Raw genomic sequence first — 57,671 nt, forward strand, 5'->3', positions numbered from 1 at the left:
ATTTAGAAGCTGAATATTATTTTAAAAAAGCTTTTGCCGACAATAAAAATCGTCCTGACCCTGAAGTACTAATTTACCAAAATAATGCCCTTGCCCGTCAAAAAGAGAATTATTTAACTTTGGCAGCTGTAGTACCAGCCACAAATAGACCTGACGTTGCTCAAGAAATGTTACGTGGTATCGCACAGGCGCAAAATCAGTTTAACCAACAAGGTGGATTAAACGGTCGATTATTAGAGATTGTAATTGCTGATGATGAGAACCAAGAAGATACAGCGAAAAGAGTAGCTGAGGAACTAGTAAAAGACAAATCGATATATAGGAATTATAGGATATGATTCTAGCCATGCTACTGATGCAGCCTTGCCAACATATACAACAGCTAATTTAGCAGTCATTTCACCTGCTAGCAGGAGTACAATATTTCAAAGCCCTATCTTGTTTAGAACCGTCAATTCAAATAAAGTGACAGGTAAAAATTTAGCGGAATATGCCTGGAAACAAAATTTAAAAAGAGTAGTAATTTTCTGTAATCCCAATGACTCATATAGTAACAGTATGAGAGAAGAGTTTCGAGTTTCATTTATGGTAAATTTAGGTGCTGAAATAGTGGATGGAGGCCAAAATTGCACTCATAATTTAGCTGATCCAAACTTCAATGTAGACAAAGAGGTGCAAGACATTGTTCTGGATCAAAATCCGGCTAAGGCAATTGTATTATTTCCAGATACAAACCATGTCGAAATTGCTGGTAAAATTGCTAAAGCTCACAAAGACTTGATAGACAAGCTGCAACAAACAGGAAATAACAATATTCCAAAAATCAAGTTATTAGGAGGTGATTCTCTGTATGGCAACGAATTTTTGAATAAATATAGTGATTCTTTAGAAGGTTTAATTTTATCTGTCCCTTGGTTTCGAGACGCACCAAAATCAAGAAACTTTGCAGAAAAAGCTAAAGATCAATGGAAAGGTGAGGTTAGTTGGATTACAGCCACTAGCTTTGATGCTACTCAGGCTTTTATTGAGTCTTTCAAACTATCCCCAAATCTATCTACGGCAACAGTTCTGGCAAATTTACCAAAAGTTAATCTTTCATCAAATAACACCTCTGGAGATGAGTTTATATTTGACAAAAATACTAGAGAAATGAAAAGAAGCCAAATACTAATTATGGTTAAAAATGGCAGGTTCGTTCTTATACTAGAACTAAATTAATGATGGCATAAAGGATGACCAACCAAACTTTTACCAACGGTTATGCCTTACTCATTGGCGTAAATGCTGATTTACCAGTCATATCATGTCCGGGTGCTTACCCATAATACTTATTATGCAGAGACTTGACATATAAAGCATCTACAGATATTTTATTACGGTCGTGGTAAAGGACATGATATCACAGTCAAAGATGCAACAGCTATACGAGATATACTAATTGATAGCGATCGCCCCACCATCCACCAATACAGTTCAGCCCATGAAGCTTTGAAGTTTTGCTTCATCAAATGCAAGACCCCGACGTGCAAAATATTTATCAATGTTTATTTGCACAAATAAATCTTTGAGTTCTTCAGCAATCTCAGTCGGCGGATTTCCTGATAAAGCGATCGCAATTAAACGCTCTGCTGTGTGAATTTCACCACATTCAACTGCAAGAGTTGCCGCGCTACGATGCAACACAGAACGGGTTGGTTCTGCCTCAAAATCACCTGCGATTAATTCTGCCGCTAATCGTTCTTTTTCAAACGCTTCCTTGGATAATTGCGAAGCTGAATTCAAGTCACCTCTAAGTTTAGCAACCTGTGCCATCTCTGCCAAATCCATTGCCTGTTGATGTAACTCTTGAATTTGACTCATTTTTTCACTATGGACGCTAGCGATCGCCAATTATTGAAACTACCATATTAGTGAGCTAAAGTGCGTCACCAAACACTCCGTCGTAGACATTGCACCTCTTTGCACGTTATTAAAGTATAAAAGGCGATCGCTCTTATCAATCACAATCAAGAAAAAGCCTGACGTAGCCCATTCATAGCCATCGCAGCCCTCACAAGTTCATCTCAGATCGCTCTCAATAATCACAATTACGGCAGTTTTCATATACTTAGACCACACTCATCTTGCTCTCTGCGACTCTGCGTGATAAAAAAAGCCGTGGTTCGTTTACGTGAAAATAGCTGTAAGAAAAAGCCTAACGTAGCCCATTCATAGACATCGCACTCCTCACAAGTTCATCTCAGGCGATCGCTCCTGCTACGGTAAAATTGAGGAATAAACCAGAAAATCTCTTAAATATGACTACAGATAGGTTAGATAGAATTGAGGAAATTCTAGCCCAAACCACAACTTTAGCACGGGAAAATGCTGTGGCGATTTCTGAACTTCGTTCAACAGTCAATTCACTAGTGCAGATAGTTGAAGTCCATCAGCACAACTTTGAAGTATCTCAACGGAACTTTGAAGTAATTATGTCTGAAATTAGAGGGTTGAGAACAGAAAGTCAACGCATCTTAGAACACTTATTTGGCAGAGAAGAAAACCGCGAATGATGGCATAAAGGATGACAAACCAACGTTTTACCAAGGGTTATGCATTACTCATTGGCATAGGTGCAGATTTACCAGTCACAGTTAAAGATGCAACAGCTATAAGAGATATACTGATTGATCCAAACCGCGCCGCCTATCCACCAGAACAAGTCACACTGCTAACCGAAACCTCTGCAACTCGGCAAAACATCCTCGCAGCTTTTGAACAAATCATCGCGCAGGTAAATCAAAATCCTGATGCGACTGTCATCATTTACTACTCAGGTCACGGTGGACGCATTCAGCGCACCAATGAATACTTCCTTGTACCATTCGGTTATGACCCCAGTCAACGCGCAGACACAGCTATCTCAGGTTTAGAATTTACCCAAAAGATTGAGGCGATTACAGCACGTAAACTCGTAGTTTTATTAGATTGCTGTCATGCTGCTGGCGTTCCCGCTTTGAAAGAACCAGGGGAAACTTTTGTGAAATCACCTTTACCTGCTGAACTGTTAAATGTGCTAGAAACAGGAAAAGGTCGAGTTGTGGTTGCTTCGTCACGAGAAGATGAATATTCCTACACAGGTCACCCCTACAGTGCTTTTACAGATTGCTTGTTGGAAGCGTTACAAGGTAAAGCAGCGGTAAATAAAGATGGTTATGCGCGTATTCTTGATATTTTAATTTACTTATTTGACCAAGTACCAAAAAGAGCTTCAGGATCGCAACACCCATTTGTAAATAAAGTGCTGGATTTAGGCGATAATTTTGCCCTTTGTTATTACGCAGGTGGAAGTAAATTTTTATCTGGTGAAACAGCAACTATTGAAAGTAGTTCATATACTAGCTTAACTGCTGGAAAGCGAAGGCGGCTACAGCAGAGACTAGATACACTTCAGCCGGAATGGGACAGGCGCAGCGAGAAAGTAAAGCGGATGCGTGCAGATTTAGCAATTGAGGCTGGTACAGCAGTTAAGTTTCAATTAGAACAGCAACTTCTTGATGAAGAGTCAAAATTAGCAGACCTGGCAAATGAATTGGATACAATTGAATCTGCATTGCAATTATGAAAGTTAGCAAATAACTGTATATTTGCCTTATTTAAATCAAGATTTCCTAATTCAGAAAACTAGGAAAACAGAGATATTCAGCTAATTGGTGTTTGTTTATACTATTTCAAATTTTTGTAGTCGTTATACTCATAACTTAGGTTCTACCTGGGAATTAGGAAGTGGCTTTGCCACTTCTTTTTATTTATATGGTAGCCCAGTAAAAAATAAATTAAAAGTTAAAAGTTTAACAAAGTCACTTTTAACTTTTATTTAAGTCTTACAAAGATTTGCAACTAAATGAAGTATAATTGTACCTCAATTAAGAAAGCCAGATATAAAGCTTTTGTTGCTTCTGAATTCTGACTCCTGTTAGCGCAGCGGGGCGTAGCCCATTCTAACTCCTGATATTCAGTCATTACTCATTGTATCTCGCCATTTTTCACGCTTTAACTTACTTTCTTCAGCATCACGCGATCGCGTTTCTTCCCAAGTACCCCACATTAGAGATTGCTGTTTTTCAACATGATTAATAAACTGCATAATTGACTGATCTGCCTTGATTGGGGTTTTAAAATCAAACTGAATAGTTTGGACAACTTTGATGTCTCCCATGAGAAAATACTTACCTGCAATCTTAGTTAACCACAGCACAACTCGATTGCATAACCCACCAAAAAGCCCCTTACGTTTTTTAACCATCAATAAAATCTGACCTTCAGCTTTTCCTCCTGCATCGAGGCGCGCAGCAAACATTGTATGGATGTGAAAAAAATCGGGGCCAAGTGTCACAATGCCAATGCTGCCATACCAATAGCAGACACTATAAGTTATGGGATTTTTGTAGAAAAGACGGATGAGCTTAATAAAAAAAGAACTTTCTTTGATGGGTGTAGTGTTGGTGAAGATAATTGCATTTTCGTTCAGTTGCTGGCTTTCAAAGATAATTTCTAGTGGTAATTTATGAACTGTATTGAGATGCTGAGCATCGATCGCATTAATCATCACCACATTAGGATGACAGTTCATCAAGAAATGGGAACTGATGGCAATATCACACTCTTTTTGTTCTAACTCTGGAATAAAAGGTAGAGGTTGTTGTGGTATTTCTCCAGTCCAAACCCAAATCATCCCGTACTTTTCAGCAGTTGGCCAAGATTGTAGCTTCAAAGAAGGCGGCGTATCTAAACATGGGATATCAGTACACATCCCTTCACCATCAAATTTCCAGTGGTGGAAAAAACAACGTAGTCCATTACCCTCAACTTTGCCTTCAGCAAGGTGAGCGCCCATATGTGGACAGTAGGCATCAAAGGTAACTACTCTTTTGTCTTTACCACGAAAAATCACTAGTTCTCTGCCCAAAATCGTGACAGGTTTTACTTCACCCACCCGCAGATTTTGAGAGGGTATTACCCAATACCATCCTTCAATAAAACGCTCTGGATTATTAAAATTTTTAGGTTTACGGGTTGAGCTAAAAGTCTGCGATTTGAGATTCATTGTTAGGGTTTCACTTGAAGTGAAGCAGTTAATCTACAAGTAGCATGGGAACTAAAAATAAATAGTGACTTTCAGTACTTGGAGAACTAATTAACCAACAAAATTGATATAAAACTTTGAATAATTACTGTTAAAAATGTCATAATTATGCCCATAGAATAGAAACTGATATAAGCTGCTATTCAGTCATAAGAGATATTTAAATAATAAAAACTCAGTATAATTTCTAATTAGATAAAAATTCGAGAAATTGGGGCTAAATTTTCCTAAATTCTCCGAAAAGTTAATATTTAGAAAATATGTAATAATGATTACATAATTTTGGTTAATCTACCGTGTTAACTCAGGATAAAAAACTGCTTTTAATTGGTCAGGTAACCAATTTAAGCAAAATTCCCATCCGAACAATTCGTTATTACGAAAGTTTAGGGTTAATCAAATCATCAAGACGAACAGAAGGAGGCTTTCGCCAGTTTTCGTTAGACGTGCTGACTCGTCTAGCGTTCATTAAAAGGGCACAAAACTTTGGCCTTAGCCTAGAAGAGATTGGAGATATTCTTCAGGTCTACGATCAAGGACAAGCTCCCTGTGGTGAAATTAAAGAAAAGCTTGAAGAGAAGCTCTTGCAGATCGATCGCCAAATCGATCAATTATTAACCTTACGCTCTGAAATCAAAGGATTACTTTCAGGCTGGAAGAATATGGAAGACCAAGACGAAGATACAATTTGTCGCAACATACAAAACACGAGATGAGGGAGCAAGGGTGCGGAGGGGCAAAGGAGCAGAGGGGAGAATAATAACTCTCAGTTAACAGTCAACAGTCAAGACTCTTAAATTCCCAAAAAACGTAAAATCCCACAACCAATAGGCGTGGGACTGGCTCAAATAAATTTTTTGCCAATTTTACATTTGATCCAATTGCTTGCGTAGGGACTCCAACTCGCTATCAACCACATCATTAGACTTCGGAGCAGTGGTTTGTTGCTGGGGTGGCTGTTGGGGGGATAGTTGAGGTTGACTTACTGGAGTGGCAGGTGGTAGCATTTGCGCCTTCAAAGCTGCCAATTCATCATCAACATCACTACCAGATTCCAATCGGGCAAATTGGGTTTCTAAATCTGCTCCTGCTAACTCTCCTGCTGACTGGGCACGCGCTTCTTGCATCAAGACTTTTTCTTCCATCCGCTCGAAGGCAGCCATTGCACTGCTAGTATTCATCCCACTCACCATACCTTGGAGTTGCTCTTGGGCTTTGGCAGTGGTAATCCGAGCTTTGAGCATTTCTTTCTTGGTTTTGGCCTCAGAAATTTTGCTTTCTAGCTGAATTAAGTTGCGCTTGAGGGTTTCAACTTGAGTACTTTGGGTATCTAAACTAGCTTTGAGGGCAGTACTGGTCTCAGTATAAGTCTTTTTGCGCTCTAAGGCTTGTCGAGCTAGGTTTTCGTCACCTTTTTGCAGTGCAAGTTGGGCATTGCGTTGCCACTTATTGATTTCATTTTGGGCATCATTGTATTGTTTCTCGCTGCGTTTTTGGGCAGCGATTGTCTGGGCTACTCCCTGACGCAACTGCACCAAGTCTTCCTGCATTTCCAGGATGGCTTGCTCTAGCATTTTTTCGGGGTCTTCGGCTTTGTTAACGAGGTCGTTGAGGTTAGCACTAACTACTCGCTTAATGCGATCGAATAATCCCATAACTTTGTTTTTCCTTCTTTTGGTTTACGCTGTTTGTTGAACAGTTAGCTTTTTTACTTTTTTAATAGCTACCTATTTCAATGTAATCTTTCCGGTTTGAATCCGTACCTCCCAACAACTCTTAATTGTTAAGATATCTCGAAGCTGCGGTAATTCACCAAGCTTCAAGAGTCTTGTGTTTTGGGTAGCTGCTGTTGGGTAGGCTGGCCTGTTAGCTGATTGTCTTCTATGAGGCGAGTGTTGGGCTGTATCTGTTCTGCCTCATTTAAAACCTGCACCTTCATCGCTGCTAATTCGGCATCTACATCATTAGTAGATTCTAAGGAAGTAAATTGTGTTTCCAGATCGTTGCTACTAAGTTGAGCAATTGCTTCTGATTTAGCTTCAATCTGCAAAACTTTTTCTTCCATACGCTCAAACGCACTCAGGCTGCTGGTAGCAGAAACTCCGCCCAGTATTTCTTGCAGACGATAAGACGCCTCGGCAGAACGGGCGCGAGCAATATACATATCTTTTTTAGTTTTCGCCTCGGCAATTTTTAACTCTAGCGATCGCATATCCTTTTTTAGCCTAGCTACTATATCATTTTGCTGTTCTATCTGGTTGCAGAGGGCTGTAGCGGTTTCTTTATAAGCTTGACGCTTAGTCAAAGCAACACGAGCTAGGGGTTCATTATCTTGTTGCAGTGCCAGTTGGGCGCGGCGATACCATTCTTCCGTTTGGGACTGGGCAGCAGCAGCTTGTCGTTCAGTGCGTTTTTGAGTAGCGATCGCTTGTGCAACACCCTGCCGTAACCGCACCAGATTTTCCTGCATTTCCATCACAGTTTGCTCCAGAATCTTTTCTGGATCTTCTCCACTGCTTATCAGACTATTGAGGTTAGCGCGAATCACCCGCACGATACGTTTGATTAACTCCATCTCGGCTCTCCATTCACGAAACTGAGTGCTGATTCTTGAGTGCTGTTAGCGGATAGCTAAGGTTTAGCCCGTGCTGAGTTATGAGTGGTGAGTAGTAGAGATAAAATCTTGGTTGTTTACGACTTACTACAAAAATTCTTATACAGAAGAGCCTAAGTGCGTACTTAGCACTCGATAACTACCCTACTACGAAAATTCTTAATACTCAGCACTCCTCACTCCTCACTCAGCACTCATTACTGACTGCTATCTCATCGTATCGTAGATTTTTGCGACTCATGGCTATTGAACTCGTGCTTTTATTCCTTTGGCCTGTAATAATTTCATCTGTTGTTGTACTTGTTCTTTAGTTTTAAAAGCACCGAGAAAAATCAATTGTTTGTCAGATGATAAATAAGCATCGGGAACTACTTGCCGTGCTGAGGCTAAAACTTGTCCTTGATTGTCTATCACTATGTGATAGAACCCATCTGTTGATGGTTTAATTTCTGCATTTGGCTTAGGCGAGGCTTTTGCCTTGGGAGTGTTGGACAAATTCAGAGGAGGTAAGGTTTTTACCGTTGGTACTGGCGCAAGAGCGATCGGATCTGCAGGTTTTAGGGGTGTGATAGGTTCAGGCAATGCTGCTTGAGGATTTGCGGCGGGGTTTTGGGGAACGACTGGATTTGTTACTACTGGAAGGCTTGGTTGGACTTTGGGTTTTAAGCCAACTAAATCGTTGGGATCTCTCACTTCAGGAAACTCTTCGGCAGCTAGATTGGGATATTTGGGTATAGATGTACTTGGTGGCTGAATTTGAGGTTGGACATTACTTGCAACTTCCTGAGGATTTTCTGGTGCGGCAGAGGAGTTACTATTAAACAACTTGGCTAAATTCCACTGTGACAAGCTTTTAGGATTGAACAGCACATAACCCAAGGTAAGACTTGCCATCAAAAGCAGCAACATCGAGCCAATACCCAAAGGTGATAGTAGACTGTCACTATAATTGCTTGGCTTTTTAGTTTCTGGTTGTTCTTCTGTCAGACTTCGCAGCAGGGCTTCACTAGATTCTAAATAGTCATCTGGCTGCTTAAATGTATTATCCGGCTGCACAAGATTTTCGCTCTTAGTATCTTTAACGATTGCTGGTACAATGCTGCTACTAAAGTTGGGTGGTGGTGGTGGAAGTTGAGTTTGGCTTTTAGCAGAATCAAATGTGGACACCACATTATTAAGATTATTCACGTCCTCAGTTTTAACCGTAGCTGTTTCTGATTTCCCCTGAGGACTTACAGGTACAGATATCGATGGTTCATCAATTTTGATCGCAGATGGGGCAGGAGTTAGCTGAGGATTCAAAAGTAGTGGTGCAGGTGGTAGATTTATTTTAATTTCCGCAGCTGATGGCGTAGTTGTGCCTGATGTTGTAGAAACACCTGTGAACTGCTGTGGTTGACTATTGATGTAACTCCCGACACGAGCAGGGTTCGAGGAAACCGAACCAGTTCGCATACGTCGATATCGAGCTAATTCTTGATCTAGTGGCACCTCTAAACTCGCTAGTGCTGCCGCTAGCGCTGGTTTCAAGCTAGGTGTTTTAGACAATTGAGTACCAGAATCATTCAGGGGGTTTTGAGTCATATCGTTATTGCTCCGAATTCAGAATTGAAAATTTAAAATTAATAATAACCGTAAATAGCCTTAGGTACTATGTATCCTTTTATGTTTTTGTTATTGCCTCTGTACCTCAAATATGGACTGCTGGAATTAACTTGAAATATATTTGTGACAATAGTAGCGAAAATTATCTGAATAGATGATTGTGTATGGAGCATTAAGCTGATATGGATCTAAATTATATAAAGACTCTTGATGACGGTTGACAGTTATCAGTCATCAGTCAACGCTCATCAGGTAAATGTACAAGTTAAATGCATAACAGCTTAGTTGTTTCTTTCTCCCTAGTTTCCCCGATCGCCCCACTCAGCAATTTTAATCATGTCGTTGAAATCACTTAATGATATTTTAGGCGTTCTGGAAAAGCAGGCTAAATGGCAAGAGCAACCATTTCAACGCCTGTTAAAGTGTTGGGCAGAAGTTGTTGGTTCAGTAATTGCCGCACATACTCGACCATTGTCAATTCAGCGCGATGTTTTGTGGGTTGCAACTTCTAGTGCTGCTTGGGCGCAAAATCTGACTTTTAGTCGTACATCTCTGCTTTTAAAGTTGAATAAAAAGCTGCCAACGCCTTTAGTGGATATTCGCTTCTCTACTGCTAGTTGGCAGAATCCATCTGTGGAGAGAAAACAGCAACAAAGGATTTCGCCTCATGAGCATCCCAGTTACCTTGGTGATGAGATTAATCGCCTTAATATTACACCTACTCAGGATGTGAATGCTGCTTTTGGGTATTGGACTAAGATAGTACGATCGCGATCGCATGACTTACCCCTTTGTCCTCAATGTCAATGTCCCACTCCACCAGGCGAACTCCACCGCTGGACTGTCTGTTCTATCTGTGCTTCCAAGCAGTTTTGAAGCAAGTCGAGACTGACTTAAATTAAAAGCAAAATTAGTTTAGTAATTATTAGACTTCTTGCAGAAGTCGGGAAAAGGGGAAGGTGGGGTCCCAAGAAGGGGGATAAGGGGCGGGGGAAAGGGTAAAGGTTTTATATTTTCCCCTTCCCCTTTAACCTTTTCCCTTTTCCCTTTTCCCACGAGGGTGCAAAAAGCACTTTTGCAAGAGGTCTATTTAGTTAAGCAGAGTTTATTCTGAAGTCACTTGCTGTAACCACATAGAGTAATTCTGAATCTTGAGAAAAAACATATTTTACTACTCAAATCTGCCGAATGTGGTATTAAAGCAGACTATTTCTCTAAAATTCTCTGCCTGAAACTATCCTTAAGGAGAAAGTTAAAAGGCTGAATAAATCAAAATCTTTACTTTTACTCTTGATCCCTAATAAGTTTTAGACCAAATTCATAGGTAACCACTATAAAAATTATTTAAATATATAACAAGATTATAAAAATATCCTGAAGTTTATTTTTCCCTTGGGATCGCTGAAACCTAGAGAAAATAATGACTTTTTGGTTCTTCTCCGTCTTTATATATAGAAGCAAAATATAAGGGTGAAATTCAGCCGATAACGGCGCTAAAGATGAACCAAAATGAAACCTATTAAATTTTTAGCATCTGCCTGTAGATATTGCCGTCATTACCAGCCAGAAGGACGCCGTGGCGGGATGTGCCAGCAATTAGGAGCGCCAGTTCAAGCAACTTGGAAAGCTTGCTCTTTAGCACTGCCACCTTTTGCACCTTCTTGGGAAACCTTAGAAGATGCTTGGATTTTGCCAGATGCAGCTCCAGCTTTAACATGCCCTCAATCTTTAGCGTCAGATTTAGATAATGCTACTCTTGTCCCTCTAGAGGAAATAACTGCCTCTATCTCTGAACAGGTAAAGACTAAAGCAGTGGTTGTGGCAACAAGCAACACCTGGTCACTATAAAACTCAGTCCCTTCAGGGCTTAGACATAATCGACTCCTGGGACTTTAACAAGAGTCATTGATCGGAAAATCATCTAGTTAATAACAAAGTACCTAAGTACAGAGAAAACAAATATTTTTCATTGATAAACTATCAGTCTCTTTAGATCTGAGAGTGTCAATGAACTGAGTTCCTAGTCTGCTTAAAATAAGATTTGTTTTTAAGATTTTTACCTTAATCAGCAACAAGCCTCTCACCTACCCGAAAGTCAGGTGATGACACGAATTGCGCGTGAGTTGACGAAAGTCCTCTAACCAATAGGAAAGCGATCGCTCAGCGTCTCGTAGAGAGGAAGCAGGATATGGAGGAAACAAACAAATCTAAATTAAAATTAATAACTACAGGCAGCAGGGCATTCCGTCTCTTTAATAAAGCTCATCGCCTCTTAAGCAATAGCCGGCTCGGCTGAGAAGCCTAAACTGTAGTGTTTGCAATCAATCTAGGAGTACATAACTGCTGCAAAAGTTGATATCTACAAAAAATCGCACCCTTTAGTGAGATGCGATTTTTTCAATTCTAAGGTAGCCAAGGAAAAGACCGAAAATCTGGTGGACGTTTTTCGAGAAAGGCTTGTTTGCCTTCAGACCCCTCTTCTGTCATGTAATACAGTAGAGTCGCATTACCAGCAAGTTCTTGTAAACCAGCTTGTCCGTCACAATCAGCATTGAATGCGGCTTTAAGACAGCGAATTGCGATCGGGCTTTTTTCTAAAATCTCCTTTGCCCATTGAATACCTTCGGCTTCTAGTTGTTCCACTGGAACGACGCAATTAATTAAGCCCATTTCTAGGGCTTGTTTTGCATCATATTGGCGGCAAAGAAACCAAATTTCTCGTGCTTTTTTTTGCCCTACAATGCGGGCAAGATAGCTGGCTCCAAAACCACCGTCAAAACTGCCAACTTTTGGGCCAGTCTGTCCGAAAATGGCGTTATCAGCGGCGATGGTAAGGTCACAAATTAAGTGTAAAACATGTCCACCACCGATCGCATATCCAGCTACCAAAGCAATCACTACTTTCGGCATGGAACGAATCAAGCGTTGTAAATCCAGTACATTCAAACGGGGAATGCCAGTATCATCCACATAACCAGCATGTCCGCGCACACTCTGGTCGCCACCAGAACAGAAGGCATATTTGCCATCAGTGTGTGGACCGTAGCCTGTAAATAGGACAACACCAATAGTAGTATCTTCACGAGCATTACAGAAAGCGTCGTACAGTTCAAAGACTGTTTCCGGACGGAAAGCATTGCGTTTATGGGGACGGTTGATGGTGATTTTCGCAATACCATCAGTTTTTTGATACAGGATGTCTTCGTAGGTTTTGGCAGTTTCCCAGTTGATTTGCATTGGTATGGAGTGCGCGTTGTGCTTGAGAATTTTATCGCGGACGTAGGGACAAGCGATACCTACGGTAGTCTACGCCTACGTTAAAATTGCCATCTCAAGCCTTTACAATCTGGTAATTGTCTGGCTGTTGAGGAATATAATTACGAATTGCACTAGTTACGTTCGCGTAGCATCTCCCAGAAAACGAGCGTCACGATCGATTACGAATTATTTTGACACCAGTGCTGACCTTTTTTGTTGACACTTCAGTGTGCCCATCGCCCCAAAAGCAGTAAGTGCTAAAATTCCCAAGTTAATCGCAGGTTCAGGAACGGATTTAGCCTCAATAGCGGCCAATGCAGCATCTGCTATTAACTTATGAGCATTTGTTGTTGGATGCACAGAATCAAAAAACAAATAATCATTTGGTTGAGAGCATACACTAATAATTGTCTGAAAATTCCCGACTACGCAGGGGCTAGTCACATTTTTAAATCCAAATTCCCCTGGATTTGCTTGAATTTGATTAAATACAGAAGACACATCCACAGAAATCAAATTGAGGTTAGGATTATTGCTAAATTTGTCCAGTTCCTCTGCTAATTTTTGGTTATGGTCATTTGTCAAGGCAGTTAAGTTATTTGATTGGCCTGTAGCGAGTGCCAAGGGAATTTTGCCCAAATCAGGCAAGTTAAATACTAAAATATTTTTTGCCCCAGATGAGGCAAGTAAGCCGATCGCATCTGATAAATTTTTGACTGTTTGAGTTGCATTGGTAGCCTGACCAAACACGTAATCATTTGCACCTCCCCATACTGCATAGAGGGCATTTGGATCGAGCTTTTGATTAGCTTGTACGACGGGTTGAGTCAATAAGCCAACTTGCCGCAAAACTCCGGGTAAGGGTGCGCTAGGAACAACAGCATTACCTTGACCAGAACTAGCACCGCCAACAGCAAAATTAAGACCTTGGTTGGGAATTGCGGGGTTGGAAATCAAGTATGGGGTGGGCTTTAATCCTAGCTCATTTCCAAGGTAGTCCACCCAGACTCGATTATTAGAAAAACGGCCTTGAAAATAAGGCGGGTTTTTGGGAAAGGCTGTTGTCGGATCGATTAAACCACCAGTAGCAGCGAAAACGTTACCCGTATCAGAAAGGCTGTCACCAAATACAAAAAAGTTGCTAAAACTTGCAGCACTTGCTTTAGGAGATAACATAAAAGAGAACAGAACAAATCCCGCCGCTACAACTTGTTTTTTCATACTTATTTGACCCGTAGTCTTTTTGAGGTTATTTCCAAGAAATGGATTTACGTTATATTACCTAAATATGCCTCAAAAATTCATCGAATACGGATAAAAACGCTGTAAATACTTAGAATTACATTTTCTTGATAAAAATTAGCTAGATTACAAAGAAATAGCAAATTTTTGATCCTTAAAGAGAGAAATTGCCTAGTTTTGTGCTTGCGATCGCTTTAACTTCAAAGCCTCAGTTGCTGATACACCCTCCCCTTCAGTGCCAAAGTACCACAAAACCGTAGCCGCTTCAGCGCGAGTTACTGGTTTTTTGGGTTGAAATAGGGTTGTATAGCCAAATACCCGCCGAATATTTGATTGCTCTCCATTCTGAAAATCAGCCAACACTGCTCTCAAAGCCTTAGAGTCGATTCGCGCTGCATCTTGAAAACCCCAGGTTTGTTTGACCGCCTCGAAGTTAGCAGAGGGTAAAGCTTGGCGAGTATCTAGGGGTAATTTCCACAGCAATAATGCCTCCCGCGTTAGGGGTGCATCAGGACGAAATACAACAGCTGTAGAATCTCCAGACAAAGGACTGGGAATTAACCCAGCCTCAGCTAATCCCTGAATTGCTGAAAAATCAGGATCTTTAGAAGACACATCACTAAAAGCTGCTTGAGTATTTTCTGATGCTAAGCGAATTTGCTTAGCTGGATAGCTAGTATACATAGCATTGTTAGCAGCAATTAGCCAACGAGCATATTCTCGACGTGTAACGATTTTAGCGGGTTCAAATTGGTTAGTTGTGGCAACAGAATTGCTCTTAGTTGTCTGTGGTTCTATGGACAAAACACCTAATGCAGCCAAGTCTTGGATGTGTTGTCGCCATTCTTGAGGTGCCTTATTTACATCGTTGAATGTTTGAGATTCAGGTGTAGCTGTAGGCACTGTTTGGTTATTAGCCGTGCTTGGTAGCTGTGTTGCCAAGTTTTGGGTTGGTACAGGACCAATAAACTTTGCATCTCCTGGTTGGGGAATGCTATTACTAGTTTGGTTTGGATTTGCAGTTGGAGTAGGTTGTGCCGTTGCTGTACTACTATTTGGTACGTACTCAATCAGTAATTCAGTAGCCGTTTGGGGTTGATTAGGTGTGGCGTTAGTAACTGATTTTGGCTGAATGGAAACTTTTAATAGCAAATTGTCACGACGTGCTTCAAAGACACCTAATGCATCATCTGTTGGCTGTTGCAAAATCTGCCAGTTATTTTTTTGAAACTGACTGCGATAAAAGCTAGCAATAAAGTTGCTAGGGTCAGAACTCAACCAACGAGTTGAGACCGTGTTTTCTGAACTACTAGCAGGTGTAACTCCCTCTAATTTGGCATTGGAGTATACTATGTCTTTGGGAAAATCCGCTGGTAACTGAACTGTTGATTGATTCTGCTGTGCTTGCGGTTGGTTACCCTGAGATTCTCCAAAGACAACTGGATTGGTTTGCAACTTAGGATCTGCCGCCAAAGATTCCTCAAGGTTTTTGGCGACTGGACTGTTAGCACAGGCTGTTAACGAAGTGAGTAGAACAGCCCAAATTAGAAATACAGCTGGACGTTTACAGGGAAGCACAGGAAATCACAAATTGAGTTTCAGTTCCTACCCTAGCGCAAACTGTTAATTAAATGGGGATTGGGTATCGGTACTGGAGAAACTCTTGCCTAATCCCCAGTACCGCGCCTAGCGCCATGATAATGTCTCAAAAAATTAGTAAACGGTAGCAGAAGCTACCGTGTTGTCTTTGTTTTACAGCCATTAGGTTTTGATAATTCCCATGCTTATTTATAGATTTCCCTAAAATTCTGCAAAACTAACATTTTGGGAAAAAAAATCCAGAATAGTCACCAGAGAAAAGTTTTATGATTTTAAGACTCAAATTTTCTGGTGCTTATCGAGATTTTTGATTGGCAAACCAGATAACTGATTGATAACTCACCAAATGACCGTGTAACGACCAAAAGCTTTAGGCTACGCCCAAATACACGCTTATTAATGCGATCGCCAAGCAACTGAAGTGATAAACTATGAATAAAGCCCCCTAGCCTCACCAAAAGAGGGGAATAAATCAAATTGGCTAACGCTGGTTTAAAATGGATACTGAAAATTATTCATCTGACGATGGTAAGCTGAATAATGGAATCTGTGAACAAGACCAGTGTTGAGCAATTCCAGGAACTTCGCGTAAGTTTGTAGTTCTTGGGGGCGGGGTCATAGCCAAAACAGTCAAGTGTCGCAGCAGTTTCCCTAGTATCTCTAAAATTGATTTTCTAGGAAGAGTGCTACTTGTACTGTAGTCAAGATATCTTGGCAGCCTCGAAAGCAGTGAGTGCTTCCTCTAAAAGTGCTATCGCTCGTATGTTATCCAAAGCTTTCCAAAAGCCAACCCCATACCCATATTCTTCTAGAATAAGGGAGTTGTTCTTTTAGGAAGAGCCGTAACAACCTGCGCTTCGCAAATTATGGAGGTAGTAATTAAATATAACTGTTTCCCAACCGTATTAATGATTCGATAACGTCATAAAAGATACTTTGTCGAATGTACTGGTGGTTGATCAAACCTTCTACACACTTGGTTTAAACAGTTAACAGCTACCTGATAGATCGGATACAATTAGCATCTGCATTTGGTCGTGCGTAGGCGTAGCCCGTCGTAGACATCGCTTATTCAAAGCGATTACTCAAATCGATATGCTGTTGCACCACCCAATTTGACATAATATCAAAGCTTTTACCTGCTGTCTCTGGCGAAAAATTTTGATTCAAGGCAAATTAAGACTTATATTCAAGAGCAAGAGTGTTTCTTGGACATCAAGTTAGCCAAAACAAGGCAAAAGGCTCAAAAAGATATACCCTATGTCAAAAACGCAGATCTGATAGAAGTATCAAAAATCTAAAATAGATATTAAATTGAAGAAACAACAACAACCACCGACAACCGTTAGTTTATTTTACTTTCTGTAAAGCGTCGCCAGGTTGTTACCAGTGCTGAAACACGATTACATGCAAGTTTCCCAGGATCAGCCTATTTATTCTGAGGCTCCACTCCAGCTACTACTCTTTGTTGATGGACGCCCCAAGTCCCGACAACAAGTGCAGCGAATACGCGCTTACTTAAAAGAATTGGAGGCTGAGTATAGTTTTGAACTAGAACTTATTGATGTTGGACAACAACCTTACTTGGCAGAACACTTTAAACTGGTAGCAACGCCAGCTTTAATCAAAATCCATCCAGAACCACGACAGATTCTAGCTGGAAGTAATATAATAGCGCAATTGAAAAACTGGTGGCCTCGTTGGCAAGCGGCGATAGACGTCTACTTAAAATTGCAGGAAGACTTACAAGAACGTATAGAAGACAATGGTAGAGTGACATCATCTAAGTCTACTATTCGTTCCGTTGCAGTTTCTGCTGAACTCATTCGCCTGTCAGACGAAATTTTTCGTTTGAAACAAGAAAAAGAGAACCTCCAAGAGCAGCTACAGTTTAAAGACCGGGTGATTGCTATGCTGGCACACGACCTCCGCAATCCGCTAACTGCTGCGGCGATCGCCATAGAAACTCTCCAATCTAACTACAATGTAGACACAGGTGAATTTCAGCGTCTAAAACCATCCATGACGGCGCACTTATTAAAACAGGCCCGCGGCCAAACTAAGATTATCGATCGGATGATTGCCGACCTTTTGCAGGTAGGTCGCGGCCAAGATACAGAGATACCCATAATACCACAAAAAGTACAGTTAGGAAAACTGTGCCTAGATGTAATAGAAGAATTGCGCGATCGCTACACCAACAAATCCCAAGAGGTGGAAACAGATATTCCTAAAGACTTGCCATACGTGTATGCTGACCCAGAACGCATACGCCAAGTACTAATAAATCTGTTGGATAATGCCATCAAATATACACCAAAAGGTGGCAAGATCAGCATCGCCGGATTACACCGCACTACCCAAAAAGTTCAGTTCAGTATTGGTGATACCGGGCCTGGGATTCCTGTAGAGAATCGCGATCGAATCTTTGAAAACCACTTCCGCTTGCAACGGGATGAAGCTACAGAAGGTTACGGCATTGGTCTTTGTTTATGCCAGCGCATCATCCTGGCACATTATGGCCAAATTTGGGTGGATTCTGCCCCCAACAATGGAGCATGGTTTCACTTCACATTGCCAGTTTATCCTTCTTAGTTATTGGGTATTGGGTATGGGGAGACTTGTACTGAGTTTCGACTACGCTCAACTACCGCAAAGCCGAAGTAGCCGAAGTATGGGGAGATGGGAACAAGGGGGACAAGGGGGACAAGGGGGACAAGGGAGACACAAAACTCCTAACTCAGCACGGGCTAAACGCCCCGCTATCGCTAACAGAACTCCTAACGCCCAATGCCAAAATGACAACTAATAACTTGAAATAAAGCGATCGCGTCCTCCTGCTTTTGCTTGATAGAGTGCTTTATCTGCCAGCACAATCAAATCTGAAGGTGAAGATTCCCAAGTGGGAACGACAGTCGCCACACCCATACTTAGGGTGACATACTGACTCACCGCAGAACCATCATGAACAATTTGCAAATCTCTGACTGCTGCTTGCATCATAGCAGCAACGTGGATTGCACCAGATGTATGGGTGTATGGCATAATCACAGCAAATTCTTCGCCACCATAACGTGCTACTAAATCCTGGTGTTTTTGCGCCTTCAGGCTTAAGACCGCACCCACCTTTTGTAAACAGACATCCCCAGCAGGATGTCCATATTTATCGTTATAAAATTTAAAATAGTCGATATCACACAAAATTAGTGACAGGGGACATCCCTCCTGTGCTAAATTGATCCACTGAGTATTAAGATAATCGTCAAAGCGGCGACGATTTGGTAACTCAGTTAAGCCATCTACATTGGCGAGGTGTTGCAAAGCTTGGTTTGCCGCCTCTAACTGTTTGTATACTTGTGCTTGTTGTAGCAGTCGGCGCAAACGCTGGCGCAATACAGGCCAGTGAATTGGCTTCGTAACGTAATCAGTTGCTCCTGCCTCAAAAGCACGGTCTACAGATTCTTCATCGTCCAGGCATGTGATCATTAATATAGGAGTGCGCTCCCATATCTTGGAAATAACAGTATTCCCAAGGGCAGAGTCGCTATCAAAGCTTGCAAGTGCTGAGATCAAATTATTTCTGGCAATCTGAAGCAAGTGCTTACAGCAGGTAAAACCATCCATCACAGGCATCACAGCATCTAGCAAAACTATATCTGGTTTTATAGTCTCGTAAGCATCTAAACATTGCTTACCATCATTGACCTCGACCACTCGATAACCTTCTTGTTCCATAGCTTTACGCAACAACACTCGAATGGTCTTGTCATCATCGGCTACAAGAATTAGTGGCGGTTGCTTAGAAAGAGAAAATGGGCTTATGCCTGACATGAGTTGCGTTCTACTTGCGGGACTATCCTGAAAAAGGCTGAGCAACTTGATCGCATGGGGGCGATCGCTTTTTTGACTACTGCCAGCATTTGTGGCAAGGGTGTGTCTAGCTTGACAATCAACTGTTTTTTGAGAATAGACTGTTCAATGTTATTGAGCCAAGCAAGGGCTAGAGAACTAAGTTGCATAGACAATCTATAATTGGAATGCGAAGGCAATTATTACCTTTCTGTTAGGCTATGATTACGGGAGGAAATGTTACTGTTATATTTCCCCATTATTAAAGTTAAATTACAATTTTTTTGAGAATTGTAAATCCACACCTTAATTATTTAATTCTGTGGTTAGTTTATAAACTAACCAACAAAGACAAACCAATTGCTAAACTGCACTTATAAGATAGCTAATATATATAAAATGCTAATATTGCTTAGCTTCAAACCATTGAGTCTATTGGGGAAGGGTTGTGGAGTTTTAGTATAATTACTTAACATTGCTCTTAAACAAGGTAGAAAGCTTGATTATCTAGTCAATCAACCTTAATAAATTCACTAAAAATTGTTATTTTGAATTATTCTAGTATATTTAATTAAAATTACATAAAGACTAATAAACTATTAATTTTTTTAAAAACTAAGATTTTTAATTATTTTACAATGAATAGACAAACCCATTTTTTTTACCCAGAAACAGTCAAAAAAATTTTGCAGAACAAATCAAAACCTATCTAAATTCACTAAATCTGAAAAATGCCAAACCCACTCATGTATCAGCAGGATAATTTTGTTGTTCTAGAAACAAATCAACCCGAACAATTTTTCACAGCATTAGAGTTATTAGAAAAACTCAAAAAAACTCTCGGACAACTCAAAATGCAAGATTTGCCACCTGACTTGCAACAGTTTCATCGTGTAGAAGCTCAAGCACAATATTTACTCGATACCACCTGCGAATTAGATATTGGTCCTGGACAATATTTGCAGTGGTATGCAGTTCGTCTGGAAAAATAATCTTTGGTCAGTAGTTAACAGCAAAAGAAGTCAACGAAGGAGTCAAGGCTGGGTACTGGGAACTGAAAATATAAAAACCAGAAGTAAAAAGATGAGAATCTTTTCACTTCTTCATGACCATCATACGGAGTCTAGGTAGCAATAATTTTTATTTATTGACTACTAACTATGGACTCTTTTTGACTATTTATCAACGCTAATTCAATTTTATTTTCAGATGGCTGCGTTATTTGAAGTTCTACTCCCGGACCAAAATAATTGGTCATTTTTTCTTGCTTTTTTTGCCATTGGTCAATTGATATTAGAGGGGAATCAAATTCTAAAATTAGAGCATAGTTTCCATTGACTTCTGTTTCTCTCAATCCTGTAACTGTTGGTCGTTCTTCATCACTGGGACTCAAACCCAAGAAAGAAAGTGTTGTATCTAGATGAGCATCTTGACCATAGCAATATCGGGTGATGTCTTTGCGGATTTTATTTTGAGTTACAGTTGCTTGCTGCTGGCGGAGGATTAATATTGATGGTGACGTAGGTTGGGTAAAGGGTATTGGCTTGATTTCATTAGCTCTGAGTGCCAGTCCCCCCAATAATAGAGGAATCCCGTAAAAAAATCCGACAAGATTTAGTGTCGCATTATCAGCAGCATAGGCGACGAAGCCAATGATGGTTAATATACCACCGATAGTTAAACCGAGTGTTCCCAAAGAGATTTGGCGTAGCATGAGCTTAGATTAGTATTAGTTTTATTATCATCGGCTATGAGTAACAAATTAGGAAAGAGAATTAGCCGAAGCCACTAAGCAACCAGTATAGATAAATACAACGGTTGATTCCCTACTCTTGAGACAAGTCGGGAATTTATCTCCTGAATGTTTTATGTCTAATTAGATTGACTTACTTAGTGTTACAGAATCTCGGATTTTGAGTTAAGTTTAAACTTAAATGTAGTTAAAGTGTGGAAAAAATAATGGATTTACAGACTATAAAAGAACGAATTGTCCTAGTGCAAAGTAAGCGCGATTACTTGCTGAGGCTACTGGAGCAACCAAACCTGGGAACTTTGAGAATTGATGTAAATCAGGCTTTGGAAGAACTAGATGAGTTAATTGATGAATTTAGACGCACCATTCCGGAAACAGAAATTTAGTTAAGCCAGACTTAACACTAGAGTAGAAACGATGAAAAACTGCGTCGGTATAACCCTAAATGTCAGGCTATACCGCCGTTTATCGATGGGATAATGTCCTCAAATCCCCAAAATTGGCCTACTTCTGGGTTGGTAAAGCAGTACATTATCATTCACCCTGTCACTGAAGAATTTCCTGCACGCTGACCTAACTTCCTAACCAAAGCAATAAGTTCGGTAGTGGATACATCTTTTTTGCAAACATCATCAAAGCTAGACATTATTTTTGTCTCATAAACATTTACATCTTCTACTGAAGAGTAAGCAAGGATTTGAGTCTTGGGAGATATAGCTTTAATGTGACTAGATGCACTCCACCCATCCATGACTGGCATCTGTAAGTCTAGAACAATGACATCAGGCTGCCAAAGTTTAACCATTTCTATAGCTTCTTGACCATTACTGGCTAAACCTACTACTTCAATGTTTTCTTGACATGAAAAAACCAATTGTAAGGTTAAACGAGTAAGTTCATGGTCATCAACTATTAGAAGACGCAAGGTAGAAAGCTCACAGGATAACATTAACATTGAGGGGAAAAACAAAATTATTTATAATGACCCCTTTAGTTTATGAGAATAAGTCCCAGAACTTACTCTATCCTATGGTTGAATAATTTGTATGAACTTATGACAAACAGCTTAGAGAGCTTTTTAAAAAATTAAAGTTTTCTAAAAAAACCTAAGTTTAGCTAGTTGTCAAGATATGGGAAATTTATTTTTTAATCAATCAGGTTTGAAGCTACACCAGTTGAACGTAATGCCATATTCATTAGAATTTTTTGTGAATGAGCTTCTGGAGAATCATCATAAGGACGGCGTTGAATGTAGCTGCCATCAGCTTGTAAATCCCACGCTTGGCGATTATCTGCAAGCATAATTCCCAGAATTTCTTGCAAATCTTTAGCAATGTCTGGGTCTTTGATAGGCGTAATTACTTCCACTCGCCGATCTAAATTGCGGCGCATCCAGTCGGCACTACCAATATAGATTTCCTCCTGTGTGTTGTTATGAAAATAAAAAATCCGAGAGTGTTCTAGAAAGCGACCGACAATGCTTATTATATGAATGTTTTCACTAATCTCTTTGAGTCCAGGACGCAAACAGCAAACCCCTCTAACAATTAAATCGATTTGCACTCCGGCGCGAGAAGCTTCATATAAAGTGGCGATAATTTCCGGATCGACTAGGGAATTCATTTTGGCAACAATCCGCCCAGAAAAACCATTTTGAACATTTTCAATTTCGCGGCGAATTAGTGCCAAAAAGCGATCGCGCATATTCACAGGTGCAACCAGCAACTCTCGATAAGATTTTTGCAGTGAGTATCCTGTCAGGAAATTAAATAAATCTGTAATGTCAGCACCCAATTCTTCACGACAGCTAAACAATCCTAAATCTGTATACAGCCGTGCGGTTTTTGGGTTATAATTACCAGTCCCAATATGTACATAACGACGTATCCGATCTTTTTCCCGCCGTACCACCATGACGGTTTTACTATGGGTTTTCAGCCCCACTAGACCATAGACAACATGAACCCCAACTCTTTCTAGTCTTTTTGCCCAATAAATATTATTTTCTTCATCAAACCGCGCCTTTAATTCCACCAGTACAGATACCTGCTTACCATTTTCAGCGGCAGCGATTAAAGCGTTGACTATGGGTGAGTCACCAGAAGTCCGGTAAAGAGTCATCTTGATCGCTAACACATTCGAGTCATAGGCAGCATGGGTAATAAAGCGCACCACTGAGGCGGAAAAAGATTGATAGGGATGGTGTACTAACAAATCCTTTTCCCGAATCACAGCAAAAAAGTCTTTTCCTTCGTCCGTTTCCAGTACATCTGGGCTTAAACTCGGTTCTCTGAGTCGTTGTAGGCGAGATGGCACAACCGATTGACGTGGTGGATCTTTAAGTTCTGGTAGTGGTAAGGACATAAAATACATTAAATCTCGCAGTCCTAAAAGACCATCTACTTCGTAAAGATCGCTTTCTGCTAATTCTAAATCTTGCAATAAGCGCGATCGCACCACTTCAGGAGTCTGGGATTGAATTTCTAGCCGGACTGGACTTCCACCTAGCCGCCGTTTTCGCAGTTCTTGTTCGATCGCTAATAATAAATCATCTGCTTCATCTTCTTCTAATACCAAATCATTGTCACGGGTGATGCGGAACGGATGATATTCTTGAATATTCATCCCTGGAAATAGGGATTCTAAATTATGAGCGATCGCTTGTTCTAAAGGTACCCCAACCCAGTGTGTAGGTTTTTCCGGATCTTGGGTTCCCAACTCAGGCGGTAACGGTAAAAATCGTGGTAGAACATTAGGTACTTTAACTCTGGCAAAAAATTCTTCTTCGTTATCTGGGTTTTTGACCACAACTGCCAAATTCAGACTGAGATTAGAAATAAAAGGAAAGGGATGACTCGGATCGACAGCCAGAGGAGTCAAAACGGGAAAAATATGTTCGTCAAAATAACTGTTAAGATGATTCCGCTGTGTCTGATTTAAATCTATATAATTCAGAATATGGATGCCGTGATTTGCTAACAGAGGGCGAAGTACTTGCTCAAAATGTTGGTGCTGTTTCTTTAGCTGGGGAATTAGGGTAGACCGAATATCGTCTAACTGTTGTTGTGGCGTGCGACCATCAGGAGTTAACAGACTGACTTTTGCCTCTACTTGTTGCTTTAAACCAGCAACCCGCACCATAAAAAACTCATCTAAATTAGAAGTGAAAATAGCTAAAAATTTCAGGCGTTCTAGAAGGGGGGTGCGAGCGTCACAGGCTTCATGTAATACCCTGCCATTAAATTCCAACCAGCTTAACTCTCGGTTAAGATAATATTGTGGATCGCTGAGATTGATAGGGGTAGTGCTTTTTTTAGATTTCGCCATAACAACTTAAGGGCAGGCAAATGTAGCCATTTAACTGGGGACAATAAACATAGTAAGTTAAATGGTGCTTGAGAATAACCCTCAAGGGATAGTTAACCATAACTAAGTTGTACACGAAATTTTAATCATCTTAAATATGGGTTTTCGTGGGGGCACACAGCTAGCTGTGCGCCCCTAGAACGTTTGGTCTAAGCATTCCAATCATCGCCTACAGCACATTAACCATGAAGATGCACTCAAGATTTAGCAAAGATATAAGATGGGCAAAGCTGAAAATTTTTGACTAATTATTAAGCCCAGTTTACAGATAATTTTACTATTAGAGTCAAGTCTAAACCCACACCTGTGGTACTTTTTAGATTTGGTTTGCCCAAATACGAACTCTCATAACAATTACCACAATGACGATACAGAGATTGACTACATAAAAGTTTTGCCCCATATCTTGTTTCGTTGAGATTTTGACGTTAGTGTTCAGATCTGCACTAACATCTTAATGTATTAGTTTTCTTAATTTATCACCCCCAGAATTTTGAGAAAATCCAGTATTTTTACTGAAAGTTTTATCTAAAGCAATGGTTATATTGAAAACGCAAAGATAAACAACACGAGGAGTTTGTTAATCATGAAAATCTCTGTAATTCTCAAAGGAAGCATTTGTCTCTTAGGTTTGGTTGGTGTTAGTAATATCCTAGCTGCACCAGCAAGTGCAGGACAAGCAGCAGCCCGTGGTGCTGTAACTATTGTTAGAGCTTCAGGTGCTTCTGTCAGTGTCAGTGGTGAAGTAACTTTGCCTCAAAATGGTTACTACGACCAAGATTTAGTCATTACACCTGTATATGGTGGTGCATCAACTACAGACAATGAAACCATAACTACCTTAACTGTAAGCGCAGGAACACCCAACGTTACTTTACTTTCTGCTAGCAGCAATCCTTTCGTTACTTCAGCAGCAGCAGCTTTAGACGCAGCTGTAACAGCTGGTGATATTGGCGCACAAGCAGCTATCATTCGGGCTGGTGCTGGTGTTAATGGTTTGGGCGGTTTAGAGTAGATTGAATTTTTGTCTTGTAAGTACTTACAAAATTTTTACCAACTGATAAAACAGTTGAATAAATCTATAGTTCATAGGGAAGAGATATAGCATTGCTATTTCTCTTCCCTATATTTGTTTTTGGCTCAGATTGCCGACTTTTGAAAAAAGTCAGCAATCTTGTTGTTTGGGTTTTTCGTTGATAGCACAAATGTCCACCTCTACTCAATACTTCTCGGTTAAGCATTTTTAACTCGGAATCGGGTTTGGGGAAAAGGGTAAAGGGTAAGGGTTAAAGGTTTTTTCTTTCCCTTTTCCCTTTTCCCTTTCCCCTTTTCTCCTTAACCGAGAAGTATTGCACCCCTACTCCCATTCCAAAAAGGTTGGGTTAAGGTAAGAGACGCGATCAATCGCCGAAAAAATTGATTATTGTAGAGACAGCGATTGATCGCGTCTTTGTGATGTAAAATTCTCATCAAAAAACCTTAACCAAACCGTATTGCCCCTACTAAGATACAAAGATAAAATTTTTCCTTTAACTCCAAGGGATGAAATGAAAGCGTTGATAAATTTCCATACCGCTCCTCATCATTCCTTTACATAACTCTGATGAAATCAATATAAACCTTAAAACTCCCATCAAATAAGGAATAGAGGGCTTGTGTAACAATACGAACCCGAAAAATGTGCATTATTAACAAAATATTCATACTAAGGGTTCTATATTTTTTCTCTGTAAAAAGCAATAAAAGAAAAATAAAAAAGATTCCGCCTCCACTCTTATTAGTTGAGGTTGAATTTATGTTGCCAAGCAAAATCTGAGAACCAACCGAAAGCGAAAAATATCAGGAGTTTATGAAACATGAATAGTTTATCTAACAAATTATCTATAATTTTTCAGCATAGTATTTGCCTGTTAGGTTTAGTGAGTATAGGAAATTTTTTAGCCCCGCCAGCAAATGCACAGCAAGCTACTGCTCTGGGTGCTGTCACCTTGATTAGGCCATCTGGTACTTTTCTCAGCGTCAGTGGCGAGGTAATTTTGCCTTCTGGCTCTTATTATGACGGAGGTGTAACAATTACACCTACCTATGGAGGGATAGCAGGTGGAAATGAGGAAAGTATCACTAGTCTGACAATAACCCCAGGAATAGTTAAAAATACTACATTTTCCAACCCAAACTCATTTATTAATACAGCAGCGAATTTATTAAATAATAGTCCTTCTATTCAAGATACAACAGCTATAATTCGAGCGGGCGGTGGCAATAATGGCTTAGGTGCTTTAGATTAGACTTCAAAATTTTAGATCCCCGACTTCTCAAAGAAGTCGGGGATCTTCTAGAAGAATATCAAAATCGATAACCACCTTGAAACTTAAGGTCAAATCCATTCTCACCTGTACCAACTTGCGATTCTATAAAGACACCATTTTCTGGGAAAGTATGTCTGAAAATTAGTCCATAATTAAAGCCAGAAACTCGACTGTTCAGACCCACATTATTAACACTATAATTTTTTAAATAAGCACCAACAGAAATATTTTTGCTGATTCTTTGTAAACCCTGAAAGTCAAAGAAAAATTCTTTACCCATCTCCAGGCTTGTCTTTAAATTTAATCCCTGGCTAGTACCAAATTCTCCATTAAAAAGACCTAAAAACTCACCATTGCTATTCCCTTCAATCACAGCGATGCCAGGAGCTAAGGAAAAACCGAAATTTCGTTCTTGATGCTGAAAGAAATAACTTAAGAAGGTAGAAAAAGGATTATTTTTATTAGATGCACTATTCCAGTCAATTTTTAAGTATGGTATATGAGTATTGACAGCTACAGGTTTTTTGGCTGAATTTAACCGAACATCAGTTTTAACATAGTTCAGAAGTATATCAGTATAGATACCTACAGTTGGTTCTTGTATTCCTAAATTATTATTGGAAACCCCTGGTGCTGAATTAGCATCTATATTAAACCACGTTCCTAAACTGCCACTATAGTTAAAATTTCCAGAAGAACCTGCTGCTAACAATTCCACTGTTGGTAAAGATAAATAACCATTAAAGCTGTTAAAACTAATACCAATTTTATCAACTCTAGTGAGTTCCATGTAATCAAATGCTAAATCAAATGACCGGACTTGAAGCGGTACTATAGTATTATCTCCTGAACTAAATTTCTGTACAAATTGTTGGCCTTGAGAGTTGGTTAAAATTACTTCTACAGCAGAAGATTCGTTAATAGGATGAATAGAAGTATTATTTAAAGGAGCTGGAATACCTATAAAAGTCAGAGGACCAAACGTTTTATTAGAAAGTCTGAGATCGGAAAAAAATGTATCACCTTCATTTAAGATAGAAATATTTCTTCCCAAAAACTGAACTGCTCGTTTATGATTTCCTGTTCTCACTTGCAAGATACTGGAGTTGTTAGGAGTAATTTTACTCGGAAGCGTGTAAGTTCCAGATACTTGCTCTAGTCCACTACCTGAATTAGCATAAGCTAAAGTGCGATTAAGTCTGTTATTAATTTGTCTCCGTTGGTCGGCTGTAGTAGCTGTGGTTAAAGGGGTAAAACTTTCTCCATTTTTAAATTTTTGTCTAGCTTCTTCTAAACCTTGTTGAATATTATCAATTTTAATAGCTTCAAAAATTTCACCCAACAGCAAGCCTAATGTAGAGTTCACTGATTGAATAGAATCAATACTAACATCACTAAATTTAGCAGTCAGAGATAATCCCGGTGCAGAAAAAATATTAGAATAAGTAGCTTTAGCATCTACTGGATCGTATTGAATGATACTCCGATTATGAGGATAGCTAACATAAAGTCTGTGCCAATAGGAATTATCTTGAGTTTGAGATAATGTTTGAAATACAGGATCTCTTTTTCCTAAAGATACCCACATTAAAGAATTAAGATAATGATAATCTCTCTCCGATTGAGAAAGAAAAGGGTTTACTGCTATATTTAACAAATCAAAGTTATCAAATTTTCCTAATTGAGCAACTTTAATTCCAGGGAATGAAGTGACAGGAGCGGTAAAACTAAAACCATCTCCGGTTAATATATTTCCCCAAGAGATTCCAGTAGCTTCAAGAGCGCTTTTAGGAATGACTTGCCCTATCTTAAGTTGGACATTTCCATCATCTAACAAAGGTTGCAGATTCGTTGTTGGATAGCTTTGCAAAATTTTGGGAGCATTGGTAGCATCTAAAGCTTGAAATAAAGCTTGTCCACCATTAACACTCAAAGTTGAGCCACTACCAATAACCGGAATAGGATTTTTCAGAACTGTAACATTAGGATTATTTAAATCAACTCCACTATTAATAATAACTTTGCCGGCAGGTATACCTTCAGGATTTACTATTTCTCCTGCTATTGAGATAACAGAAAAATTATCAGTATTCGCTTGATTATTAGTATTTACTTGTCCCGTTAAGTTCTGAAGATCTGTAGGTATGGCAAATAAATTTTGCAATCCCCAAAATGCTTGTTGTGAGGTAACATTTTGGGTGATATAAGTATCAGTTTCTTTTCCTTGAGCGAGAATACCTACTTGAGAACCTTTAGTTTCAACTACTATTCTATTGTGATCGAGAACCCAGTAAAACTGGTCTGATTTGGGAAATTTAGCATAAGTAAACTTATCAACAATTTGATTATCTCCAGAAAACTTTATATCTAAATCTGTATCTATATAATTTTCGTTTTCACTTGGCTTAAATAATTGAGCTTGAAAAGTAAGATTATCTGTAGGGTTAACAATCCAAGGATATTTATCAGCACTAAATGTTAGAGCATCAATAATTATTTGTTTTTGTTTTGTTTGTCTTTGCTTTTTAGAGCTACGTAGTTTTTCTATGAGTATTTGTTGTGTTGGTGTATATGGTTGAGTTTTATCTGGTTGAGCTTCTTGTTCATCTCGCTCATCTGGCTTGGGAGGAGGTTCTACTTTATATTCTTCAATTGGAATAATGTCAGCTATTGTGAAGTCAGATAACTGTTTAGTTTTGTCTAAGTTAGATTTAGAGTTTTTTAAAGCCTGTTTTAACAGTCGTTGACTTTCAGCTTTGTTTACTATATCTGAGCTATTGACTAATAATTGAGGATTTTTTTGATTGTCTAAATCTAAGGCGATCGCAGATACTTCAACTAATGTAATTTTCAAGAAAATTGTTGAAGATACTAAGCACATTATAATAATTTTTACATTTTCTCTAAATCTCATTAGGGAGATTTTGATAATTATCTGACTTGAAAATTTACAGGTTTTCACAATAACAAATGCTAGTGAGTAATTCAAACTATTAAATATTGACTAATGTCTGATATATTTTGAATACTTTTTAAGTATCAGATATTAGCTATTTTTTCATGTTCAAAAGTCAGATTCTATGTTCGTTTATTTCTACCTATTAAACAGTGGTTTCAGCAAATCTTGATATAGATAGTCAAATAAAACTAGTTTTATATACTCCCTGTAAATAATAAAATAGTATTAAACAGCATATTTACTGCAACAAGAGTCTAATTGTTGAGCAACAATTAAACCTCAGCAAAATCACCAAAACTAAAAAATCAAGCTATTTTTTAGCCGTATAAATACGTAATATGAAGATATTCATTCACAAAAGGAGTGAAAAAACGTGTTTCAGGCTACTCGCCGCCGTTTGGCAATTTGGTACACCGCAGTTACGGCAGTGTTACTACTGGTATTTGCTAGTGGTGTTTATTTATATGTTCGGGCTACGTTGGTCGAGCGAATTGACGATACCCTTAACCATGTAGTGGAAATAGTAGAGCGATGTCTAACAACAAGTCCCTGTGCCTCTACACTTATACTTGAGCGAGTGAATTCGGATGCTGAGAAATTTCGTATTAATGTAGAAGCTAGTTTTCCTAACAATGGCGACACTGTAGAAGATGACCACATCGATTTAGAATGGTTTAGCCCAAATGGTAAATTACTTTGGTCAACGCTATCTGAACCCTTAAATATTCCCATTCATGCCAACCGCACTGGTGAAACTGTCCGTGTATTTAAGGGAGAGAATTCAAAATTCAAAATTCAAAATGACGCTCTCCATGATACGCTGCGCGATCGCGGACTTGCTAACGCTGTGTTAACAAAATTCAAAACTCTCCACTCTCCCCTGTTATTGCGACAAATTACCCAACGGGTAGAAGTAGGACGGCAAGTATTAGGATATCTGCGTGTTAGCCATCCTTGGTTTGAAGTGACTAAGCCCAGTCGCCAATTAATTTTTGATTTGGCGCTAGGTATTGGGTTAATGCTGGTTTCAGTGGGGGCAAGTGGCTGGTTTCTTTCGGGTAAAGCTATGGAACCAGTAGGGGAATCTTATCAACGCCTCAAACAATTTACTGCTGATGCTTCTCATGAACTTAGAAGTCCCATTACTTTGATTCAAACCAATGTGCAAGTTGCCCTTGCTGACTTGGAATTAGGAGAAGCAGAAAATGCTACTTCTTTGCACTATCGCCAACAGTTAAAGATGATGGAACGGTTAACACAGCGTCTAGGTAAGTTAGTTAATGATTTACTTTTCTTAGCCCGGCAGGATAGTGGTATTAGCAAAGATATTTTTGCACCTTGCCCCTTAGATGCTTTGTTGATGGAAGTCGTTGAAGAACAACAACTGTTAGTCCCAGAAAAAGCAATTGCCCTAACTCTAGATTTAGTCGATCCTCCCGCCTCAGAAACTAGTCCGGAATTACTGGAAAATTGGTTTACCCTTGTGGGAAATTGGGATCAGCTGGTGCGGCTGTTCACAAATTTAATTGCTAATGCCTTACATTACACATCAGTAGGTGGAAGGGTGAAAGTGGAATTGGCGAGGATTGAGGGAATCAATCGCGTTCCTGGACGACGTTACACCAGCGGTCAGTTGCAAGTTAAAGTGAGTGATACTGGAGTTGGAATTCCATCGGAAGCGCTACCACGCTTATTTGACCGCTTTTATCGGGTAGATCCGGCACGTACTCATAAGACTGGGAATACAGCTACAGCTAGCGCTACTGGTTCAGGATTGGGATTAGCGATCGCTCAAGCTATTGTCGAACATCACCAAGGTCATATTCAAGTTGAAAGCACCCAAGGCACTGGCACCACGTTCACTGTAACTTTACCAATAACTCTTGAGTCTTAAATTCTAAATTTAATAATTGTTTCCCTAGATAGATGTAAAACTTTAGTTTTTCCTGCTGGAGAAATAACCAGATTATATCTATTTTTAGATAATTTTCGAGTCTCTAGCTAGATACAAAAAATCGAGTAAGTTGTTAAATTTCAAATGTGCTGAAAAACTGATAGCAAATAATTAATTTGTTGTTTGAGAAATTTTTTCAGGAAGACCAATTTAACTTTCTCAGGAGTGAATAATGAATAGAAATAGTCAAACTTTTCGCAAGTATGCTGAGTTCTTTGGTGCTATTTGCGGCGGACTGCTGATTAGTTTACCAGCAATTCCTCAAGTAATAGCACAAGAATCTACTCCCAAGCTTAACCCAAGTCCTAGTATTTTTAGCGAACCACCTTATAACCGCTCCAAGGTACCTGTACCACCAGAACCAGGTGCTAGACCACCCCGCTCAATTCCCCCAACTGAAGGAGAAACGCGTCCCGTACCACCAGAACCAGGCGCTAGACCACCCCGCTCAATTCCTCCAACAGAGGGAGAAACGCGTCCCGTACCACCAGAACCAGGCGCTAGACCACCCCGCCCAATTCCCCCAACTGAAGGAGAAACGCGTCCCGTACCACCAGGGCCAGGCGCTACATTACCAGTAGAACCACGACAAAGACCCAGTGCAACGATCGCACTTACAAATAATAGAGTTAATATCAGGTTAGTCAATGACACTGCGGCGAATATAACCTACCAAGTCATTGGTGATACAGCACCGCGATCGCTACAAGGTAAGTCAGATGTAACACTGCAAAGTTTAAGCGCACCAATAACGGTGACATTTGAACGAGAAGATGGCGGACAGTTAATAGTCACTCCACAGTCCTCTTCAGAGCCAGGAAACTTGCAAGTTAAATTTAACGAAGCTACCAATGCAACCCAAGGCAGAAGTACTATGAGAATTGAAAAAAACGGTTCAGTGTTCTTGAATTAGGGCACAATTTAAAGCCAGTCTGATGGAATTCATGGATACATAGGCAAAGTCCGCATTAAATCCCCTAAATTTATTTATGGGGATTACCTCCTGTCTCCTTAACCCTTCTTCTGAAGCATTTTAGTTAGCTGATCCAGTAATTGCACTTCTTGCTTGCTGTCTTCTAATGTCCGCGCCAGTATAATTGCTCTTTCGTAAAAATTACGAGCAGTTGAGTAATTACCCTGTTGTTTATATAACTGAGCGTAGGACTCAAAAGATTTTAATTCTTCTCGCAAATTTTGCAATTCTTTAGCGAGTGCTAAACGCTGCTCTAGTAAATCAAAAGCCCGTTCGTAACGTCCTACAGCGCTGTGAGCTGTAACTAAACCATCGATTGCGCGTAATTCATTAGTGCGATCGCGGTTAGTTTTAGCTAGCCGCATTGCTTCCCCATAGCTGGCAATAGTATCTTGATAATTTCTCGATGCTAAATAAGCATCACCTAAATTATTTAAGGTATTTGCTTCACCGATAGTATCACCAGTTTGACGCCGGAAAAGTAAGGCATTTTCATATAATTTAATTGCCTTGTTATAATCTCGTAACCTAGCTGCTACTAATCCCAAATTACTCAAAGATAGTCCTTCACCTTCAATATTTTTGACATCGTGAGCAATTGAAAGTGCATCTTCAACAGTTTGACCGGCAGCAGTAGCTTCTCCTTCTTGGAGGAGAAATGTACCAATATTATTCAGCACAAAAACCTGAGATTGAAAATCTTTAGTATCACGAGCGATCGCTAATCCTCGCCTTAAAGCATCTTCAGCTTCTTTTAAACTACCTAGTTGGATATAGGCTTTAGCAAGCAAATTATAAGTCAAACCTTGTGCTTTCAGGTCACCAATTAAGTGATATAGTTCCAGTGCCCGCAAGCAAGAGGCAATTGTTTTGTTGGCATATCCTGAGGCATATTGTTGTTCGGCGATATTCAGTAAACTATCTGCTTCATCTCTTGATTGTCGCCCAACGGAACTATTTAAAGGGCGGTGAAGTTGTTGGGTAATATCAACTGCATTCGCTGCTATGGGAATCAGCAGAAAACTAAATAGTAAAAAGCTGTGCAAAAGTACTTGGCGATAAAAAATCGCAGGTACATAAATTATGTTTACCTTGTGCTTTGGGAATACAAGCTGTTGTCTCATAAAAATTACCCATCAAAGGCTTAAGTAGAAGGTCTAAGAAGAAGTTTTAATTTTAAATTGAAGACATTGCGTACTAGCATTTATACGTAGCTAAATTTGACCTAAATCTTCGCCAAAGTAAATAGCACGAATATCTGGAGGTAATTTGTCCTCTAGCATACGATAGCCTTCCTGGAGAAAATTGGCTACTTCGTGAGGGGCGATCGCTTCTCCTTCGGCTTGGAGATACGCAGCAATTCTAGTTTCGCTCCAGTGGAAAGTTTGAGACATTAAGACAATTAACCGCAAAATAGGGGGTAGTTGGTCTAATGCCTGTTGTACATAACACCATAACGGTGGCGAAGTTGCTTGCAGAGAATAATGAATTGCTTCTGTGGGTGGTAGTTTAATCTCATTAATACAGAAAGCTGTCATGTTGATTAACCAACTTTGCATAGTTAAGCTTTCTTCACTTGATTCAGGATTAGTTAAATTTAGTCCACCAAGTTCATAGTAGATATGCCGCCAGGTGAGGGCAAACAGATAATCTGCTTGCACAGGCGATCGCGCCGAATGGCGAATTAAGGTATAAACTATAGGGCTATAGCGGCAAAAAATCACTGTAAAGTACTTGCCAGCATCTGGATAGCGCTGAAACAGAGTCAGTAGTTCATCATCACTATGATGAAACAGCGACTTTACTAGCGGGTGATTAGCTTCGGGAAAAGTAGGAATTTGCATCAGCGTTTCGATTGATAGTTGTGATAGTTGTTAAAATAGTTTTGGGAATTGCAGTCTTGTAGTTAATCGCATAATATCTTGGTGTTGCTCAGTTTGTAGCCCAGACTCAGACTACTTAAGTATTGATAAACTAGAAGCAAGGACTTAATTTTAGTCTTGATGGACAATCATAAAAAGCGTCTCTCTTATAGAATCCTTATTTGTTCATGGTTATAGCAGTTAGTGTGATATCATTCCTCTTCAGTCCCCTGACTTTAGGCTCCTTTTTGCCTTCCCTGCCTTTGGATAGCCTCTTCTCCACCCAAGGCATTATGGTAATGCTGTTGGCGGCTTATGCTGGTGCCATGTGGATGTTTCTCACCAGCGCCCCAAAAGTACACACTGTGATGGTGTCAGATTTGGAAATTGCTCGACAGTTGTATGAAGGGCTGCTAGATTTGCCAGCAGCAGAAGTGCCTTTGCACTACTACTACAATTACGAACAAACTTTAGGTGCAACTGGGGTTGATCCGTTGTATATGTCTACGGGACCCAGTTTGTCTAGTAAAATGATGAATAATGCCAACGATGGGCTTTGGTATCAATTGAAGAAAAACATCCAGCTACACGTAATTACAGGCGCAAGTTTAGGTGGCAAAAATCAGCAACGCCACGTTTGTTTTGACCACGACTGCCTGGAAATGATTTTAATGCGAGTCGAAACACGCGGCTTGAAATTCAAGATTCGTAACCAGAAGCCCCTGAATTTTTTGGTCAAGGACTATGAAGGGCGAGTGATTGAACTGGCTGAAGTAGCGAATTAGTTCTGATATTTTAGATTATTTTGGGTTGGGTTTGGCGCGATCGCTAAACCTAATATTTATTTATACAGCAGGTCAGGCGATCGCTCTAAGAGGATGTTTGAAAAGTGTTTGGCGGTGACTTTAAGCACTTTTAGATCCCCCCTAACCCCCCTTCAAAAGGGGGGAACCGGAATCAAAGTCCCCCTTTTGAAGGGGGATTTAGGGGGATCTAGAACGTTTTGTTACCGACAAGAGGACTTTTCAAACAACCTCTAACATTGATTATCTAAAGTCATTATCGGGTTTTGCTAAGTAAAAGCTTATGACTGTTGAAAAGATGTACACACCTCATCGATATGAAACAGATTTCTATGCTTGGACGCAAGAACAAGTTAGCTTGCTTAAAACTGAACATTGGGAACAATTAGATACAGTTAACCTGATTGAAGAAATTGAAACCTTGGGGAGAAGAGAACGGCAAGAATTGCGAAATCGTCTAGGAGTATTACTAGGACATCTACTGAAATGGCAATTTCAAGCTGAAAAACGTAGCAATAGCTGGTTTGGTACAATTCGAGAGCAACGTGTTCAAATTAAGCTGCTTCTACAAGATAGCCCTAGTTTGAAACCTTATTTAGATGAAGTTTTCGTCACTGTTTATGAACTAGGTTTAGCTTTAGCGATTCGAGAAATAGAGTTAGATGAAAATGTTTTTCCAGAAATCTGCCCCTACACTTTAGAGCAAACTTTGAATCCTGAATTATTACCAAATTTAAATCAGGTTGATGAACAGGGCGAGTAATCTTCCAAATACTATTTTCTCACGGTAAACCGTAGCAAATAAAAGCAGCCCAGTAACGAGGATGCGAAAAGGGAAATTGCTGAGTAGAATTTTCTATTTCTTTAATTCGTCTGTTCAATTTAGCATACATATTATATTCAAGCTTCCATTGTTGATATTCCATAGAATCTGAAGGATATTTTTTTCTATTTACTATCAGTACTTTTTCCCTTGCTTCTACTTCCTTAAATATTTGATTTAGGTCTAATTTTGTAAATTCTCGTAGCTGAATTTGGGCTTTCTGTAATGCTTCAGGACGGTTGTTACCTTCTTGCCTATTCTGGTAGTAAAAAATCGAAAATAATGCTGTAGCTAAATCATTAACTGACCACAGAGTACTAATTACACTTCTAGCACCAGCACACAAAAAGCCTGTGGAGAGAGTAAGAATATCGTCAGTTAGGGAAGGAGTACCTAAATTAGTTTCGCAGCAAGACAGAAATACTTCTACAAGTTGAGGTAAACGCCAGCTTGGTGTCATCAATTGCCCTAATGTGATGCTACTATCAGCTAATTTTAACTGTGATTCTAAGGGATTATCAAGGCGAGATTGGGCATGGTGACAGGAATGAAGTACTTGAACTTCTTGTGCTAATTGTCGATAGTTGTTAGAGGTGGCTTGACTACTTCCAATTAATCTATTTTCTGGTGGAATGTTGCACATTTGGGCGAGTTTTTCGCCTTCAAATCTTGCACAGGGAAGGTTATCTTCAGCATCTTCCACAGTTCCATATTGTAGAGATATTTCATTAGTCCCTACAGGATCGCGTTGTTGACAAAATTCTAAAATTTGGCAGCTTGGGGTATAACGAATGAGAAATTTATCTCCTAAATATTCCTGATATTCTCCTGTAGGCAAAGCAGCAAAGGGAATTTGATGCAGTAACAGGTGAGGTACTAAGATTAATTCTTCTATTCCTTGAAGATGTTCAGATATGAGTTCAGATATTTGTAGGCGTTCAGCTAGTTCGCGGAGAATACTGTTAATTTGAGTTTCCCATTTTTGGGAATCATTCATATAAGGCAATAACCAATTCTGCTCAATCCAGCTTTGCAACGTATCTAACCCTTGTCCTGTGCAGGTGTGGAGAGTAATCTGGTTTTGCTGCACGACAAAAATATGGGTGTCACTGTTGGTAGTGTAGAAACTGAGAATCGCTGTATTAGGTTGGTCAATTAGCTTTTGAATTTCTGATAATTTGAGGGGGTTAACTTGAATTTCTCCAGCTAATACGGGATCTTCGCGTCTGAGATTTTCCCAAACTTGTTGTTTTTGGGTTTCTAAAGTGGCGATCGCTTCATTATAAGCTTCCCAAGCAGCGCGTGTATCACTACGGCTATTTTCAGATTTATGGCTTTGGCGTTCTTGGTCAATTTGCCGTTGCAGTTCTTCATACTGCTGCAATAATTCTTGAACTTTTGGGGGGATTTCTTCGCCTTGAGAGAGGTTGTAGCTTGCCATTAAGTCTACCAGGCGTTTAGAACGCGATCGCTCTGAATACTCAAAGGCTTTGCCTACTTGTCCAGCGTTGATGCAAGCTTGCACCATGTTTTGGTAAACATCAATGGATTCTTCTAGAATTTCTTGGCGGCGAGTTTCGGAAGTTGCCCAAGTGCGACTGGTTTCTACTGCTTTGATGGCTAAATTGTATCCCTCAATGGCATCACACCAACACTTTTGGTCAAATGCTGTGTCAGCTAACTCATGTGCAGCGTCAAGACAATCTAAAGGAAAAGTGGTAGGTTGGAAAATTTCCAGAGACAGGCGCAAACAATCTATCGCCTTCTCAATCTGCCCAAGTTTTCGATAGCCAATACCGAGATTATATTGAGTACTTGCCCAATCTGAGGGAAAAGCTTTGCGGGTACATTCTTTTAAAGAAGCTTGTAAGCATTGAATCTGTTTGCTATGAAGCCCTAATTTGCCGTAAAAAAGTCCAAGGTTATTTTGCAGAGTAGCCCACTTTTGAGGAAAATCTCTTTTCGTATAGACTTTGGAAGCGGCTGTGAAATGATGAAGTGCTGCCTCTAAATTCTTTTGGCGATTTCCTTTGATGCGATCGCTGTACATTGCACCCAAGTTTATTTGAACCATAGCCCACTCTTGAGGCATAGTAAGAAGTGTAGCAATTTGCAGCGCTTTTTGATAGCAATCAATTGCTAACTCCAAATTTTGTGCTTTTTCACCTTTCACGCGTTGCCAATAGACAGTACCTAAATGGGATTGAGTTGTCACCCACTTTACAGGGAAAGCCTCATAATTACGGACTTCTAATGCTGCTTGAAAATATTTAATTGCTTGTTCTTGATTTTCTACGCGATCGCCTTTAATGCGATTACAGTAGGAAAGACCTAATCCATCTTGGATATTACTCCATTCTTCTGGAAATGCTTCACAGGTAAAAACTTGCAAGGCATCTTTATAGCAGTGGATAGATAACTCTAAATTCTCACCTTGATCGCCATAAACTCGTTCTTTCCAGAAATTGCCCAGATTTAGATGAGTGCTTCCCCATTGTTCAGGAAATGCGTTGGTAGTACATAATTTTAATACTTCCTGACAATAAGCAATTGCCTGTTCTAAATTATCTGCTCTATTGCCTTGTATTCTTTCTGAGTAGGCAATGGCTAAATTATTTAAGGTGTCTGCCCATACTTCAGGAAATGTTTTTGAAGTTAAAATTTGTAAACTATTTTTATAACAGAGAATTGCTTGTTCTAAATTTGAGGAGCGATCGCCATAAACTCGGCGACGGTAAGCTACACCCAAATCAATTTGACAACCTGCCCATTGTTCAGGGTATGTCTCGCGGGTGAAAACACTAGTAATCAAATCATGTCCAGCAATAGCAATTTCTATGTTGATTGCTTTGTTGCCTTTTGGAAATTCCATAATTGGCTCTGTAAACATGATCATACCCGATGCTGTATGTATGTCTTCAAGAGATGAATCTAGGTTAGATGGCTCAGTTATACCACTCTTAACCTCGTGGCAAAATTGAGCAACTTTTTCTAGATTTACTTGAGAACGTATATACTCTGTTATACATCGCAATGCCAGAACGAAATTATCATTTAATTTATCAATATTTGCTTCTAGTAAAGGATATAGAATCTGTGAATCTCCTGAAGTTTCATAGCTAACTTGCAAGACCTTAGCCACAAAATCTAAAACTTCATTTTTTGGGACTATAGCATTAGATAATCTAAATTTTATATTACCCGCGATATTCATTAAAAATGAAGCCTGTTCTTGCTTACCACCTTTGGCTAGCATCATGGCTACAATCACCATTGTCTGTACTAATTCAGCATTAATCAGATTTTGGTTAGCTCTCAAAAGCTCTGGTATTTTGGCACGAGAACAGTCCAGTAAGGCAAATATTAGCTTGAGATATGCTTTGTGAATTTTTCTGCCACCTTTTTTTGGTTTCTCTGAACCGAATCCTTTTCTCATATTTATTTATGCAGTTGAGCTTTAGTTGTGCTTACTCAAAATCTCTGCCAACTTCTCTAGCAATTCTTCCGCTAAATCCAACAACCCAATTTCATCAATTTCATCACTAGTTCCGCGATTAATTTCTGCAACTGTCACACTACCCACTAATACATTTTTAACACCAAAAATCCGCTCTTCTTCTTTCGATAGCCTCAAACATCTTTCCAACTCTACAGCAATCTCTTGGAGTGATTTATCTTTTAGCTGCTTTCTTACCCTCACCACTACCAAGTCATCACTTTCCATAAAAATAGTCACTGATTATACAAAACTTTGCTGTCCATCTTCGTCTTCTCCCCATGTTTCTAGCCAATCTCCATCAACATCATCACAATATAAATGGGCGGCTTCAAGCCCATACTTCATGATGTCATCTTGCACTTTTTGAGCCGCTTCTACAGCTTGTAAAAAGTTGTCTAATCTCTCAGATTGTTTTTCCTTAACCATAAGGACTCATTTTGTTAAGTAATAATGTCGCTATACAAGTTCAATAAATGAAATTGACCGATAACTATAAATAAAATCTCTGTCATCCTAAATATCTGCCAGCTTTTCTAGCAATTCTTCAGCTAAATCCAACAACTCAATTTCATCAACTTGATCACTACTTCCGCGATTACTTTCTCTACACGACACATTAGCAGCCAAAACATTTTTCACAGCAGAAAGTCTATCTTCTTCTTCAGATAAACTCAGACATTTTTCCAACTCTATAGCAACTTCTTGGATTGTCCTTGAACCCAAACGCTCTCTCACTTTCACCGCAACCGAATCATCACTTTCCAGCAGTTTTACCAAAGCTGTTCTCAGTCCATCATCTTCGCCAGAAAACTTCTTAACGGCTACATGCACATATTCCCGCACGCTCATATTTGCCGCCAATGCCTTTTGGAAAACTACATCTGGTACATCTACTAGTAATACACCTTCGTTATCGCTAGCTTGGTATAAATCATCCCCTTGTTTGACGGCTACCAGCAAATCTGCACCCAAGGTATGTAAATAGTGCAACACCGATTCCAACTCATGTTCCTTTAACGCCGACTCCAGTTTGGACACCGCAGCCTGTTTTACTCCTAGTTTTTCTGCTAGCTGTGCCTGAGTCAATCCTGCTTTATTACGTATTTCCCGCATGGCATCAGTAAGATATAGGCGCAGATACTCTAACTTTCCCGCCAAAATCACCTCTGGTTCGTCGCTTACCTTCTGCTCCAACCAAGCTTGAAAATTAGGTTTTTTCATCAATTTTCCCTCTGCTGCAATTCATGCAATCTCACTCTTGCAGGTTCTTTGTCTCTATCTTTGATAGCGTTGTCGTATTTCTTCATAAAGGCGTGCAGCACCACAAAGCGCTGAGGAGTAGCAGCCCTTAATATAAACCGTGGATTATGTTCGCTTTTAGTCATACGTAACTCATACAAATCATCTTCCAGCTTCTCAAAGATGCCACTGTTAAGTGATCCGAGTCCTTTGTCGCAGAGGTAGCCAAGATTAACTTGCAAACGCCTGGTTTCGGAAGCACTCAGTAATGGCTTTGGTAGATTTTCTGGTTGCTCGTGTTCCGGAATCATCCTAATGAAAAAAGCAAGCAAATCTTTGGGAATTTCCCCATTGACATCTTGATAAAGTTCCCAAGTCCAAGTCACTTCCTACCTCACAGTATATTATTCCTTCTAAGGAATGTCAATCTATTATTCTTTTAAAGGAATATCATATAGATTACAGGAGTGCAACTAAGATAATAGAAGATTGAGGCATAAAAATGGTGCGTTAGGCAAAGCCATAACGCACCCTACAGTTGAATGGTACTTACTTTCTCAACTCAATTGTTCATACTTAAATTTGCCTTTAATCAACTTGTTAAAATATTGACCTTTAGATGGTGCATTGTCTAAGTCTTCCTTGACGCTATGAGGTACTTTGAAATACTCGTAAACACTTCCACTATCAAATTCGATAGTCAGTGTTTGAGTTTTTGAATCATAGCTAAATTGCTTAATAACGCTACCTTCAGGCTTGAGTAGAGGGAAGGCAATGACATCCCGAATGCTGGCAGAATCAGTTAATAACATTACCAAGCGATCGATCCCAATTCCTAAACCACCAGTAGGCGGCATACCATATTCTAGGGCGCTGAGAAAGTCCTCATCTACACCGTGGGCTTCCAAATCACCAGCAGCTTTTCTGGCAGATTGTGCTTCTAAACGTTCTCTTTGGTCGATCGCATCAGTAAGTTCTGAGAAGCTATTCCCAGTTTCTCGCCCGACGATAAATAACTCAAATCTTTCTACCAAACCAGGTTGAGAACGATGAGGTTTTGCTAGGGGCGAAATTTCTACAGGGTAATCAATTACAAAGGTAGGTTGAATTAAATTAGCCTCTACCTTCTCTTCAAAGGCTAAATTTAGTAACTTACCAATTGATTGGGCTTCATCTATCCCAGGAATTCCAGCATTTTTACTTGCTGTTTTTGCTTCTTCTAAACTTGGGAAAGAATTGAAATCTAAACCTGTAAATTCTTTCACTAAATCGTGCATTGTTACCCGCCGCCAAGGTGGTGTTAAATCTATAGGTTCCCCTTGGTAGGTGATTTGCAATGTGCCGAGTACTTCTTGGGCAACAGTGGTAACAATTCCCTCTGTTAGCGCCATCATATCGTTGTAGTCGGCGTAAGCTTGGTAAAGTTCAATCGTCGTAAATTCGGGATTGTGTCGAGTCGAAATTCCCTCATTGCGGAAAACCCGCCCTAATTCAAAAACCTTTTCAAAACCGCCGACAATTAACCGCTTCAGATGAAGTTCTGTAGCAATTCGGAGATACAACTCCATGTCTAAAGTGTTGTGGTTGGTGATAAATGGACGTGCATCTGCACCCCCAGCTTCACTTTGTAAAACTGGCGTTTCAATTTCCAGAAAATCTCGTTCTTCTAAATAGCGACGAATACCGGCAGTAATTTGGGCGCGACGGCGGAAAGTTTGCCGTACTTCCGGGTTCACAATTAAGTCAACGTAGCGTTGACGGTAGCGCTTGGCAACATCTGTCAATCCATGCCACTTGTCGGGTAGAGGCAACAGAGATTTAGTCAGGATGGTATATTGTTTGACGTAAACAGATAACTCGCCCTTTTCAGTCCGTTTAATTGTACCTTTGGCTCCCAGGATGTCGCCAGCATCTGTGAGTTGTTTCAAGTGATTGAAGGCATCGGCATCAATATCTGCCATAGCTTCTTGGATGCGATTTTTATCCAAATAAAGCTGAATTGTGCCAGTTTCGTCTTGTAAGGTAAAGAAGGCTAATTTACCAAAAACGCGACGCGCCATAATGCGTCCGGCGATCGCAACTTCTAAATCAACTTCTTCACCACTGGCTAAATCGGCAAATTGTTCTTGTAACTGGGCTGCATGATGGGTGGATTCCCAACGATATGCATAGGGATTAGTGCCTAACTGCCTTAGCTGGTCTACTTTTTCCAGCCTAGCGGCACGGATATCTTCTTCCGACATGGTAACGAACTTTCAGGGGGCAAGATTAATTATAGATGCTGCAATCAAGTGGGGCGATTATCTGCTTTTTTTAAAGACTCTAGAGAAAATATTATATTATTGAGAGGATATTTGAATACTTTAGATCCCACATTCTACAGCCCAACCGTCACAAGCGGTAATTTCTGAAAAAAAGCCTTGTAAGAATAAAAATATACATCTCAAGGCAAAAAATCCATTTGAGTAATCGCCATAATTCACTTTGCGCGATCGCACCTACGCCACATTTTTGACTGAGATAATTCCTTCACCACACCACTGGATCAGTAGCCATCTGTCAGAATCTTTATCCAGTGCTGGCTTGAGACGGAAGTTAAAAACCTCTTGCCATACCTCTATTCCATACTGGGATACAAAATCTGCTTCCAGTTCTTTAAACTGTTCCCATTGCCGATTGGCGATCGCGGTCAACATGGGAATGATTGCGGTGATTGAGACTTGGGCGGCGATGGGTGTCATTCTGGATAGTCCTCAAAAATACAAATAATCGGCATGGGTGGTTTTTTGGTGTTGATGATTTTAACCAACCGTTTACCCTTGCTTCTGGCAAGCGCAAAACAGGCTAACTCTATTTCTGCTGCCGACCAATCCCTTGGATCTGTTACCGGGTCAAACTCTTCTTCATCTGAGTTGTTTGATTGGCTGTCATCGGTCATGCTTTGATTCCTTAATCGGGACTGCGACTAGGTACGGCTACACAAATTTTCACGCAAGCGTTTCAACCACAGTCCCCACCACACAAGCTTTATTCAAATTAACGCCGCTCAAATTTGTACCTTCTAACTCTGCACAAAGCAAATTCGCTCCGGAAAAATTCGCCCCTGCTAAATTCGCCCCCCGCAAATCAGCTTCTTCCAGGTTTGCTTCACTCAATAAAGCCCCTTGCAAATCGGCGCGGCTCAAGTCTGTACCTTTGAGATTTGCCCCTGTCAGGTTTGCACCGCGCAAGTCAGCACCGCGCAAGTCAACACCTTGCAAGTTCACATTCATTAAATTGGCACCACTCAAGAAAGCACCCACCAATGACACATCACTGAGTCTTGCTCCCATCAAGTTAGCGCCACGCAAGTTACTACCCCGCAAGTCAGCGCCTGTTAAATCTGCTTGCATCAGGTTGGCTCCCATCAAATTCGCCCGTAAGTCAGTTTCTTGGAGGTTGGCTCCCATTAAATTTGCCCCCTCCAAATGCCCACCTTCGAGTTTAGAACCAGCAAAATTAGCACCTACAAGGGTAGCGCCAGCAAGATTAATCCTGCTTAAATCCAGTCGGGAGAGTTCCTCGTCTTCTAAATTTGCCCCTGGAAGTTGTTTGAGTTTTCCTAATCTAATGGCTTCAATATTCATGTAAAGTAACTACCAATCTCTTCACTGATCTTGCTGTGGCTATCCCATTGGGAATCAAGTATCCAGATGCCGGCGCTGAATTTGGGTGTCATCAAGGGTAAGTCAAGTCCCTGTTGTAAACCCATTACTAATAAAGCTAGGGTATCTACAAGTTTAGGGTCAAAGCGGGTAGATTGTTGCTGTCTGCACTCATCTAAAGCTTGAGTAAATATCTGTTCCCGGCTTTGATTTGACGATTTTCGCTGATTGAGTCGCCACTGAAAATCTGCCAATAATGCCAAAATCCTCGACTCTAGAGGTATTTCATCTCCAGCTAAACCTGCTGGTTCCCCTGTGCCATTCCACCACTCGCTTTGGTGAGTGATAATTTGGGCAACTGCTCGTAATCTTGGCATGGTTCGCAATACTTGCGCCCCTGGTACTAAGGGACAAGTTAATGGAGAACTGGGGGCATCTTCTTGGTAACGTGTGGATATACCGCCTGTGAGAACGCTTTCTGCTTTTTGTAATGGATCTATGCGATGTAACAAAGCCGCTAGCCGCAACCTCTTAATTTGCCATGCAGGAAGATCCAAAAGCTGGGCGATCGCTTCTGCAAGAACTACTACTTCCGCAGCTGCCATTGGATTGTTGACATCTGCCATATCCATCAGTTGCGCCATTCGCAAAAAGGCTTGGATTTCGTTAGAAACCAAGTTGCGATCTAGGCTTTGTTGCTGAAGGGCTGTGGGGATGGATAAATTATCTTGCCCAGTCTGGAGGTAATCTACTACACGGGAGACAACTGCACCTAAATTTTGGGATCTGTCCATTGAAGGTACAATTTGTTCTTTATCACTGGTGAGTTTTTTTGCCAGTTCTGGGTTGTATTTTTTAATGTGAGCGATCGCTATTTCTGCTGTCTCTTGCACTAACTCCGGCTCAAATGTCCACAAGCCATAGAATTTACGCTCTAAGTCTGATGTCGGTACTCCGATACTGCCATAATCAGCTTCTGATAATTCTTGACAAATTACCATTGCTGTGTATTTAGGCGACAAAATAATTAAGTGCCACTCCTGCGCTACTGGATCGCCTGAATCTAATCCTACTAAGTCTACATTGGGTAGCTGGCTGGTGGGATGCTCTCCAAAGCCAGATTCAGAGGCGGCCATGATGGCAATTTGGCAGCTGCGCTGGGCGATGTCTGCATATCGATCAGCTTCTTGTAGATACCATTTCCCCTGTTGAAAGGCTGTGATGACTAAGGGTGTACCGTCGTCGGTTAAAATATGGTCTTCTAGAGCGTGGCACAGGGCAACTAGGGTATTTTTGTAATAAACACCGAATCGAATTGGCCTGGTGGTATGGCGATGGGCTGTTTCTAGCTTTTGTAAGATTGAACCTTCTAACATGGGATTTGATAAAAATAACCGCAGAGGCGCAGAGGACACAGAGGAGGAGAAATTCGGTTTTTTAGGATATACCTGCTAACTGTTTTTCTTTCGTTTCCATTGGTGCAGAAAGTGCTGCTTCTAAGTCGGCACAACCCAGTTTTTCCTCCAAGATGTTCATGACTTCGCGCCCGAAATCGTTGGGGTTTTGTTGCCAAGCTTGTAAGCACACTTCGCCGAAGAATGAACCAAGGGGTTCGGGATTCCAAAGGAGTTTTTTGGCTGTCCACGGCATCAAACTCATTGGATCGTATCCTGGTTTGAGGATGCCTTCTTTGAAAGCGTATTCTTCCAAATGGGTATGGGGTTGTAGTCCAATAAAGAAGATAGCAGGTTCAACTTTATCAGCACCAAAAATCTTTTCTAGTTCGCGGTGGTAAGCGATAGTTTGGCGAATGGTTTCGGGACGTTCGTCAATGACGTTAAACGAGTAGTTGACAGAAACTAAATCGTTAAAACCAGCTGCTTTTAAATCACGGCAGTTTTGCAAGACGGTTCGTAAGTTATACCCCATCCGCATTTTCCGCACGAGTTCTTGAGAACCACTGGTAATCCCGATTTCAAAGTAATTCATCCCGGTTTTCGCCATCAAGTCGCACAACTCTGGTGTCAAATTGTCGGCTCTAATATATGCTGCCCAATGGATATCTGTCATACCAGAATCGACGATTTTTTGCAATAGTTCTATGGCATCGTCGATAAATTTTCGCGCTGGGATGAATTGGGCATCGGTAAACCAAAAGTTGCGAATGCCGCGATCGTATAATTGGCTCATCTCGGCAACTACTTCATCTGCTGGGTTGATGCGTACTTGTTTACCTTCAACAACCGTATAAACGCAATAACAACAGTTGTGGGGACAACCACGCTTCGTTTGTACACCTATATAAAAGTCTTCCTCTTGGAGGTAATAGTTAAATTCCGGCCAGATACTTTCGATATAGTCGTAGTTACAAGCTGTTTTTTCTAGTGGGGTGGGTTGTTCGTGAATTAGCCGTTTGCGTGGTTGAGTTTCTCCCGCAACATAACAGCGTTCATCTCGAAAATCTTTACCACTTAAAAGTTTTTCTAGCAGAGTTTCCCCTTCACCCACAGAAATAATTGTCCCATTGGGTAAGCTTTTACCCAATTGTTCGTAAAATACGCTGACTGCACCACCACCTACAACTACACGGGCATTAGAATTATATTTTTGGGCACGCTTTAAACCGCGTTTAATTAAGCCCTGATTTCGCCATAACTCTACATAGTAAGCGATGAAGATTCTTAAACCGCCCAAGCCACCACGTAGTTTTAATAGAGGATTCTTAGCGTAGTAAAATTCAAAGGCGTTTTGCAGTGGGTTGCCACCACGTCCGCCAACTGGGGCATAAATTTGAATATCCCGCCAAGAAAATACTAGCAGTGTCGGTTTAAATTCATCGATACAGCGATCCAGAGCAGAATTGTAGTCTAAAGGTGGCACTGTTCCTAAATCAAAGATGCGCTGTTCAATATTAGGGAACTGCTTATGGACATGATCGCTTAGGTAGACAACCCCAATAGGAAAGATGGGGTTACAAGGAAGGCGAACGTAAAGAATTCGATTTTCCATCATCTGTGTTTTGACTTCCATCTTGCCAATCTTTCGGGAAAAGTGAGAAAAAATTCAGTTTTAAAGGGTGTTTTTGTTTTCTCTGCTTTATGTATATCAAAATATTACTTGATATTAAAGCCAATTTATGGTATTTAGGCTTTTTAGCAACTGTATAAATCAATAAAATTGCTTTGCATACCAAATAGATGGTATTGACAGAGGGTTTATGAAGAAATTTTTCATATAGCTTTACGATAACATTGAGTTTATTCATTAAGCGATGATCCCAGCCTATTCATTCTGGAATAGACCAAAGAGCAAAACTGACTTCTTCAGTGAGCAAAAAGCAAAGAAATCATCGTTATACCAATTCCTTAATTATCTGTGTTCCGATAATTGAAACTTTTATACCGCGAAAAAAGCTTTTACATATAGTGTATAATTTTGAAAAAGCTATAAATAATTACACAGTTTTCACAACTAAAAATATTTCTTTAGACAGAAATAATCTACAAATACTCAGTTGGTATTCGGAGTTACAGCAACTGGGGATCAGTGAATGCTAGGCTTGGCTAGTGTAATGTAAAATTGTGGCGTAAAGCTCCTCAGCAGTTATGGCTCAAATATTAGATCCTCTACCACCTGAGCAATCGGGAAAAATTCTCTGCTGCTACATTAATGCCACGAGCAAAATACAGGTAGCTCGCATCTCCAATATTGCCAACTGGTACTTTGAAAGGGTTGTTTTCCCTGGACAACGTTTAGTTTTTGAAGCTCCCCGAAAAGCTCAATTGGAGATTCATACAGGTATGATGGCAAGTGCAATTTTATCGGATAAAATTCCGTGCGATCGCCTGATGCTCGAAGAACCCAGTAGCTATGAGTTTGATACAGACTTATCATCTGGAAAAGACTCTATTAATACCCAACCAATAGTGCAGCAACTTAATACAAATTCCGGAGATAGTATAAAACCCTTACAATTTGCTATTTAGCAGCTGTTGATTAAAAAAAACAATTTGACTCAATTTTCGGGTTGCTGAATTCAGTAGCCCTTTTTATATATTGGGGATTGGGCAAAACAGTGCTGAGTTAGGATTAAGGATTAAGGATTCTTCCCCTGCTTCCCTTGATCCCTCATCTTCCCAATCCCCAATCCCCAGTCCCCCTCATTTCCCCGATCTCATCTACAATCATTCTTATGAATCTGCCTTCATTTCTTTGGTTGTGGAAAATGGCCGCCTGGTCAATGGGGTTGTCTCTGCTGGCATACCTGATGTTAGCAGTCACTGGTTTTTGGATGTTTCGGACGAGAACTTCGCAACAATTCCCTTTTATTACTCAATTTTTGGGCGGAAACACAGAGGTGCGATCGCTCCACTATCTAATGGGCATCAGTATGGTAACTTTAGTGCTATTATTGCTGGCGATCGGCATTGTTGGCACTTTAGGTCACTTTGGTTCTTTGGGACATTCATCACACTTGATCGCTGGATTGATAGTGGTAGTTTTGGTTTTACTATCTGCTTTCAGTGCAACGCAAATTAATCCCAGACGACCTTGGGCTAGACCCTTACACATCGGCGTCAATATTATTTTATTTCTAGGATTTGCCTGGGTATCCCTTACTGGTTGGATTGTAGTACAAAAGTATCTACCTTAAAAATTTGCCATTTGAAAGTGGCATAGCTTATCTACGACAGTCTAGGTAAGTTTATATTTTAGGGGCTTCCAGAAATTAAATTATTCAATTTTGGAGCGAAGATGATCGTTAGATTCTTCCTCATGCTTCCCCTGCTTGTCAAAGCGATAGGATATTTTTTAGTTGGAAGTCCCCTACCGAACAATACTGTGCCATTGGCAAAAACTACCGTGATGACAGTCAGTCTAGTTGACTGTGTGTTAATTATGCAGTTTGTTCTGGTTCCTGTGCTAAATTTTGCCCAATTTTTGGCTCAGTACCGGCAATTATTCGTTCGATATTACTGCGATGGCGTAAAATCACATACAATCCACCGGCAATCCCAAACAGAATATATGGTAATGGTTGATGCAAAAGTAGCATGAAAATAGGAACAGCGATCGCACCTGAAATTGAACTCAAAGAAACAATCCGCGATATCGCTACAATGACGGCAAACACACCTGCTGTTGCTAAACCTACATGCCAATTCATTGCCAACAAAATACCCAAGCTGATAGCAACAGATTTACCACCAGTAAAGCCCAAAAAAATTGATTTACTGTGTCCAAGGATGGCACATAACCCAGCCACAGTTACTAACCACGGTTGCCAGAGTTGTGCATCTACCGTTGGAGGGATAATATTTTGACTGGTAGCCAAGTTGAATAACCAGTAAACTAAAGCGATCGCTAATACTCCCTTCAAGGAATCAAGTACTAAAACGAATGCTCCTGGACCTTTTCCTAAGGTTCTCAGCACATTAGTTGCCCCAGTGGAACCTGAACCAACTTGTCGAATATCAATACCTTTTAACTGCTTCACAGCAATATACCCAGTGGGAAAAGAACCCAGTAGGTAAGCTATAAGCACAATTACCCCGCATAGAGTTAACCAGATAGCCATATTAACAATTCAAAATTCAAAATGACGCTTGATGACTCGCTAACGCTGCGCTAACAAAATTCAAAATTAAGAAATCCAGAGAATACCTCTCAATAGAATTTCTTTTTGAAAATCCAGTCATAAGAATTACACAAAACTACGTACTAGAGAGGCAATTCTTGAATTGCCCCTATCTGAATAAAGCACAGTCTTACATAGAACTGGTAAGCTGTTAGACATTTCACTTGCATATTACCTGGAATTAAAACAGTTGTGGGGTGGGCATCTTGCCCGCCCTAGTTATGCAAATTAAAAGTACATTAGCTTATGACCAATGACAAATGACTAATTAAAAATCATCATCATAGTTTCTCACTGTTTTGGGGTCGGGGGCAAAGGCCAACCATAGAGGAAATTGCAGCAGAGACAAACTGATTTGATCTTCTGAATCGTCAATGATAATCAACGGCAATTGATTGGCTTTCACCAATCGGTCTGCTTTTTGGGCGACAGCTTCAGATGCTTCAAATAATACCACTCCTCGGTCTGGGCCGAAATCTGGGCGACCAATTCCGAGACAGTCTTGCAAACCGCGCCGCCATTCACCTAATCTTTCGGGTGTATTAGCTAAGACCAAAGTCCGGATGCGATCGCCATGCAGCTTGTGTAATATCGAAATTGCGGCTGAAGCAATTAAAATATTTTGCAAGCGACTACCCATTGTCCGCAAACCACCCCGTCCTCCTTGGGTGAAAAACCAGTTTGAGACTCGTTCAGCGTGGATTGGTTCAAAGGTGCGGCGCAATTGCCACGCCGGACCATAGTAATCTGGTTTATTACGGTATTGGTCAATTAGACGGCGAATTTGCTTTGTCGTATCTTGAAACTGTTGTTGGGCAAATTGTGGCACTCCTAACTGAGGTTCAGCTGGTTTAGCTTCTTTTACAGATGGTTTTTCTTTTTCTACTACACTTGGCGTTAGTTGCAACTGCTCAGCAGCGACGGCTAAATCTTGTAAGCTACCCGTGAGATAGTCTTTAAAACCCTGTACCCGAATTGCTAAATCTTGGGATGCTCCCGCAAAAGTAGTTCGCATTTCATTGCGGATACGTTCTTGACGACGTTCTAGCTGTTCTATAGAAATTTGCAGCGCTTGTTTGCGTTGTTCTAATTGCACTAGTGACTCTTGGACAAGTCGTCCCAGAGAGGTTTGAGTTTCACTCAATTGTGCCTGAAGGCTTTTGTACGAAACTTCTAGGCTAGCGATTTCTTTTTTCAAGGCTGCTTCAGTGCTTTGCAACTCTGCCACTCGCTGCTGTGCGGTGGTGTATATTAAATTGTTTTGTGAATCTGATTCTATTTCTGACCCCAGTTCCACAGTTTTTGGTTGTAACTGCACCACAAACTCGCCATTTGAATTTTCTGTTGGCTCTCCTCTAGAATCCACCTCTTTTGTATTGGAGATAATCGGCTCAAAAGTTGCATAGTCTTCTGATGAGCTAATGGCTGCTGTTTCTAACACTGAATCAACAGATGAGTTGGGTGGATGTTCAGCTGCATTAGTCTGTTTTTCTTCTGGTAACCGCTCATCAATTGGTTCTGGGGTTTGAGATGCCTCTGGGTTCATAAACAATAGTGTAATTCCTATGATGCGAATAAATATCTTTCAGAAATATTACAATTGACAGGCTCTCAAAGTCTTAAGTTCGAGATGTACTGAAATATTAGCTTCTGTCAAGATTAGAACTACTCAGTATTTAGGGATAACTTTGAGATGAGCTTTCTTCGATTTAAAAGTTGGGTAACTCAGCCTTAAATACGGGGACAACGTTCTTCCAAACAACTTTTCAAGGTGTTGGGGTCAAATAAAATCGGTAAAAAGTGAATGCTTTTAATTTCTTTAAAGTAAAACAGTATGGGAACTGTATTCCAGAAAATACGCCAATTTTGCCATTCCTGGTACGGAAAACGTCGAATCAATTTCTCGCCTCTGTAAATATCTAAGTCAGTGGCAGTAAATTGCAAGCGTAATGTCAACGCCTGAAACATGAGAAACAAGCCAAACAAGGCGAAAGCAAAGCCTATCCACGGTTGTAGCAATATTAGTGGAATAGCAGCAATCACCAACACCACAGGTATATTGTAACTAGGCTTGAGTTCGACAGTTGAAGTGGAGTTAGGAGCAAATGAACTGGTCACAATCTTAAATCCTGCTTTGTTAGTAGATATCTTTCCTATTTTAGGAGTTAGGAGTCAGGAGTTAGAAGTGAGGAGTTAGGAGTGAAAAGCTAGGAATTCTAACTCATAACTCTTAACTGCTAACTCTTAGAGACCTTGCAGAAATCCACTACCAGTACCCTGAAACATTAACCAAGAAAGAAAGAAGTTGCTAACAAAGATAATTAGCAAGGCAGTCACAACAGCAGTTGTGGTTGACTGTCCTACACCTTTGGCTCCTCCGGTTGTCGTCAAGCCCCAACTGCAACCAATTACAGCAATTAAAACGCCAAAGCAACAAGCTTTGATCATGGCACTAAAAATATCCCAGATCCCAAGGAAGTTACGGGCTGACTCTAGAAATACCGTATCAGATAGGTTGTAGATATTTGTCGCAATTATAAATCCTCCGAACATTCCTGTTACCAAAGACAGGAGAGTTAAAATTGGCAGCATTAAACAGCAAGCAAGTACGCGTGGAATAACTAGATAATCGATTGGATCTGTTTTTAATAGCAACATGGCATCAATTTGTTCTGTTACTCGCATAGTACCGATTTCGGCTGCAAAGGCAGAACCAACTCGTCCTGCCAAAACCACTGCTGTTAACACAGGAGAAAGTTCCCTTGTTAACGCTATGGAAAGCACTCCACCGATAATGTTCCCTGCGCCAAAATTGATAAATTCTCGCGCCACCTGAATGGTAAACACCGCACCAACAAAAATAGCCGTCAATAGGGCAATAAATAGGGAATCTGGCCCGACTGCTGCCATTTGTTCTAAGGTGTTGCGCCGATGGATTTTGCCTCTCAATAGGTGAACTAGTACTTGCCCACCCAGAAAAATCGCCGCCAGCAATCGCTGACTCCATTCTCCTAAACTGGATTTGGATGTAGTCTGGTTCAATGTTCTGTAGCTAACTCGGTAACTGCCTTAAGAATAGCGGAAGTTATGGGGAATGGGGAATGGGGAATGGGGAATGAGAAGAGGCACAGGAGAGCGAACTTAGGGGAAATAGATAATTTTTTATTTTCCCCTTGGTCTGTGCCCCATGCTTAAGTTCCTGATTTCCGCGATCTATCACATCCCCTTGCTCCCCATTAACCACTCTCTTAAGAAAGCTAAACATTAACTTAGTTTAAAGATGTTCTCAGAAAATAATGCTGCTATTAAACGTTTTGCTCAGCAATAAATAGGTGCTGATTTGGGAAATCACCCTCATTTACAAGGGTTTTGTAGATTTAATTCCTTTTTGCTATCCACAGCATGTGGTGTAACTGATAGCCGTTTCTTTTAATTAAAACTTAAGATTTTTGACATATTGTCTGCTCGGAAGCGATCGCCCGTATTGTAGAAAATGACAAACCGCTATCCAGCTATTGTCATCTTCATTCACGGAGTTTGTCTTAAATGACTATTTTCACTAACTTTCTCCGCTCCCTGCTACTGACGATCGTTTTTAGTTTTATCGCTCCCATGTTCCTAGTTGGCAGCGGATTGCTCCTTTTATCTGCCATCGGTCACTTGCCAAGTTTACAAGAGTTCACTGAGGCGATCGCTACTCAGATTGTGCATTTTCTGGCTACCTTTGGCAGTGGGACTCCCCTACGCGGATTATTGGTAATTAGCTTGACCTGTAGTTTTGTTGGCGCACTATTTGATATGTACGCTTATTACCGATGTCAAATTTTACGAATAGATTCATAATCTTAGGTGCTTATCGGCTATGCAAGAAGTGAAGTGATATTTTTCTAAGTGAAAGTACTCTTGGTCTTAGCATAGTGAAATATTTAGTCTTGTGTAATCAATTTATATCAATTAAATTGACACTGCGAAAATTCTTAAGTTAGTTATTAGTTATTAATTACTAATGATTAGTGCTAGTCTGCAAAAGTCACCCATTAAAAATTAAAAAGTCTTTTCACTAATTTTCAATGGTTAGTCTATGTTCAGACGTTCTGTATTAGTATTAATATAGTTGCAGGACTAGATCCAACTGATTCCCAAAAGATGGAAAATTTGTAATACCAAGGGTTTGGGTATTTTTAATTCCGTAAAACAGCTAAAATATTCTTTCTCAACGATCGCGCTGGACGCTAAACTAGAATTTGGTATTTTATACTGTAGGTGCAAGCTTCAAAGCTTGATTGCCTTTTAGCAAAAAGATGAAATCAAATTATCTGCAAAATATAAAAAGTTCATTAAAATCGTGACGAACACAATCCCTACTCATGTTTCTTAACAGAGTAAAATAGGTCGTCTGACCGCTGGGCATCTTAATATTGAGATTATTACGAGGTATGTTGACAACTCATGGTTTGGCCGTTTAAGCCCAAGTTTAAAAAACAAATTGCGCGGATTGAAATTACTGGCGCGATCGCCGGTGCTACTCGCAAACGCGTCCTAGAAGCCCTAAAAACTGTAGAAGAAAAAAAGTTTCCGGCATTATTGCTGCGTATCGATAGCCCTGGGGGTACAGTCGGAGATTCCCAAGAAATCTACAGCGCCCTGAAGCGTTTGCGCGAGAAAATCAAAATCGTCGCTAGCTTTGGCAATATTTCGGCTTCTGGAGGAGTCTACATCGGCATGGGAGCAGAACACATTGTAGCCAATCCAGGTACGATTACGGGAAGTATTGGTGTGATTCTGCGTGGAAATAATTTAGAACGCTTACTAGAAAAAATTGGTGTTTCCTTCAAGGTAATTAAGTCTGGTCCTTACAAAGACATTTTGGCTTTCGACCGACAACTGACTCAACCAGAAGAAAGTATCCTACAAGAGTTGATTGACACAAGTTATCAGCAGTTTGTCCAAACGGTAGCTGATGGCCGTTCTTTAACAGTAGAAGCTGTGAAAAGTTTTGCCGATGGGCGGATTTTTACTGGGCAGCAAGCCTTAGAATTGGGTGTTGTAGACCGCCTGGGTACAGAAGAAGATGCCCGACGCTGGACAGCAGAATTGGTCGGTCTCGATCCAGAAAAAACTCTCTGCTATACCCTAGAAGAACGCAAACCTTTATTGAGTCGTCTTCTACCAGGAAGTCGTCAGGTTTCATCAGGAATTCGATCTGGAATTGATTGGCTCGAATTTGAAATGTCTACTAGTGGTTTACCCTTGTGGTTATATCGACCATAAATGATTATTAGTCATTGGTCATTTGTCTTTTGTCCAGAGTTTAATGACCAGTACAACTCTTAGAGAGACTGCGCCAACGTCTTTGTTCAGTACAAGTGACTAATGACCAATACTTCGACTCCTTTCGACTTCCCTCAAGGCAAGTCGCTCAGTACAAGTAACCAATAACCAATGACTAATTAAGGAGGATTGTGGCGTGGAGTGGCAAATGCGGGCTATTCGCGGGGCAACAACAGTTGCCGAAAACACTGTTGAGGCAATGCAAGAAGTGGTTACAGAACTACTAGATGAATTAGAAAATCGGAATCAATTTCAGCCGAGGGATATGATTAGTGTGACTTTCTCGGTGACACGCGATTTGGATGCTATTTTTCCAGCTGCGATCGCTAGATCGCGTCCAGGTTGGGATAATGTGGCCATGTTGGATGTGCAGCAAATGCATGTTGAAGGCAGCTTACAGCGCTGCATTCGGTTCTTAATTCACGCCTATCTACCAGCTTCCGCGTCAATTCACCATATCTATTTACGCAACGCCGCCAGCTTGCGTCCCGATTGGTGTTTGCCTCAGCCTTTACAAGCGTCACAGTCAGTAGTGAAGTCAAAAGTGTAAATTATTTAAATAAAATATATTTAACAAACAGCCTCTCAGTGTCAGCTGTGAGCAAGCAATGTCTACGAGGGGTTACGCGGCTCTCGAATTAGCAAAGGAAATGCTGGTGTGGAGGAATAATTCGGTTCAACAATTAATAATTCAATTGAACAATAATCTCTAAAGAGTACGATTGTAGCAATTAAAGGTGCGATCGCTTCCAGAGGTTATTTTTATGGTTGTTGAAAATTATTTTTAGTTTAATTGAGCCTAATATTCTTCGCAACACCGTTGCTATGTTCAAGCTTGTTTTGACTTAGCGGTAAAGACTCTTGAGAAAGGGATTCTAAAAATTTAACTGCTTTTAGTAAAGATTCTCCCGATAATTCTTCCAGCAGTGTTATTCCTCTTGAGCGAATTTTTTCAGGTGGAGTTATGGGCAAGTTGACCTCATTTACATCTAGCTTCAACTTTAATCCAAGTTTTTTGTCGTCCTCTCTGCCTAAAGTCTTATCCTTGCAGGTTTCTCGCTGTTGTAACTCTGAGCTAGTTATGAGCAGGGGAATGGTGGCGACATCATAATCATCCGGCTCTAATAATATTTTGAATGCCTGAAAACATCGAGTGAGAGAGTATCGATCGACTTTGTTGTTACAGCTAAAAATCTTACACAGGGTATGAGAGTCTAAACCTGTCTGAACACTCAGATTGATGAGTGTAAATCGCTTGTTGCCGTTTTCATTAAATTCTGTTTGTTGTTTTGCTAACTCAAGTTTATGTAATCCTTTAGGCGTAAGGATAACTCCACGTATGCGTTGTTTTGGAAGCATAAAGAAACAGTTGGATTTAATTTACGCAACATTTTAGGCAAAAAAGAGAGTTAGCCGAGAGGGAATATCTTACTATTATGTTTATGTTTATTTTCATCGCAAAGGTTATTAGACATACCAAAAAATCCTTATGAGAATAATATATCTAATGAGAATAATAATATACTTAATTTTTTTACAACATCCTTTAAATATTTTAAAGTAAAATTTTTTAGTTCTGTGCCCTTATTCAGTATAGCTATTGGTTTTTTCAGGTCTAATTCTGGGTTTGATGCTCAATCTGTATCATGGTTGACTTCTCAGCTACCAATGTATATATTTTTATCTTCTTGTTTTTTATGGTTTATATTCCCACTTAGATACATCAAGTCGATCGAAGATAACTGGCTCAAGAATATACCATTTATATATAATAAAGATGCCGAAGATGACCAAAAATCCACAGAATTCGTCAGAGCGATCCCAATTATAGGGATCATTATAATATTATTATTCTCTAACTTTGGTAGTGGCACTCCGACTCTTGATCAGGTTAAATATTTGTTCTCTCTAGTATTTTGTTTTATTTGTTTGACTTTAGCAGTTTATTTTATTGATTCGATTTGTAAAAACAAAAATCAAATTGAAAAAGATATTAAAAAAGATACAGAAGCCCTTATGGAAAAATTAAGAGATTCGCTTAAACCAAAAATTTTAATTCTGCTGTTTCTTTCAGTAATTTTTTTAGTATGTTTTATAGGTTGGCCGAGTAAAGTTGGGACATCCTCCTTCCAATGGGTATGCCAAACTTTTGGCTCAATCACGCTAATTGCTTTATTTCTTGTGACCCTTCTGGCACTTGTATATCCTCTTTATTATTTTGGGTTT

Annotated in this window: 55 protein-coding genes (2 of these 55 only partly in view); 23 read left to right on the plus strand and 32 right to left on the minus strand. The window is 40.1% G+C overall.

Annotated elements, in window-relative coordinates:
• Positions 1–338 carry the end of an ABC transporter substrate-binding protein gene (locus ACFG4S_RS11355; RefSeq protein ID WP_392534892.1) on the plus strand. It extends 478 nt beyond the left edge of the window, so the window shows 338 of its 816 coding nt (coding positions 479–816); its start codon lies off the left edge, out of view; it ends in the stop codon at positions 336–338.
• Between the two features lie 25 nt (positions 339–363).
• On the plus strand, positions 364–1,218 hold the full coding sequence (locus ACFG4S_RS11360; protein ID WP_392534893.1) for an ABC transporter substrate-binding protein: 855 nt from the start codon (positions 364–366) through the stop codon (positions 1,216–1,218).
• A 255-nt stretch (positions 1,219–1,473) separates the two neighbouring features.
• On the opposite strand, the gene ACFG4S_RS11365 is transcribed toward ACFG4S_RS11360, so the two are convergent.
• Positions 1,474–1,860, minus strand: a complete 387-nt coding sequence (locus ACFG4S_RS11365; protein ID WP_392534894.1) for a hypothetical protein — start codon at positions 1,858–1,860, stop codon at positions 1,474–1,476.
• Positions 1,861–2,297: 437 nt separating this feature from the next.
• Here ACFG4S_RS11365 and ACFG4S_RS11370 point away from each other — a divergent pair, with 437 nt between their 5' ends.
• Together ACFG4S_RS11370 and ACFG4S_RS11375 are read left to right on the plus strand one after the other, a co-directional pair.
• On the plus strand, positions 2,298–2,552 hold the full coding sequence (locus tag ACFG4S_RS11370) for a hypothetical protein (protein WP_392534895.1): 255 nt from the start codon (positions 2,298–2,300) through the stop codon (positions 2,550–2,552).
• Positions 2,553–2,563: 11 nt separating this feature from the next.
• Positions 2,564–3,604 carry a caspase domain-containing protein gene (locus ACFG4S_RS11375; protein ID WP_392534896.1) on the plus strand — a complete coding sequence of 347 codons (1,041 nt, stop codon included), beginning with the start codon at positions 2,564–2,566 and terminating at the stop codon, positions 3,602–3,604.
• A 390-nt stretch (positions 3,605–3,994) separates the two neighbouring features.
• On the opposite strand, the gene ACFG4S_RS11380 is transcribed toward ACFG4S_RS11375, so the two are convergent.
• A complete protein-coding gene (locus tag ACFG4S_RS11380) occupies positions 3,995–5,086 on the minus strand; it encodes a Rieske 2Fe-2S domain-containing protein (protein ID WP_392534897.1) in 1,092 nt (363 codons plus the stop codon).
• Between the two features lie 335 nt (positions 5,087–5,421).
• Between ACFG4S_RS11380 and ACFG4S_RS11385 the strand changes: the two genes are divergently transcribed.
• Positions 5,422–5,841: a heavy metal-responsive transcriptional regulator gene (locus tag ACFG4S_RS11385; RefSeq protein WP_392534898.1), complete on the plus strand. Its 420-nt coding sequence runs from the start codon at positions 5,422–5,424 to the stop codon at positions 5,839–5,841.
• Between the two features lie 150 nt (positions 5,842–5,991).
• Here the strand turns inward: ACFG4S_RS11385 and ACFG4S_RS11390 are convergent, their stop codons facing one another.
• From ACFG4S_RS11390 to ACFG4S_RS11400, 3 genes are all read right to left on the minus strand, one after another.
• Positions 5,992–6,780, minus strand: a complete 789-nt coding sequence (locus ACFG4S_RS11390) for a PspA/IM30 family protein (RefSeq protein ID WP_392534899.1) — start codon at positions 6,778–6,780, stop codon at positions 5,992–5,994.
• Between the two features lie 164 nt (positions 6,781–6,944).
• Entirely contained in the window at positions 6,945–7,700 is a 756-nt protein-coding gene (locus tag ACFG4S_RS11395) for a PspA/IM30 family protein (RefSeq protein ID WP_392534900.1), read from the minus strand.
• 282 nt (positions 7,701–7,982) lie between these two features.
• Positions 7,983–9,323, minus strand: coding sequence for a hypothetical protein (locus ACFG4S_RS11400; RefSeq protein WP_392534901.1), 1,341 nt, complete (start codon positions 9,321–9,323; stop codon positions 7,983–7,985).
• A gap of 357 nt (positions 9,324–9,680) precedes the next feature.
• Here ACFG4S_RS11400 and ACFG4S_RS11405 point away from each other — a divergent pair, with 357 nt between their 5' ends.
• Positions 9,681–10,220, plus strand: coding sequence for a DUF721 domain-containing protein (locus ACFG4S_RS11405; protein ID WP_392534902.1), 540 nt, complete (start codon positions 9,681–9,683; stop codon positions 10,218–10,220).
• Between the two features lie 633 nt (positions 10,221–10,853).
• Entirely contained in the window at positions 10,854–11,192 is a 339-nt protein-coding gene (locus ACFG4S_RS11410; RefSeq protein WP_392534903.1) for a hypothetical protein, read from the plus strand.
• Positions 11,193–11,747: 555 nt separating this feature from the next.
• Here the strand turns inward: ACFG4S_RS11410 and menB are convergent.
• From menB to ACFG4S_RS11425, 3 genes are all read right to left on the minus strand, one after another.
• Positions 11,748–12,581: a 1,4-dihydroxy-2-naphthoyl-CoA synthase gene (gene menB, locus ACFG4S_RS11415; RefSeq protein WP_392534904.1), complete on the minus strand. Its 834-nt coding sequence runs from the start codon at positions 12,579–12,581 to the stop codon at positions 11,748–11,750.
• A 207-nt stretch (positions 12,582–12,788) separates the two neighbouring features.
• Positions 12,789–13,823 carry an SGNH/GDSL hydrolase family protein gene (locus tag ACFG4S_RS11420; RefSeq protein WP_392534905.1) on the minus strand — a complete coding sequence of 345 codons (1,035 nt, stop codon included), beginning with the start codon at positions 13,821–13,823 and terminating at the stop codon, positions 12,789–12,791.
• A gap of 192 nt (positions 13,824–14,015) precedes the next feature.
• On the minus strand, positions 14,016–15,422 hold the full coding sequence (locus ACFG4S_RS11425; RefSeq protein WP_392534906.1) for an S-layer homology domain-containing protein: 1,407 nt from the start codon (positions 15,420–15,422) through the stop codon (positions 14,016–14,018).
• Positions 15,423–16,832: 1,410 nt separating this feature from the next.
• Between ACFG4S_RS11425 and ACFG4S_RS11430 the strand changes: the two genes are divergently transcribed.
• Both ACFG4S_RS11430 and ACFG4S_RS11435 read left to right on the plus strand, forming a co-directional pair.
• The gene (locus ACFG4S_RS11430) at positions 16,833–18,038 is read left to right on the plus strand and encodes a histidine kinase (protein ID WP_392534907.1); all 1,206 of its coding nucleotides are present in this window, start codon (positions 16,833–16,835) and stop codon (positions 18,036–18,038) included.
• A gap of 16 nt (positions 18,039–18,054) precedes the next feature.
• The gene (locus ACFG4S_RS11435) at positions 18,055–18,252 is read left to right on the plus strand and encodes a hypothetical protein (protein WP_392534908.1); all 198 of its coding nucleotides are present in this window, start codon (positions 18,055–18,057) and stop codon (positions 18,250–18,252) included.
• On the opposite strand, the gene ACFG4S_RS11440 is transcribed toward ACFG4S_RS11435, so the two are convergent.
• Positions 18,249–19,274, minus strand: a complete 1,026-nt coding sequence (locus tag ACFG4S_RS11440) for a diguanylate cyclase domain-containing protein (RefSeq protein ID WP_392534909.1) — start codon at positions 19,272–19,274, stop codon at positions 18,249–18,251. The genes ACFG4S_RS11435 and ACFG4S_RS11440 overlap by 4 nt on opposite strands.
• Positions 19,262–19,462, minus strand: a complete 201-nt coding sequence (locus ACFG4S_RS11445; RefSeq protein ID WP_392534910.1) for a hypothetical protein — start codon at positions 19,460–19,462, stop codon at positions 19,262–19,264. Before ACFG4S_RS11445 ends, ACFG4S_RS11440 begins: the two co-directional genes overlap by 13 nt.
• Positions 19,463–20,023: 561 nt before the next feature.
• Here ACFG4S_RS11445 and ACFG4S_RS11450 point away from each other — a divergent pair.
• Positions 20,024–20,284, plus strand: a complete 261-nt coding sequence (locus tag ACFG4S_RS11450; RefSeq protein WP_392534911.1) for a chlororespiratory reduction protein 7 — start codon at positions 20,024–20,026, stop codon at positions 20,282–20,284.
• A 152-nt stretch (positions 20,285–20,436) separates the two neighbouring features.
• Here ACFG4S_RS11450 and ACFG4S_RS11455 read toward each other — a convergent pair whose 3' ends face one another.
• Positions 20,437–21,006, minus strand: a complete 570-nt coding sequence (locus ACFG4S_RS11455; RefSeq protein ID WP_392534912.1) for a DUF2854 domain-containing protein — start codon at positions 21,004–21,006, stop codon at positions 20,437–20,439.
• Positions 21,007–21,251: 245 nt separating this feature from the next.
• Here ACFG4S_RS11455 and ACFG4S_RS11460 point away from each other — a divergent pair, with 245 nt between their 5' ends.
• A complete protein-coding gene (locus ACFG4S_RS11460) occupies positions 21,252–21,431 on the plus strand; it encodes a hypothetical protein (RefSeq protein WP_392534913.1) in 180 nt (59 codons plus the stop codon).
• A 152-nt stretch (positions 21,432–21,583) separates the two neighbouring features.
• Here the strand turns inward: ACFG4S_RS11460 and ACFG4S_RS11465 are convergent, their stop codons facing one another.
• Complete coding sequence (locus ACFG4S_RS11465) at positions 21,584–22,000, minus strand: response regulator transcription factor (RefSeq protein ID WP_392534914.1); 417 nt, start codon at positions 21,998–22,000, stop codon at positions 21,584–21,586.
• Positions 22,001–22,191: 191 nt separating this feature from the next.
• Complete coding sequence (gene ppk1, locus ACFG4S_RS11470) at positions 22,192–24,372, minus strand: polyphosphate kinase 1 (RefSeq protein ID WP_392534915.1); 2,181 nt, start codon at positions 24,370–24,372, stop codon at positions 22,192–22,194.
• Between the two features lie 625 nt (positions 24,373–24,997).
• Here ppk1 and ACFG4S_RS11475 point away from each other — a divergent pair.
• Complete coding sequence (locus ACFG4S_RS11475; RefSeq protein ID WP_392534916.1) at positions 24,998–25,426, plus strand: hypothetical protein; 429 nt, start codon at positions 24,998–25,000, stop codon at positions 25,424–25,426.
• An 841-nt stretch (positions 25,427–26,267) separates the two neighbouring features.
• Complete coding sequence (locus ACFG4S_RS11480; RefSeq protein ID WP_392534917.1) at positions 26,268–26,699, plus strand: hypothetical protein; 432 nt, start codon at positions 26,268–26,270, stop codon at positions 26,697–26,699.
• A gap of 58 nt (positions 26,700–26,757) precedes the next feature.
• On the opposite strand, the gene ACFG4S_RS11485 is transcribed toward ACFG4S_RS11480, so the two are convergent.
• The gene (locus tag ACFG4S_RS11485; protein WP_392534918.1) at positions 26,758–29,634 is read right to left on the minus strand and encodes a hypothetical protein; all 2,877 of its coding nucleotides are present in this window, start codon (positions 29,632–29,634) and stop codon (positions 26,758–26,760) included.
• A gap of 418 nt (positions 29,635–30,052) precedes the next feature.
• Here ACFG4S_RS11485 and ACFG4S_RS11490 point away from each other — a divergent pair, with 418 nt between their 5' ends.
• Positions 30,053–31,573, plus strand: a complete 1,521-nt coding sequence (locus ACFG4S_RS11490; protein ID WP_392534919.1) for a sensor histidine kinase — start codon at positions 30,053–30,055, stop codon at positions 31,571–31,573.
• Between the two features lie 232 nt (positions 31,574–31,805).
• A complete protein-coding gene (locus ACFG4S_RS11495) occupies positions 31,806–32,546 on the plus strand; it encodes a hypothetical protein (protein WP_392534920.1) in 741 nt (246 codons plus the stop codon).
• Positions 32,547–32,644: 98 nt separating this feature from the next.
• Here ACFG4S_RS11495 and ACFG4S_RS11500 read toward each other — a convergent pair whose 3' ends face one another.
• Positions 32,645–33,730, minus strand: coding sequence for a tetratricopeptide repeat protein (locus ACFG4S_RS11500; RefSeq protein WP_392534921.1), 1,086 nt, complete (start codon positions 33,728–33,730; stop codon positions 32,645–32,647).
• A gap of 90 nt (positions 33,731–33,820) precedes the next feature.
• On the minus strand, positions 33,821–34,450 hold the full coding sequence (locus tag ACFG4S_RS11505) for a sigma-70 family RNA polymerase sigma factor (RefSeq protein WP_392534922.1): 630 nt from the start codon (positions 34,448–34,450) through the stop codon (positions 33,821–33,823).
• Positions 34,451–34,656: 206 nt separating this feature from the next.
• On the opposite strand from ACFG4S_RS11505, the gene ACFG4S_RS11510 reads away from it, so the two are divergent.
• The gene (locus ACFG4S_RS11510; protein WP_392534923.1) at positions 34,657–35,253 is read left to right on the plus strand and encodes a glyoxalase-like domain protein; all 597 of its coding nucleotides are present in this window, start codon (positions 34,657–34,659) and stop codon (positions 35,251–35,253) included.
• Positions 35,254–35,569: 316 nt separating this feature from the next.
• On the plus strand, positions 35,570–36,034 hold the full coding sequence (locus ACFG4S_RS11515; protein WP_392535960.1) for a DUF29 domain-containing protein: 465 nt from the start codon (positions 35,570–35,572) through the stop codon (positions 36,032–36,034).
• 19 nt (positions 36,035–36,053) lie between these two features.
• Here ACFG4S_RS11515 and ACFG4S_RS11520 read toward each other — a convergent pair whose 3' ends face one another.
• The 11 genes from ACFG4S_RS11520 to ACFG4S_RS11570 all read right to left on the minus strand — a co-directional run bounded on the left by ACFG4S_RS11520 (position 36,054) and on the right by ACFG4S_RS11570 (position 47,506).
• Positions 36,054–39,530 carry a CHAT domain-containing protein gene (locus ACFG4S_RS11520; RefSeq protein WP_392534924.1) on the minus strand — a complete coding sequence of 1,159 codons (3,477 nt, stop codon included), beginning with the start codon at positions 39,528–39,530 and terminating at the stop codon, positions 36,054–36,056.
• Between the two features lie 21 nt (positions 39,531–39,551).
• Entirely contained in the window at positions 39,552–39,818 is a 267-nt protein-coding gene (locus tag ACFG4S_RS11525; protein ID WP_392534925.1) for a hypothetical protein, read from the minus strand.
• A gap of 15 nt (positions 39,819–39,833) precedes the next feature.
• Positions 39,834–40,019, minus strand: coding sequence for a hypothetical protein (locus ACFG4S_RS11530; RefSeq protein ID WP_392534926.1), 186 nt, complete (start codon positions 40,017–40,019; stop codon positions 39,834–39,836).
• Between the two features lie 87 nt (positions 40,020–40,106).
• On the minus strand, positions 40,107–40,814 hold the full coding sequence (locus ACFG4S_RS11535; protein WP_392534927.1) for a helix-turn-helix domain-containing protein: 708 nt from the start codon (positions 40,812–40,814) through the stop codon (positions 40,107–40,109).
• Positions 40,814–41,218 carry a type II toxin-antitoxin system RelE/ParE family toxin gene (locus tag ACFG4S_RS11540; protein ID WP_392534928.1) on the minus strand — a complete coding sequence of 135 codons (405 nt, stop codon included), beginning with the start codon at positions 41,216–41,218 and terminating at the stop codon, positions 40,814–40,816. The genes ACFG4S_RS11535 and ACFG4S_RS11540 overlap by 1 nt, the downstream gene beginning before the upstream one ends.
• Before the next feature lie 171 nt (positions 41,219–41,389).
• The gene (lysS, locus tag ACFG4S_RS11545) at positions 41,390–43,075 is read right to left on the minus strand and encodes a lysine--tRNA ligase (protein WP_392534929.1); all 1,686 of its coding nucleotides are present in this window, start codon (positions 43,073–43,075) and stop codon (positions 41,390–41,392) included.
• A gap of 255 nt (positions 43,076–43,330) precedes the next feature.
• Positions 43,331–43,573, minus strand: a complete 243-nt coding sequence (locus ACFG4S_RS11550; protein ID WP_392534930.1) for a hypothetical protein — start codon at positions 43,571–43,573, stop codon at positions 43,331–43,333.
• Complete coding sequence (locus tag ACFG4S_RS11555) at positions 43,570–43,770, minus strand: hypothetical protein (protein ID WP_392534931.1); 201 nt, start codon at positions 43,768–43,770, stop codon at positions 43,570–43,572. The genes ACFG4S_RS11550 and ACFG4S_RS11555 overlap by 4 nt, the downstream gene beginning before the upstream one ends.
• Before the next feature lie 49 nt (positions 43,771–43,819).
• The gene (locus ACFG4S_RS11560; RefSeq protein WP_392534932.1) at positions 43,820–44,458 is read right to left on the minus strand and encodes a pentapeptide repeat-containing protein; all 639 of its coding nucleotides are present in this window, start codon (positions 44,456–44,458) and stop codon (positions 43,820–43,822) included.
• Positions 44,455–45,852 (minus strand): DICT sensory domain-containing protein, encoded by a 1,398-nt coding sequence (locus tag ACFG4S_RS11565; protein WP_392535961.1) that lies wholly within the window; start codon positions 45,850–45,852, stop codon positions 44,455–44,457. Before ACFG4S_RS11565 ends, ACFG4S_RS11560 begins: the two co-directional genes overlap by 4 nt.
• A 61-nt stretch (positions 45,853–45,913) precedes the next feature.
• Positions 45,914–47,506, minus strand: a complete 1,593-nt coding sequence (locus tag ACFG4S_RS11570; RefSeq protein ID WP_392534933.1) for a photosystem II high light acclimation radical SAM protein — start codon at positions 47,504–47,506, stop codon at positions 45,914–45,916.
• Positions 47,507–48,081: 575 nt separating this feature from the next.
• Between ACFG4S_RS11570 and ACFG4S_RS11575 the strand changes: the two genes are divergently transcribed.
• Both ACFG4S_RS11575 and ACFG4S_RS11580 read left to right on the plus strand, forming a co-directional pair.
• Positions 48,082–48,462 (plus strand): DUF1830 domain-containing protein, encoded by a 381-nt coding sequence (locus ACFG4S_RS11575; protein WP_392534934.1) that lies wholly within the window; start codon positions 48,082–48,084, stop codon positions 48,460–48,462.
• A gap of 206 nt (positions 48,463–48,668) precedes the next feature.
• Positions 48,669–49,130 (plus strand): DUF4079 domain-containing protein, encoded by a 462-nt coding sequence (locus ACFG4S_RS11580; RefSeq protein WP_392534935.1) that lies wholly within the window; start codon positions 48,669–48,671, stop codon positions 49,128–49,130.
• Positions 49,131–49,373: 243 nt separating this feature from the next.
• Here ACFG4S_RS11580 and plsY read toward each other — a convergent pair whose 3' ends face one another.
• The 4 genes from plsY to ACFG4S_RS11600 all read right to left on the minus strand — a co-directional run bounded on the left by plsY (position 49,374) and on the right by ACFG4S_RS11600 (position 53,156).
• Positions 49,374–50,054, minus strand: a complete 681-nt coding sequence (gene plsY, locus ACFG4S_RS11585; protein ID WP_392534936.1) for a glycerol-3-phosphate 1-O-acyltransferase PlsY — start codon at positions 50,052–50,054, stop codon at positions 49,374–49,376.
• A 328-nt stretch (positions 50,055–50,382) separates the two neighbouring features.
• Positions 50,383–51,660, minus strand: a complete 1,278-nt coding sequence (locus tag ACFG4S_RS11590) for a DUF3086 domain-containing protein (protein ID WP_392534937.1) — start codon at positions 51,658–51,660, stop codon at positions 50,383–50,385.
• 185 nt (positions 51,661–51,845) lie between these two features.
• Positions 51,846–52,262 (minus strand): DUF3119 family protein, encoded by a 417-nt coding sequence (locus ACFG4S_RS11595; protein ID WP_392535962.1) that lies wholly within the window; start codon positions 52,260–52,262, stop codon positions 51,846–51,848.
• 96 nt (positions 52,263–52,358) lie between these two features.
• Positions 52,359–53,156: an MlaE family lipid ABC transporter permease subunit gene (locus ACFG4S_RS11600; RefSeq protein ID WP_392534938.1), complete on the minus strand. Its 798-nt coding sequence runs from the start codon at positions 53,154–53,156 to the stop codon at positions 52,359–52,361.
• A 504-nt stretch (positions 53,157–53,660) separates the two neighbouring features.
• Between ACFG4S_RS11600 and ACFG4S_RS11605 the strand changes: the two genes are divergently transcribed.
• The 3 genes from ACFG4S_RS11605 to aroH all read left to right on the plus strand — a co-directional run bounded on the left by ACFG4S_RS11605 (position 53,661) and on the right by aroH (position 55,995).
• Positions 53,661–53,957 carry a hypothetical protein gene (locus ACFG4S_RS11605; protein WP_392534939.1) on the plus strand — a complete coding sequence of 99 codons (297 nt, stop codon included), beginning with the start codon at positions 53,661–53,663 and terminating at the stop codon, positions 53,955–53,957.
• Positions 53,958–54,563: 606 nt separating this feature from the next.
• Entirely contained in the window at positions 54,564–55,385 is an 822-nt protein-coding gene (sppA, locus tag ACFG4S_RS11610) for a signal peptide peptidase SppA (RefSeq protein ID WP_392534940.1), read from the plus strand.
• Between the two features lie 208 nt (positions 55,386–55,593).
• The gene (aroH, locus tag ACFG4S_RS11615) at positions 55,594–55,995 is read left to right on the plus strand and encodes a chorismate mutase (RefSeq protein WP_392534941.1); all 402 of its coding nucleotides are present in this window, start codon (positions 55,594–55,596) and stop codon (positions 55,993–55,995) included.
• A 239-nt stretch (positions 55,996–56,234) separates the two neighbouring features.
• Here aroH and ACFG4S_RS11620 read toward each other — a convergent pair whose 3' ends face one another.
• Entirely contained in the window at positions 56,235–56,804 is a 570-nt protein-coding gene (locus tag ACFG4S_RS11620; protein WP_392534942.1) for a hypothetical protein, read from the minus strand.
• Between the two features lie 291 nt (positions 56,805–57,095).
• Here ACFG4S_RS11620 and ACFG4S_RS11625 point away from each other — a divergent pair, with 291 nt between their 5' ends.
• Positions 57,096–57,671 carry the start of a hypothetical protein gene (locus ACFG4S_RS11625; protein ID WP_392534943.1) on the plus strand. The gene runs 1,557 nt beyond the window's last position, so only the first 576 of its 2,133 coding nucleotides appear in the window; the start codon lies at positions 57,096–57,098; the stop codon falls past the right edge of the window.

Origin of the sequence: Nostoc sp. C117 (assembly GCF_043099735.1) — a bacterium.
Classification (GTDB): domain Bacteria; phylum Cyanobacteriota; class Cyanobacteriia; order Cyanobacteriales; family Nostocaceae; genus Nostoc.

Coding starts and splice junctions, on each gene's coding strand:
- ACFG4S_RS11590 (WP_392534937.1), bottom strand. CDS start 51,660: ATGAACCCAGAGGCATCTCAAACCCCAGAACCAATTGATGAGCGGTTA.
- menB (WP_392534904.1), bottom strand. CDS start 12,581: ATGCAAATCAACTGGGAAACTGCCAAAACCTACGAAGACATCCTGTAT.
- ACFG4S_RS11460 (WP_392534913.1), top strand. CDS start 21,252: ATGGATTTACAGACTATAAAAGAACGAATTGTCCTAGTGCAAAGTAAG.
- ACFG4S_RS11485 (WP_392534918.1), bottom strand. CDS start 29,634: ATGAGATTTAGAGAAAATGTAAAAATTATTATAATGTGCTTAGTATCT.
- ACFG4S_RS11410 (WP_392534903.1), top strand. CDS start 10,854: ATGAAACCTATTAAATTTTTAGCATCTGCCTGTAGATATTGCCGTCAT.
- ACFG4S_RS11450 (WP_392534911.1), top strand. CDS start 20,024: ATGCCAAACCCACTCATGTATCAGCAGGATAATTTTGTTGTTCTAGAA.
- ACFG4S_RS11445 (WP_392534910.1), bottom strand. CDS start 19,462: ATGCAACTTAGTTCTCTAGCCCTTGCTTGGCTCAATAACATTGAACAG.
- ACFG4S_RS11510 (WP_392534923.1), top strand. CDS start 34,657: ATGGTTATAGCAGTTAGTGTGATATCATTCCTCTTCAGTCCCCTGACT.
- ACFG4S_RS11550 (WP_392534930.1), bottom strand. CDS start 43,573: ATGACACCCATCGCCGCCCAAGTCTCAATCACCGCAATCATTCCCATG.
- ACFG4S_RS11500 (WP_392534921.1), bottom strand. CDS start 33,730: ATGAGACAACAGCTTGTATTCCCAAAGCACAAGGTAAACATAATTTAT.
- ACFG4S_RS11575 (WP_392534934.1), top strand. CDS start 48,082: ATGGCTCAAATATTAGATCCTCTACCACCTGAGCAATCGGGAAAAATT.
- ACFG4S_RS11365 (WP_392534894.1), bottom strand. CDS start 1,860: ATGAGTCAAATTCAAGAGTTACATCAACAGGCAATGGATTTGGCAGAG.
- ACFG4S_RS11580 (WP_392534935.1), top strand. CDS start 48,669: ATGAATCTGCCTTCATTTCTTTGGTTGTGGAAAATGGCCGCCTGGTCA.
- ACFG4S_RS11620 (WP_392534942.1), bottom strand. CDS start 56,804: ATGCTTCCAAAACAACGCATACGTGGAGTTATCCTTACGCCTAAAGGA.
- ACFG4S_RS11380 (WP_392534897.1), bottom strand. CDS start 5,086: ATGAATCTCAAATCGCAGACTTTTAGCTCAACCCGTAAACCTAAAAAT.
- ACFG4S_RS11420 (WP_392534905.1), bottom strand. CDS start 13,823: ATGAAAAAACAAGTTGTAGCGGCGGGATTTGTTCTGTTCTCTTTTATG.
- ACFG4S_RS11605 (WP_392534939.1), top strand. CDS start 53,661: ATGACTATTTTCACTAACTTTCTCCGCTCCCTGCTACTGACGATCGTT.
- ACFG4S_RS11555 (WP_392534931.1), bottom strand. CDS start 43,770: ATGACCGATGACAGCCAATCAAACAACTCAGATGAAGAAGAGTTTGAC.
- ACFG4S_RS11525 (WP_392534925.1), bottom strand. CDS start 39,818: ATGGAAAGTGATGACTTGGTAGTGGTGAGGGTAAGAAAGCAGCTAAAA.
- ACFG4S_RS11400 (WP_392534901.1), bottom strand. CDS start 9,323: ATGACTCAAAACCCCCTGAATGATTCTGGTACTCAATTGTCTAAAACA.
- ACFG4S_RS11440 (WP_392534909.1), bottom strand. CDS start 19,274: ATGTCAGGCATAAGCCCATTTTCTCTTTCTAAGCAACCGCCACTAATT.
- ACFG4S_RS11560 (WP_392534932.1), bottom strand. CDS start 44,458: ATGAATATTGAAGCCATTAGATTAGGAAAACTCAAACAACTTCCAGGG.
- ACFG4S_RS11480 (WP_392534917.1), top strand. CDS start 26,268: ATGAATAGTTTATCTAACAAATTATCTATAATTTTTCAGCATAGTATT.
- plsY (WP_392534936.1), bottom strand. CDS start 50,054: ATGGCTATCTGGTTAACTCTATGCGGGGTAATTGTGCTTATAGCTTAC.
- ACFG4S_RS11375 (WP_392534896.1), top strand. CDS start 2,564: ATGACAAACCAACGTTTTACCAAGGGTTATGCATTACTCATTGGCATA.
- ACFG4S_RS11395 (WP_392534900.1), bottom strand. CDS start 7,700: ATGGAGTTAATCAAACGTATCGTGCGGGTGATTCGCGCTAACCTCAAT.
- ACFG4S_RS11530 (WP_392534926.1), bottom strand. CDS start 40,019: ATGGTTAAGGAAAAACAATCTGAGAGATTAGACAACTTTTTACAAGCT.
- ACFG4S_RS11435 (WP_392534908.1), top strand. CDS start 18,055: ATGGGGAGACTTGTACTGAGTTTCGACTACGCTCAACTACCGCAAAGC.
- ACFG4S_RS11535 (WP_392534927.1), bottom strand. CDS start 40,814: ATGAAAAAACCTAATTTTCAAGCTTGGTTGGAGCAGAAGGTAAGCGAC.
- ACFG4S_RS11515 (WP_392535960.1), top strand. CDS start 35,570: ATGTACACACCTCATCGATATGAAACAGATTTCTATGCTTGGACGCAA.
- ACFG4S_RS11465 (WP_392534914.1), bottom strand. CDS start 22,000: ATGTTAATGTTATCCTGTGAGCTTTCTACCTTGCGTCTTCTAATAGTT.
- ACFG4S_RS11565 (WP_392535961.1), bottom strand. CDS start 45,852: ATGTTAGAAGGTTCAATCTTACAAAAGCTAGAAACAGCCCATCGCCAT.
- lysS (WP_392534929.1), bottom strand. CDS start 43,075: ATGTCGGAAGAAGATATCCGTGCCGCTAGGCTGGAAAAAGTAGACCAG.
- ppk1 (WP_392534915.1), bottom strand. CDS start 24,372: ATGGCGAAATCTAAAAAAAGCACTACCCCTATCAATCTCAGCGATCCA.
- sppA (WP_392534940.1), top strand. CDS start 54,564: ATGGTTTGGCCGTTTAAGCCCAAGTTTAAAAAACAAATTGCGCGGATT.
- ACFG4S_RS11505 (WP_392534922.1), bottom strand. CDS start 34,450: ATGCAAATTCCTACTTTTCCCGAAGCTAATCACCCGCTAGTAAAGTCG.
- ACFG4S_RS11495 (WP_392534920.1), top strand. CDS start 31,806: ATGAATAGAAATAGTCAAACTTTTCGCAAGTATGCTGAGTTCTTTGGT.
- ACFG4S_RS11475 (WP_392534916.1), top strand. CDS start 24,998: ATGAAAATCTCTGTAATTCTCAAAGGAAGCATTTGTCTCTTAGGTTTG.
- aroH (WP_392534941.1), top strand. CDS start 55,594: ATGCGGGCTATTCGCGGGGCAACAACAGTTGCCGAAAACACTGTTGAG.
- ACFG4S_RS11570 (WP_392534933.1), bottom strand. CDS start 47,506: ATGGAAGTCAAAACACAGATGATGGAAAATCGAATTCTTTACGTTCGC.
- ACFG4S_RS11520 (WP_392534924.1), bottom strand. CDS start 39,530: ATGAGAAAAGGATTCGGTTCAGAGAAACCAAAAAAAGGTGGCAGAAAA.
- ACFG4S_RS11405 (WP_392534902.1), top strand. CDS start 9,681: ATGTCGTTGAAATCACTTAATGATATTTTAGGCGTTCTGGAAAAGCAG.
- ACFG4S_RS11390 (WP_392534899.1), bottom strand. CDS start 6,780: ATGGGATTATTCGATCGCATTAAGCGAGTAGTTAGTGCTAACCTCAAC.
- ACFG4S_RS11370 (WP_392534895.1), top strand. CDS start 2,298: ATGACTACAGATAGGTTAGATAGAATTGAGGAAATTCTAGCCCAAACC.
- ACFG4S_RS11455 (WP_392534912.1), bottom strand. CDS start 21,006: ATGCTACGCCAAATCTCTTTGGGAACACTCGGTTTAACTATCGGTGGT.